The sequence below is a fragment of the Acetobacter sp. genome (assembly GCF_022483985.1).
Lineage (GTDB): Bacteria > Pseudomonadota > Alphaproteobacteria > Acetobacterales > Acetobacteraceae > Acetobacter.
In genome coordinates, this window is the sequence record NZ_JAKVME010000003.1 from 430,797 (window position 1) to 488,467 (window position 57,671).

Genomic DNA, 57,671 nt, shown 5'->3' on the forward strand with positions numbered 1-57,671 from the left:
CAGGCGCAGCAGGGTCGATTTGCCACACCCGGACGGTCCGAGAAGGGCGACGAACTCACCTGCCTCCACGTTCAGGTTCATCTCGTGAATGACCGGGCGGTAAGCGCCGTCAATCTGATAGCCGTGCTCGACGCCGCGCACGTGCAGGGCCAGTTCCTCGCCCGGCGCTTTCAGTTGAGCTGTCACCATTTGAGGCCGTCCTTCTGCCAGACAAGCAGTTTGTCCCGCACCCGGAAGAGCAGCGTGATCAGACCCGTGCACATGACCGACATCACCACGAGGACCGCATACATGTTGGGATAGGCGGCCCATCCCTGCGCCCACTGCATGTAGAAGCCAAGGCCCGCCTTCACGCCCAGCATTTCTGCCACCACCAGCATGGCGAACGACGCGCCCAGCCCCATGAACAGACCGACGAAAATCTGTGGCAGGGCGGCAGGCAGCGCCACATGGAAGACAAGAAACCGCTCCTTCGCGCCCATGGTGCGGGCTACGTCATGAAAGGCCGGGTCCACGGCTGAGATGCCGGACCAGGTCAGAACCGCGACAGGAAAGGCGGAGGCCAGCATCATCAGGGCTTCACCGGCGACCCAGCTTGACGGGATCATCACGAAGGCCAGCGGCAGAAGTGCGACCGGGGGAAGGGGGCCGATCATACGCAGGACGGGATGCGCCCAGTAACGGAACCGCAGTGACCGTCCCAGCCCGATTCCCGTGGCAATGCCGATCAGCGAGCCCAGACCGTACCCCACCAGCAGCAGCCCGAGCGAATGAAGCAGCGAGTTTCCAAGGCGCGCCCAGTCCGTGAGAAAAACATCCAGCAGATCCTGCGGCGTGCCGAAGAAAGGGCGGGGCAGCAGGAGCAGTTTGGCCTGCACCACTTCCCATGCGCCCAGTCCCAGCCCGAGCGCTACCGCCCAGGCGGCCCGTTCCCGAAGCAGTTTCAGCGCGGAGCCAGCCAGCAGAGCCACGCCCACCACGGCGAATCCGGCTGCCAGCGCGTCTGTGGCGGGGAAATCATCCGCGTCCGGCCAGCGCCATGTCAGCAGGGCGGCCAGAAGCCAGACCGGGCCTGCAAACCATGCTGTCGGTGACACCCGCGTCGCAGTCTTCAGGCTGGTAACTGCCGTATCCACCCCGAATGTCGCTTCCGCCCCGCTCATGATGCGAACAGATCCTGTGTGACACGCGCGGCGTAACGTGTGGTGTCGAGCGATGGTCGGAACACGCCGACTCCTTTCAGGGCTTCGGCATAACGCACGATCTCGTCACGGAAAGAGCCCGCCAGCGTCTGATGGTGATGTCCCTGAATACGGATCATCTCGGCCAGATCCTTTGCCGAAATCTTGGGGGCGAAAGGCTGGAAGATTGCGCCGGCCTCATCGGGATTGCAGGCCAGCCACGCTCCCGCATCCATGATCGCCCGGGTCACCGCCCGCGCAACATCCGGTTCATCGCGCACAAGACTGCCGCGCAACCCGATGACGCAGCAGGTGGTATGCGCCCATGTGCCGGTCATGTTGCTGTCGATGTCACGCAGGTTGAACTGCTTCTTCTGCACCCAGCTTACAGGGTCGCCATCCGAAATGGCCTGCACCTCACCCCGCTGGAGCGCCAGCGGCAGCAGGTCCGGAGGGAAGGCGCGCCACGAGACATCCGCTTCCGGATCGATCCCGGCTTCTTTCAGACGGATGGCGAAGAAATTACGATCCGGTCCACCGATATCGGTCACGCCGATCGTCTTGCCTTTCAGGTCGGTCAGTGAACGGACCGCGCTGTCGCGTGTCGTCATCAGATACATGCAGCCCGCATGAAGACCGGCCACCAGCTTGACGTCGAAGCCCTGCTGTAACGGCTTGAGCCACCGCAGCGCCATACCGGGCGCGCCATCCGCCTTGCCCGTGGCCAGCGCTTCCAGAAGCTGGTCGGTCGCGCCACCGAAATTGACGTAATCCACTTCGATATTATGGCGTGCGAAAAAGCCTTTTTCCTTCGCTACGGGTACGGCGGCTGTGCAGACCGAATTCTCGTTCCACGCGATCGTCAGCTTGCGTGGCGTGGCCAGCGGCTTGATCGCGCCTGTGATCGCCGCCGCGCATGGCTCCGTATGTCCCGTGGCGTCCTGTGCATAAAGCGGACGGGAGGCGAGGGCAGCCGCGCCCGCGCCGGACAGGATTCCGCCCAGAAGCCGCCTGCGGGAAAAGGAGGAGCCGAATGTCATCAGACTGTGTCCCGAACTTTCAGAGATGCCGTGAGCGGCGCAAAAGGAAGGTGGTGAAAGGCGCGACCGCACCATGCAAGACCGGCGGCGATCGCGTCGCTGATCACGATGTCGCGGACCGCACAGAACAGAACGTCATGCGTTCCGGACGTGCGGATATCTTCGATCACACAGTCCAGCGTCACGGCTGCATCATCGAGAAGTGGTGCGCCGGTTTTGCCGACACGCCAGACAGCAGAGGCGAATTTCTCTTCGGGCGTACGGCGTGAACTGGCGAAAACGCCCGCCACATCATCATGTCCGCGACCAAGAACGCTGATCCCGACCACGCCATTGCGTCGGAACGCTTCGTGAGAACGGTTACTGCGGTTGAGGCAGACGAGCACTGTCGGCGGCGTATCGCTCACGCTTGTCATGGCGGAAACGGTCAGTCCCTGACGTCCGGCTGGACCATCGGTCGCCACCACCGTCACGGGCGCCCCGAGACGGCTCATGGCTTCCCGGAACAGCTCAGCCGGGACGGAAGACTGTCCATCAACCGCAATGCCGTCAGGCTGCATGGGAAGCCTCTCCTTTTTCCAGCCCCAGCGCGGCCAGAACCCGGTCGCTCTCAGTGCGGTCCATCCAGTCGGGAGAGACGTCGGCAAAACGCACGACGCGGCCTGGACCGATGACGATCACGGCAGGCTTGGGAAGCTCCCATGTATTTTCAAGACCGTTCAGTGCTTCGCTCTTTCCGCCCTTTGCGAGCGCGCTCTGCCGGGACGCTTCATCGAACGTGTAGGACAGGCCCAGCGCACGTGTCAGTTTCAGTCCCGTATCGGTGGCGATGGGGAAAGGCAGGTCATGGCGCGTGGCAATTTCGGAGAGAAGCGTCGTCGGCTGGGGAGAGATCGCCAGCAGGGGAATGCCGGACGCTTTCAGCTCAGGCCACAATGTATCGCGATAGTGAGGAAGAGCGATATTACAGGCCGGACAGCCAGCGAAGCGGAAGAACACCAGAACGGCCGGGCCTTTGGCCACCAGGTCGTCCAGCGACACCGTGCTTCCGTCCACGGCGGGCAGCGTGAGCTGTGGCAGCACATCTCCGGCCTTCACGACAGATGCTGTCTTGCCATGATCGCGTATCAGCGCGGTCCGCTGATTGACGTTCACAGCCAGAGCCGCGGGCTCCCACGTGCGCTCGCGCTCTTCCTCCAGTTCCCGGAACTTGGTGCGGAGAGGGGCGGCGGATGCGGATGACGTCATGAGAAACCTCGTTGCAGATATCAGGACAACCCGATCCTGCCGCGAAAACTTCCCTGCCTCATAAAGAGTTCTTGTCATCCGTTCCTTGAACATTATTCAAGCTTCCGCGGCGGCGGCCAGAAGGTCGCCTATATCGTTCGCGGCGTCTCCGAGATGATTACGCCGCACGAGGATGGTCTCGATCTCGGGGACCGCCGGAAGGGCGTCGCTCGTGATCGTGGGCAAGCCTTCAGCGGTGGCGAACCTGCGTGTGCGGCAGCTCACCCCCAGTCCGCCGCGCACTCCGGCCCGCATGGCGGGCAGGTTGGGTGTTTCCAGAACCAGCCGGTAATCACGCCGTTCCTGTGTCAGCGCACGCAGGGCGGCGTCACGAAAACGGCAGGGTGGCTCAAGCAGAACGAGAGGCACTTCGGACAGTTCGGCGATGGCCGGATCGCCGATCCATGTCATGCGGTCCTGTCCGACGACTTTCCATGACGCGCCGGGACGGTCTCCGTGTTGCCCGAGGCACAGCACCAGATCGAGTCTCGAACGGTCGAACATCTCCAGAAGCTCGGCTGATCCGCCGATCTGGATCACAAGGCGGGAGCGGGGATGCGCGAGACGAAACTGTCCCAGCACGTCGGGAAGAAGCGTGTCGGCAAAATCCTGCACCATGCCGACAGTAATGGGTTCCGGCTCCGAATCCTGACCGAGCGTGCGCATGATCCGGTCATTGAGAGCGAGGAGCTGGCGTGCGTAGCCGACCAGTTCCTCGCCGATGGGTGTGAGGATCAGGCGGCGTCCATCGCGACGGAAAAGCTTCTGCTGGAGCACGTCTTCCAGACGCTTCATCTGCAGGCTGAGCGCGGACTGTGTCAGGAAAATCGTCTCGGTCGCCTGCGCCATGGAGCCAGCCTCCACGATCGCCACGAATGACCGCAGAAGCTCGCTCGGAACATTGCGCGCCATACGCTGGGGCAGGGGAGTGTCCAGATGAGCGTCGGTGGGTGGGCCAGAGTTTGGTGGGCCAGAATAAGGCCGGGTGGACTGGGACATGACGGGCTCCGGTCTCGATCTCCGTTTAATGACCGGCTTGGCCATATTACGACAGATGAAGTGTGTATTGAGTATTCCTTGCTTGCTTTTTGTCAATTTTCAAGTGTTAATTTTAAAACAAACTATATTAAATAGTGATTTATGGGAGATGACTATGTCCGTTGAGTTCATTGGCTATATCGGCAGTCGCAATCACTCCGAGATCATCCCGCCGTCAGGCCCGGTCGTTGATCCGAAACATATCGAAACAGCCGCGAAAATTCACGAAAATGGTGGATTCGACCGTGTTCTGGTCGCCTTCCACTCCAATTCTCCGGAAAGCATTCTCATCGCCCAGCATGCGGCGTCCGTTGCGCCGGACCTCGGCCTTCTGATCGCCCATCGTCCCGGTTTCAATGCGCCGACCATCGTCGCGCGTCAGCTCGCCACGCTCGATAATCTCACGCGCGGACGCGTCGCCGTGCATATCATCACTGGCGGTAGTGATTTGGAATTGCAGGCTGACGGCGATCACACGACCAAGGCCCAGCGCTATGCCCGCACCAGCGAATATCTCGATATTGTGCGGAAGGAATGGAGCGAGACCGCGCCGTTCGACTACAAGGGCGCGTTCTACGACGTCCGTGGCGCCAATTCGCTGGTCCACCCCTACAATGAAGAGTCACTCCCCGTTTATTTCGGTGGCTCTTCGGAGGAGGCGATCGAAGTCGCCGGTAAACATGCCGATGTCTACGCCCTGTGGGGTGAAACCTACGAGCAGGTGGCCGAAATCGTCTCACGGGTCCGCGCGGCCGCCGCGAAACATGGCCGCTCACCCCGTTTCTCGTTGTCGCTGCGGCCCATTCTCGCGGAAACGGAAGAAGCCGCATGGGCGCGCGCCGATCGTATTCTTGAAAAAGCACGTGATCTTCAGGGAACGACTGGATTTGTACGTAATGCGGACATTCCCAACGAGGGTTCGCGCCGCCTGCTGGCTGCTGCGGCGCAGGGCAGACGCCTCGACAAGCGGCTCTGGACCGGAATTGCGGAACTGACGGGAGCCAAGGGGAATTCGACTTCGCTCGTCGGCACACCACAGCAGGTTGCCGAAGCGCTCATCGATTATTACCGGCTCGGCATTTCCACGTTCCTGATCCGTGGGTTCGATCCGCTGCTTGATGCGTATGAATATGGTCGCGATCTGATCCCGCTGGTTCGTGAACTGGTGGCTGAAGAGGATAGCCGCCGCCTGACACGCGTAGCTTGAGCCGGTCATGTCCGTCCCGCATGACCGTCCCGTGCTTCTTGATCAGATCGGCGGTCCCATCGCCGCCGTTCTGACCGATTACGCGCAGCAGGTGCGTGTGATCGAGGGTAATCGCGACAACGCTGAGCCCTGGCAGACCGCTGGTGTGGACATTCTGCTGACCGGACCTTCTCCTGCATGGGCGAAGGCGCCGTCATCCCCTCCCGCCTCATGGCGGGAAGGGCCGCGCTGGGTTCAGATTGCGTCAGCCGGAATAGATGGGTTTCCAAAATGGCTGACGGAAGGGCGGATTGTGACCTGCGGGCGTGGCGATGCCGCCACTCCGATTGCGGAATATGTGATCTCTGCTTTGCTTCACCGTGAACGGCAGGTGGATGCGCTGCATCCGGCAACGCCGCAGGAATGGACCGATGCCATCGCTCCTTTCCGGCAGAATCCTGTGACTGGCACCCTGCATGGACGTGCTCTGGGGCTGGCTGGTTATGGCGCGATCGGCCGGGCCATCGCCTCACGGGCCCGCGCGTTCGGCATGCATGTCCGTGTGCTGCGCCGCAGTGCGTGGACGGAAACAGATGAAGGCGTCGAGCCCGTCTCTTCACTCAGAGAACTCTTCCGCCAGTCCGATCATCTGGTTCTCGCCATGCCGCTCACTGCCGAGACGCGGGGCATCGTCAATGATGAACTCCTCAGCCATGCAAAAGCAGGATTGCATCTTGTCAATGTCGCTCGTGGAGCGCTTGTGGATCAGGAGGCGCTGCTGCACGCTCTTGATTCAGGTCGACCGGCCTTCGCCACGCTGGATGTCACCACGCCGGAGCCTCTTCCTGCTGGACATCCGCTCTACACGCATCCCCGTGTCCGGCTGACACCGCATATCAGTTGGGTCGGGCCGGATGTCCGCGCCAATCTCGCGCAGCGTATCCGGACCAACCTCTCCCGTTTCCTCAGGAATGAACCTCTTCTCGACGTAATAGATCCAGAACGTGGTTACTGATCACAGCAGATTTAAGGACCGTGTCCATGAACGCCATTTCTCCCGTCACAGCTCCCAAGGCCCGTACTTTCCGGCTTGAACCCCGTCCACCGGCGGCCTCGCATGAAGAGGAGCGGCTGCATCGCAAACAGCGGCTGGCCGCCACGTTCCGTCTGTTCGGACGTTATGGTTTCGATCAGGGGCTGGCAGGTCATGTTACAGCGCGTGATCCGGAATTTCCTGATCAGTACTGGATCAATCCCCTGGGTGTGCATTTTTCACAGATTCGCACATCCAGTCTGCAACTTGTTGACCATGAGGGGAATATTCTGATTGGAAACCGCCCTATCAACACGGCAGGTTTCACCATTCACTCCGCGCTGCACAGGGCGCGTCCGGACGTGATTGCCGCGGCCCATACCCATTCCACTTACGGTAAGGCCTTTTCAGCTCTGGGTGTCCCTTTGTTGCCGCTGACACAGGATTCCTGCGCCTTTTACGAAGACCATGCCGTTTTCGATCCTTTTTCAGGCGTGGTTCTGGAAGACAGTGAGGGAGATCGTCTGGCCGAGACACTGGGCGATCGGAGCGCGCTTATTCTCCAGAATCATGGTCTGCTGACAGTCGGCCACTCCGTGGAAACAGCCGCATGGCGTTTCATCTCCATGGACAATGCAGCTCATGCCCAGCTCCTCGCACAGGCAGCGGGACCGCTGAAGCCGATTTCTCCTGACATTGCCCGCAAGACGGCCGCGCAGGTCGGCACGGAGCAGGGAGGGTATTTCTCGTTTCAGCCTCTGTGGGACTGGATCGTCGCGCAGGAACCCGACCTTCTCGACTAATGTCCTCACGACAGGAGCGGTTTATGACCACGATTTCTTCTCTTCGTGACTTCATCGTTGATTTCACGAAACTGCACGATGCCGATATTGGCCCGCAGAGACTCCAGACGGAAGGCGCGAAGCTCCTCCACAGGTTGGTTTCCCATGACGGCTGGCTGCCTGACGAGTTCGCTAGGCCCAACCCGGAACGGTACAGCCAGTATCTCCTGCATTGCGATCCGCTGGAGCGTTTTTCAGTCGTCAGCTTTGTCTGGGGACCGGGTCAGAAAACCCCCCTGCACGATCATCGTGTATGGGGTCTGATCGGCATGCTGCGTGGACGTGAGAGCGAAACACAGTACGTGCGCGACGAAACAGGTCACTTCCACGCCACGGAAACCACCTTTCTGGAGCCGGGCGAAGTGGCGACTCTTGCTCCGGGTATCAATGACTATCACCTTGTGGCCAATGCGCTTGAGGCAGAAACGTCGATCTCCATTCATGTCTATGGCGCCAATATAGGCGGCGTATCCCGCGCCACGTATGATCCGGTAACCGGCGCGGAGAAAACCTTCATCTCGGGTTATTCCAGCGAAGAAATTCCCAATCTGTGGGATCGTTCCCGCGAAAGGCAGGCAGCATGAACGCGCTCTCCCCCTCCGACGCCCCGATTGTGGAAACTGCTTCGGAAACCGTTCGTGAACGGCTGCGTGCCGGTGAGGAAATCGCTCTTCTCGATGTCCGGGAAGAAGCGTTCTTTGCGGCAGGGCACCCACTTTTTGCTGTCAACCTTCCGCTGGGGCGGATCGAGGAGCTGGTGACGGGCCTCATCCCACGGCAAAACGTTCCTGTCGTGGTCTATGATAATGGCGAGGGGTTGGTCCGACCGGCTGTCGCGCTGCTCAGGCAACTGGGTTACACGGCAGTCTCGGCTCTGGCTGATGGGCTGGACGGCTGGCGTGCATCCGGAGGTGAACTGTTCATCGACGTGAACGTGCCGTCCAAGGCGTTTGGCGAACTCGTCGAACATGTGCGCCACACTCCCTCCCTTCCGGCGGAAGAGGTACATGCCCGCATCGCGCGTGGTGATGATCTTGTCATCCTCGATGCGCGGCGCTTCGTGGAATACAACACGATGTCCATTCCCGGCGGACGTTCGGTGCCGGGAGCGGAGCTTGCCCTGCGGGTGCGCGATATAGCGCCGTCACCCGATACCACAGTGATCGTGAACTGCGCCGGGCGGACACGGTCGATCATCGGCACGCAGTCTCTGGTCAATGCTGCCATCCCCAACCCTGTTTTTGCGTTGCGCAACGGCACGATCGGCTGGACGCTGGCCGGATTCGGGCTTGATCATGACGCCAGCCGCAAGGCTGTGGACTTCACAGCGGAAAATCACGCGAAAGCCCGCCAGAGAGCACAGGAACTTGCCGAAGAAACCGGTGTGGAGTTCATCACGCCTGCGCAGCTCAGGGAACTGGAAAGCCGGACTGACCATTCACTCTACCGGCTCGACGTGCGCTCGCCGGAAGAATATGAGACCGGGCATCTGGCGGGCTTCCGTTCCGCTCCCGGGGGGCAGCTCGTGCAGGCGACGGATGAGTGGATCGGTGTGCGTCATGGCACGATTGTTCTGACGGATACGGATGGAGTTCGTGCCCGCATGACAGGTCACTGGCTGCGTCAGCTTGGATGGCGTCATGTTTTCGTTCTTGATGACTGGACAGGCCTGAAGCAGGAAAACGGTCCGCAACCTGTTCTCCTGTCGCGTCAACTGGCTGACGTATCCTTGGTCACACCTGCTGCGCTGTTGGCGCAGAATGCGGAATCCAGACCACCTTTGATCCTTGACCTTGCCACCAGCCGGACATTCCGGGCGGGGCATGTTCCCGGTGCTTTCTTCATCATTCCGACGGATCTGGTGACGCATCCTGATCTGCCGACTGAGCGCCAGATCATTCTGACTTCTCCCGATGGTGTCGCAGCAAAGATCGCGGCTCGACGTCTCGTGGAAAACGGGATCGAGGCAACAGTACTGGAAGGAGGGACAGCGGCCTGGACAGCGGCTGGCCATGCTCTTGAGACGGGTCTGTCCAAAGAAAACGCTCTTTCAGAGCCAGTTGATATCTACAAACGGCCTTATGAGGGTACTGATAACGCGCGGGAAGCCATGCAGGCTTATCTCGATTGGGAGTTTGGTCTTGTCGCCCAGCTTGACCGTGACGGTACACACGGTTTTTCAGTGCTGGAAACATAGACCCGCGCTGCTCACGCGGATTGAGAGAGGAGAAGCAGGTGTCTGCTTCTCCTTTTCTGTTTGTGGGGTTTGATTTTTGTGCAAGTGGTCGATTTTCTGGAAATGGAAAATCTCCCGATAAAATGACGATTACGATAAATAAAGTTCTGGTTTGTTAAGAAACCACCAAATGTTTTGGATACGCTGAAACATCAGAGGCGCGTGGTTTCTATACGCCTCTGATGTTTTTTCATGCCTTACAATGTAAAGCGTGCAGTGACGTAAATCGTGCGTGGGTCTGTGTAATATCCTGAATAATAGATCGGAAGACCCTTGCCTTGCGTAAAGCTGGTCCCTTGCAGATACCGTCGATCCAGCAGGTTGCGTCCCTGCACCTGTAGCTGCCAGCGTTTGTCGGGACTGGTCCAGCTCATCATGGCGTTGACGTAGGTCTGAGCCGGAATTCGGTCCTGCCGGTTGGCCAGAGAAGTCGTGTGCAGGTTGGTCTGAAATGAGACATCTGCGCCGATTATGAATGTACCCGGTAAAGACACAGGAATATGATAGGTCAGGGAGCCCGCATTCTGAAAACGGGGTGACCAGGGCAGGGGGGCTCCAGCATAAGGCGTCGTATTGTAAAGGCTGCCATCCGCCAGAGCGATCTGGGTGGCATTTCCTTTGAATTTGTCCAGTGATGAATAAAGATAGGAAGCTGTGTAGTGCAGGTCGAGATCTTTTGTGATCTTGACGAATGTTTCGATCTCGGCGCCTACGGAGTGACCTTTTCCCGCGTTGAACCGACGACTCAACCCTGAGGAAGGATCAAGCGTTGTCAACTGGATATCATCAAACTGATTCCAGAATAGGGCGCCATTAAAGCGTACACGTCCGGGTAGTGGGTCGGTTTTAACCCCGACCTCGTAAGTTGTGACAATTTCGGGTTTGTAGGGGATGGATGCCTGAAGGCTTCCTGTCGCGCCGGCTGACTGCGCCCGGAAATCGTAACCTGCCGATTTGCCGCCCTGCGAGATGGAAGCATATGTCATCAGGTTCGGACGCGCCTGCCAGGTGATCGCACCTTTGGGCAGGAGCTGTGTCCAGCTCTTGTTGCCGGAAGCAGTCCACGCGATCCCGCCCTGCGGAGAAGAGGACAGGAGTGTCGCAAGCTGGTTGGCCACTGTAGTAATATGATTGCCGCCAGCCAGATAACTCAGCGTTTCAGAATTCGAATGATTCTCCCAGTTGAACCGCAATCCTGCTGTCAGCGTCACGGTCGGGCTCAGATGATAGTGCGCCTCTCCATACACGGCCCAGTTGCGATTGAGCTGGTCGATGACTGCATTGACCGGCATATAGCGGATGTCGGCCGGATTGTTCGTCAGTGTGCCATAAGAGTTGTTGGCATTGCGGTTTGTAAACCAGTCTTCATAAAGGAAATAGGCGCCGACATTGAAGTCGAGTCGGCCGTAATCACCATGCAGGCGCAGTTCTTCCGAATACATCCTGTCCTTGTAGGAGAGTTGCTGTGATCCACGGGAGTAGACATCGCCGTAATTGTCATACATGCCCTTGTCGTCGTACCCACGGATACCGGTGATCGAAAACAGGGTCAGGCGTGGTGAAATAGTATAACGCACATTGCCGGTGAATCCGGCCTGTACATAGCTGTTTTTCGGAAAGGCTGGGTTGTAGTTGCCATATTTGTAGTAATTCAAAAGATTGCCGACACCACGGTTGGTACTGCCATCCACTGTGCCGTCGAACGCAAGCGTGATGTCCCAGTCTTCATTCGGCGTGAAACGAAGTTTGCCGCGTGCCTGCGTGTAGTCGATGTTATTGGTGTTTTTGTCGGCAGCGTAGTTATGGTCGATACCGTCACGGGCATGATGATCGAAGGCTATACTGCCATAGACCTTGTCTTTAAGGATCGCGCCGCTCGCGGCCACCCCGACCTGCCATTCGTTATAGGTGCCGTAGCCAGTCTGGACGACGACACGCCTTTTGTTGGTTGGCACGATGGTATTGATATGTACCGCTCCACCCTCGGACTGATGGCCAATAGACGTGACAGGTCCCCGATCAATCTGGATGTTTTCGACATCCAGAAGTTCCTGCATGTTGCCCATGTTACGTGGCAGGTAGACCCCATCAATATAGGTGCCGACGGAAGGCTCACCCTGTGGATCGATTTCACCAATGCCACGAATGAAGTAGTTTATGACTGAATAGCCGGGCATATTGTTGGGGATATAGAGATTGGGCGTCAGACGTGCGAGCTGTTTCGTGCTCTGCACGCCCAGACGATCAAGACGCTCAGCAGACATCAGTGTCGCGGAAGAGGGGGTTTTCTGAAGGATGGCGTCCTTGCGGGCTGTAAGGCTTTTGCCTGTAACACTTACCGTTTCAGGCTGGTTTGATGCCTGCACGGCATGTGGTGTCTTGTTCCGACGCGATATCTGTCCCGATTTGATATTGCCGTTTGATGTGGCTGCGTGCCGGATCTTTGCCGGTGCCGCGAAAACATCCTGTGCTGATCCGAAAAAAAGCGTTGCGCAGCATGTGGTCTGTAGCAGAACAAGATTGCGGAAACGTCTGTTTCCAGAAAATTCTGTCGAATCAACGCCATGACGAGAATGCATTGCGGCCTCGGTCTCACTTTCAGGAGAAGAAAATGTGAAGAATATTTTACTTCTTTCGCTCATCGTGCATGTTTGCCAAAGGCTTTTCTTCTGTCCATCAACTAATCTCAAAGAGAGAATTGACCACGACTTTTTTGTTCGTGATTAACAATAATCATTAAATTACGAAGAGTTTTTTATGATTTTATTCTGGTCATTCATGGAAGAATGGATGCAAATTGATCAATCGCTTTGAGTGGGCGCACATGGCATCTTTCCCCCAAAACCTTTCGCGTCGTCGTTTCAATCTTGGAGGGCTTTCTGCTCTCTGCAGTACACCGTTTTTGATGCCACGTAGTCTTCATGCGGAAGAGCTTTCATCCGTTACATTGCGTGTCGCAAGTTTTCGGGGTATGGATTCCACACTCCTTCCAGCAACGGGGCTTGCCGATTTCCCTTACAAGGTAGAGTTCAGCGAGTTCAATTCAGGAAACCTCATTGCACAGGCGATCAATGCGGATGCAGTTGATCTGGGAGAGTGGAGCGAGATTCCTCTGGCTTTCATTGCCGCGTCGGGAGCGCGTGTAAAAGTGGTTGCTGCCGTTGATGGTCCGACAACCAATCAGGCTGTCATTGTACCGGCAAACTCTCCTGCCCGATCGTTCGTTGACCTGAAAAATCGTAAAATTGGTTATATCCGTTCGACAACCGCCCATTATTTCCTGATCCGGATGCTTGCGAAAGTGGGCCTCACTCTTGCCGATATTACGCCTGTTCCTCTGGGAATGAGTCAGGGTCTTGCGGCGTTGAAATCGGGCAGTATCGATGCCTGGGCAACCTATGGCTATGTGATTCCCATGCTTGTGGGAGATGGAGCCGCACGTATCCTCGAAAGTGCCGAGAATATCCTGTCTGGCCACTACTTCATCGGAGCTAATCCTGTCCGGCTTCCCGATCCTGCCTTTCGGCTGGCTGCTGCGGATTATCTCAATCGTCTTGGAAAAGCCTATGCTCTTCTGACACAGAACAAGGAAAAATGGGCAAAAGTCATTTCTCCAGTTATCCAGATTCCGGAAGATATCGTGCTGAGCGATCTCAAGGCCCAGAATCATCCTTATCATATGCGACCATGGACAGAAACTGACATCCAGAGTGCTCAGGCTGTTGTCGATACCTTTATCGAGCAGCGTATTATTGTTACACGCCCTGATCTGAAATCTGTTTTTTCAAATGATCTGGCGCCGCTTCTTAAAGGATAGAACTGGCAGCATGAAGCGGGGTTGCCGTCGGCCGGAATTGGACCAAAGCTGAGCAGATGAAAAGATACGCTCGGGGAGCATCTGAACAAGGTGTAACCCTCGTTGTCGTGAGAAAAATTGGGCGATGATATTTGTCTGGAGCGTTGAAGCCTTTCAAATTAGGAGGCCGCTATGATCCTGCACACGATAAAGGACTCGTATTTGGTGCGCTTGAAATATTTTTTCTGATAGGTAGACGAAAATTTGATGATGGGACCAGTAATCGTTTCAGTCTGTCAGGATGAAACAATCATTCGAATAACTGGGACATCTACCTCATGAGAATTGAAACTGAATTAGGAGTTCTCTCAGTCTTTTGCCTCCTCTTTTCCCCAATGTCTCCCCGATTGGGTTGGAGACGAAATAAAGCGCATAATACTCTCTGGAAATTTCTGCCTTGAGTTTGTTCTATTCATCAACTCCAAGATGTTTCAGAAGTGTGGAGCGTAAATGCACAAAGGCGGGATCGTAATGACGTCTTGGACGAGGAATCGAAATGGGCAGTTCGGCCCGGATACGTCCCTTTTCAAGGACGACAGCCCGGTCAGCCAGTAACAGGGCTTCATCCACATCGTGCGTTACCAGCAGCACAGCGCTTTTGTGATGTTGCCAAAGTGCCGAGACCAGATCCTGCATGTGCAGACGTGTCAGCGCATCCAATGCGGCAAACGGTTCGTCCAGCATCAGGAATTTTGGTTCCCGGATGAGTGCGCGCGCCAGCGCGGCGCGCTGGGCTTCTCCTCCGGACAAAGTCAGTGGCCACGCATCCGTGCGATGACTCAGCCCAACTTCTTCCAGAACCGTGCTCGCGTCAGAGCGTGTTGCACCGACCTTTCCCAGCATCACGTTCTGCCAGACTTTTTTCCATGGAAGGAGACGGTTCTCCTGAAATACGACCGCTGATTCGTGAGGAGATGAAATCTGTCCCTCCGTGACGGGGTCGAGTCCGGAGAGTGCGCGCAGCAATGTCGATTTGCCTGAACCGCTACGACCCAGCAAGGCGACGAACTCGCCCTGGGCGATGTCCAGATTTAATTGATCTAGAACAGGAAAGCTATTTCCGAAACGACGGGTCAGGCCGCGCACGCTGACTGCCGGCTGGAGGTTGCTGCCGACTGCCGCAAGAGGAGAGATGGAATTCATCCTATGAACCCGTTTGCTGGATGTGAAGCGGACGCCAGACCAGTGCGCGGTGTTCCAGTATCCGCACGCACTGATCTGAGATCAGTCCGAGAAGACCATAGATGGCGAGGCCTACGAATATGATGTCGGTGCGGAGGAAATCCTGAGCATCCATCATCATGTGTCCGATCCCGCTGTCCGCGTTCACCTGCTCGGCCACCACAAGCATCAGCCATGAAATACCGACAGCAAACCGGACGCCGACCAGCAGATCAGGCAACGCGCCCGGCAGAATCACTTCGCGGATTGTCTGGCTGCGTGACAGGCGCAGGGTGCGTGTCATTTCCAGAAGCTTGGGGTCGATCGACCGGATGCCTTTGTGAAGGTTGAGGTAGATCGGGAATGTGGACCCCAGTGCGACCAGAAGAATTTTTGGCGTTTCGCCGATACCGAACCAGAGAATGAAGAGGGGGACGAGCGCCAGAACCGGCAGGGTGCGGAAGATCTGGAGCGGCGCGTCGACGATGTTTTCACCAAGGCGGGACAGACCGGAAATCAGAGCAAGGCTTATTCCTGTCACAAGGGCGAGTGAAAGACCGGCAAAAGCGCGAAGAAGCGATACCCCCATATTGGTCGAGAGCGTGCCGTCCTGCACGAGTCCCCAGCCCGTTCCCAGTATCTGTGCGGGAGAGGCGACCAGCCTGGTGGAAAGCAATCCCGTGGAGCAGGCTGCCTGCCAGCAGAGAAGCATGAGAAGAGGAGAAAGGTAGCGGGTGAAATGCCTGTAGGGCAGTTTGCCGAGCCATTCCCGCCGCAGAGGAGAGCCTATGGCGATGGAAGGAATCGCCGGTCGGGATAGGGAAGAAGTGCTTCTGTGCTGGATTGCGCCTGACATGGTCTGGTGACTCCACGCTGTCGTTATGTTCAGTGAAGGCACTCTCCCATATTTGCGCTTTTATATAAGTTGAATTATTTTCATATCACGCATTTATGTGAATTGTTTGAATTTCGCGCCATAAAGTGGTGGTTTTTTGAGATGAAGAAGACAGCTCCATGGCGCCGGTTCAAGGCGTTCCGTTTTCACTCCCTGTCGTTTGTTCTGACGCTGGTCATAGCCGCTTACTCTGCCGTCCCCGCCCGGGCGGAGGATGAACTGATCGTCGCGGACCAGAAGGGACAGCAGAAAGCGCTTATGCAGGCGGCGGGGGTGGACAGGGACCTCTCCTATCATATCCGCTGGGTGGAGTTTGAGGCTGCGGCGCCGCTGCTTCAGGCCCTTGGAGCCGGAGCCGTGGATACGGGCATCGCAGGAGATGGTCCCTTCATCTTTGCGTGGGGAGCGGGGTTGCCCATCCGGGCAGCGTGGCTGATTCCTCCCCGTGGCGGCGGCAAGGCGACCGCCGTTGTCGCGCCTGAGGGATCGCCCATTACCAGCGCGGCACAATTGTCAGGCAAAAGGATCGCCACTGGGCGTGGCTCCATCGGCCACCTTCTGCTGCTGCGTCTGCTTGCTACAGGAGCCATTCCGGCACCCGCGCCGAAAATTGTTTTTCTTCTCCCCGCGCAGGCCAAGGCGGCTCTCGATACCGGCCGTGTAGACGCATGGTCCACATGGGAGCCTTATGTCTCTCTTGCTGTCGTCGCCGGACATGGACATGTCGTGACCGATGCCGCCGATCTGATGCCGAACAACAGTTTCTTTGTGGCCAGCACGGATGCGCTTGCAAACAAGCGTGCGCATCTGACGGATTTTTATCGACGTATGACGGCGGCTTACGGGTGGGGCGCCCGGCATCAGGCGGAGTATGCCCACATACTGGCCCGACAGACCGGAATTCCCGACGATGTGGCCGTCTCTGTCGCCGAAAAACTTATTGCCACTCCGGCCCCTGTGACATCTGATACCGTCAGGTCCGAAGCCTCCGTTGTCGCCACTTACCGGTCCGCAGGCTTTGTTGTGCGGTCGGACGCCTTCGATGAAGCCTTTGAGAAAAACCTGACATCACCCTGACGAAAATGGATAGTTTGATCATGGACGGATCGCGGATTATCGAACCCATCCTTACTGAAGTCGAAGTGCCGGACGCGCTGGTAAAGCGCTTCGCTGAACGGGCAGCCGATCATGACAGGCGTGGTGAAATCGGATTCGATAATCTGGAGGATCTGCGCGGGGCTGGATTGCTGGCTCTCGCTGTGCCTCGCAGCAAGGGCGGCGGCGGAATCACCCTGCGTCAGATTGAGCAGGTCGTCGCGCGTGTGGCAGAGGGAGACCCGTCAACGGCTCTGATTCTTGCCATGCAGTATCTTCAGACTTTGGGGATCGTCGCATCGAGAACATGGCCCGGGGATGTGCGGGATGAAGTGCTTGATTCCATCGTCCGCTCCGGGGCGCTGCTCAATGCTCTGCGTGTCGAGCCCGAGCTTGGCACACCGGCACGCGGCGGTGTTCCGGCGACACGCGTGCGACAGGAAGGAGGGCGCTGGCTGCTTTCGGGTCGTAAAATCTTTTCGACAGGTTCATCGGCACTGCATTGGGGCGTCGTCTGGGGCGCGACGGAGGGCGAAACACCCCGTATCGGACAGATTCTGGTGCCGCTCGACTCTCCCGGTGTTCGGATTGAAAAGAGCTGGCATCAGTTGGGAATGAGAGCGACCGGCAGCGACACCATCATCTTTGAGGATGTCGAGATTCCGGAACGGTATCTCATCAATTTCCATGATGGTGGCAGCAATCCGGAAACACCGATCCTCGCTACGGCGCATACGGCTGTCGTGGCGGGTCTTTATGATGCGGTGGCGCGTTCGGCACGGGACTGGCTGATTGGCTTTCTGAACGGGCGGGTACCGACCGCGCTGGGTCGTCCCCTTTCGACGCTTCCTCGTTTTCACAGCGTTCTGGGTGAGATCGACGGACTTCTTCTCAGCAATGAGGCCCTGCTGGAAAGCGCATTTTCAAAAATTGAGGCTGAAACCATTACTCCGGTGGAAGCAGGACAGATCAAGCGTCTCGTGACCGAAAACGCCATTGCTGCTGTTGCGCGGGCCGTAGAAGTGACAGGTAATCCGGGCCTGAGTCAGGATAATCCTCTGGAGCGGCATTACCGGAATGTCCTGTGTGGCCGTATTCATACACCGCAGGCTGATGCGGTTCTTGAGGCGGCCGGACGGTCGGCTTTCGAAGTTGCTGGCAACGGATAAATCCGAAACAGGCGAAAAGCCCGGTATGGACCGAATAATGGTGTGATTTACATCAGCAGGAGACAGTCATGCGGATTTCCTCATCATTCGCTTCCGGAAGATTTCTGCCGCAGCCGGTTTCATGGCTGGAGGACGAAGTGGAGGACCGGCTGAAAACTCTTATCCTGCGTCTGACGATGTTTGATGTGCTGATTGTGCCTGGTCTGGATGGATCGGGAGAAAGGCACTGGCAGTCATTGTGGAAAAATTTTCTGATCCATAAAGGGATTTCTGTTTACACAGTGAAACAGGCTGACTGGACCAGTCCAGATCTGGGAACATGGAGAAAGACGTTGGTGTCTTCGGTTCAGCGATGCACGCGACCAGTGCTTGTTGTTGCGCATAGTCTGGGCGCGTTGCTGACTGTTCATTGTGCGGAACTGAATGTTGCGGGCGCGTTACTGGTCGCGCCTGCGGATGCAGAGGAAGCGCGGGCATCGGATCGAATGCGGGTGAGAGATTTTGCGCCTTTGCCGCAAGACGCTGTGCGGTTTCCATCTGTCTTGGTGACGAGCGACAATGATGAGTGGCTTTCTCCCGCGCGTGCCCGGTTTATGGCGGATTGCTGGGGAGCGGAGCTGTTTCCCGCGGGCCGGGTCGGTCATATTGGAAATCGGGAAAATCTTGGGATATGGAGGGAAGGGTTTGGCGCTCTGGAGAAGCTGCTCGACCGGATTGACAATGAGCGTCTGCCGCCAGAGACGCACGAAGTCTGAGGAAGCGGCGATCTTCCGATGATCGCCGCTCAGCCGGTCAGGATGCTGGTGCGGAAGGGATGAAACGACCTTCAGACGCCAGAGTATCAAGAGGAAGGCGCGGTGAGGGCTTTTCCCGTTCCTGCAGATTTTCCGGAAGCTGGCTGGTGGAGCCACGATGCCCGATCACGAGGGCCGCGTGCACGACATGATCGGCAGGCAATTCCAGGCCGGCATGAGCCAGTTCCTTGTCGAAGCCGCTGACCGGATGCGTGTGCCATCCGTTCTGATTGGCTTGCAACTGGATCAGGACGCTGGCGGCTCCTGCATCGAAGGCGTGCGATGGCGCTTCAACGGGTTCGCCTGTGCGGGCGCTGTCGGTGACGGTGCGTGAAGCGATATAGACGATCGCGGAGGCGTTCTCGGCCCATCCACGGTTGAAGGGGATCAGCCAGGAGAGGAACCGCTCCCAGCTTGGTGTGTTGCGGCAGGCGTAAATGAAACGCCAGGGCTGGGCATTGTAGGCGGAAGGCGCCCAACGGCCCGCATCAAGAAGGTTGAGCAGGCCTTCCTGTGTAATTTCGTCAGGCGTGAAGGCTCGGGGCGACCAACGATTGAGAATGAAGGGGGCCACCTGTGAACCGGCTTCACGGTCCGGGAATGAAGTCATCGTCTGTAAAACTCCGAAAGGATTGTGATTTGAAGGTACCTCGACGGTCTTCCTATATTGCTTCTGGTTGCGCGGAGACAATCAGCAGGGCAGCAGCATGGTGCAGGAGAGCAAGAAATGAAAATGAATAATTCTGAAGAATCTTATGGAAGTCAGGAAGGAATTGAAAACGACCGATCATAAAAATCAGCTACAGTGATCCTGGATGGAATGACACCGGCAGTCTGATAGAGATCGGCTACTTTCTGATGAATGGCAACGGCTTCGTCCGTAACGGAAGGCAGGGCGGTCATTACCATGCGGGAAGATGTCACACGGGCAATATCCAGTGGCGTGCCGGTATCCCGCGAAAAGGCAAGGGCGCGTTCTTCCAGATGGGTAGCGCCCCATGCGAGAGCTTTTCCAACGCGTGACATGAAATCCGTCAGTTCGGGCCGTTTTTTGGCGATGGCCGCCTCGCTGGCGATACCGCATTCGACCTCATCAACCAGACCATGAGCGGTCAGCAGAATACGGGCATGGTCTTCAAGTTCAGCCGTTGCAGCATAAGGATCCCAGATCGCCCATGCGTCTATGGATCCGCTGGCGAGTGCCATTCTCGCATTTGCAGCAGCCAAGGGTACCGGTACAATCTGGCCCGTATCAAGACCTTCCCTTTTCAGGGCCGCCAGAATTAGAAGATGACCCGGTGATCCTTTTACAAATGCGACACGACAACCGATCAGATCCCGCATGGTGCGAATATTACTTTTTCCGGGAACCAGCAGCGCATTGGATTTTCCATCCACATGCCACGCCGAAATTGCCTTGAGCGAACTGCCTGTCGCAAAAGTGAAGGTAGCAGTTGCGTCTCCGACATAACCAAAATCAAGCGCTCCTGAAGCAATCGCGGCGATCAGGGGAGCACCCACGGGAAAGGACGCCCATTGGATGCGGTAAGGTAACTGTTCGAGCTGTCCGGAAGCTTTCAGAAGAGAACGTATGCCTCCTTTCTGATCTCCGACAAAGAGTGTGACGCCGCCACTTCCGTCCTCGGGGCCGGATAATCCGGATGCCGCCTGGAGTGGCGAGGGCAACAGCGGGAGGAAAGACGCACCGAGTATTGCGCGGCGGGAGAGAAAAATCTTCATACTGATGGCCTCTCTCAAAAGATTCTTAGATCATTTCAGGTTTTCTTTTCAGATTCCTTGTCATTGGATTGCTGAAGTGCATAGCGTGCGGATGAAATCATCACCCCTTCCCGCAACAGGCCACCCAGTTGCCAGAAATTTTTCAGAGGATCTTTTTCATGGGCATCCCAGCCATAGTCTTTGCGGATATTTCCCAGAGGATCATTTTTCAATTCTGAACGGGGAACATCGACCGCAACGTAAATGGCGTCTTCAGGACAATAAAGTTCACAGAGAAAGCAGGTCTGACACTGATCCGGTCGTGCGATAACAGGGAGTTGACCGTTTTTTGCCATGTCGAGAACATGGTCTGGACAGGCTACGACACACGCATTGCAGTTGTTGCAACGCTCAGAAATAATTTCCGCAATCATGATATGACCTCAGTGCTGCGAGTCTTTTCCAGATACGGAGTGAGTCTATCCAGACCTCCTGTGATGATCCGGCTCTGATATTCGGGATTCTGCTGGGAATAGTCTTCCCGTACATGCATGCCACGGCTCTCCTTTCGCGCCAGAGCGGATGCATTGCACCATCTGGCGGTTGCAACCATGGCAGCGGTCTCTCTTGCTGAAACGGCTTCCAGTCCTTCACCGCGCAGGCTGGTCCGCATTTCTGACCACGTTGCGTCCAGTAAGGAGGCTGAAGAGTTCAACTTGCTTTCACTTCTCCACAGGGCCCTGTCCAGATCGAGTATTTCTTTTTGTGTGACCTGTATTGCGGCTTTTCTGTCAACAGTCCTGACTGTGCCGGACGGACGTAATCCGGCACTGCCAAGCGGTTTCAGTTTTTCGTTCTGATCCGGTATTTTTCGGTATTTTTTGGCTTCATGAGCAGCTCCCCTGCCTGAAAGCACACCGGAAGACAGAGCCCATGCGGCATTCTGTGCGCCTCCGCCACTGGTGGCGCCCGCGATATGTTCGCGTGTTGCCGCATCGCCCGCCGCAAACAGACCCGGTACAGAGGTGGCGCAGACGTCATCGATAATCCGGAGACCACCGATTCCCCGGATAGTGCCTTCTCCAAACAGCTTTACTTCAAACCGATCCTTGAACATATCGAGGCCGCGCCGCTCAAAAGCAGCGACTGTTGCTGGCTGAATCTCCCTGATGACCGCAGGCAGTCCGACAGGTGCTTCGTGAAGGTCGGCATAAACCGGTCCGGCCCGGAAGGCATCGGCCAATTTACAGAGATAGTCACGGGGTTTATCCCAGCCGGGTATGGACAGAAGCTGTCCTTCCGCATCGAAATATCGCGCTCCCGTATAAGGCAGGGTGCGTGTACTCAGCCAGGCAGGAGAGATGGAGTAGGAAACACAGAATTCCATTCCGGAAAGCTCTGCTCCAGCCTCGACGCCCATGAGATAGCCGTCACCTGTGTTGTTATGACTGCCCAGCAGGCCCGATCGAAAGGCGCAACCGCCTGTCGCCATTACGACTGCACCGGTTCTGGCGCTCCATGGTCGGTCATTCAGCCGGTCATAACCCGCCACTCCGCCGATCGAGCCATCCTGCCGCGCCAGAAGCTCCAGAACAGGGTGCTGATCAAGAATGGTGACGCCTAGCTGTACAGCATACTGCCGCAAGGCGCGTAGATATTCCGGGCCCCTCAGACCGGAGCGAAACGTGCCACCCTTGCCGTCTCCGGAGAAAGGATACCACGGGGCGATTTCAGGAATGGACTGCCATGTTATGTCAATGATGCGTTCCATCCAGACAGGGTCAGCCAACCCAAAAGCACTTTCCAGTCGACGTTCTACTGCTGACCTGCGTAGATCCGGTTCCGGTGGTACCCACCAGTGATTCGGACCGGCTGGTGCGGTGACGCCGCTGGTTCCCATAAAGCCCTTATCCGCGATGACGACACGGGCGCCTGTTTTCGCGGCCGAAATGGCGGCCCATCCCGCCGCCATCCCGCCACCGATAACCAGAACATCTGTAATGATTTTGTTCATGATGCCGACCTGTTCAGGAAATTCAAAAAATATATTTACTTGTCGAGAGAGATTGTTTTCGGATTTTTTCTGGAAGCACTGTTATCTCACCGCAGGTTGCCCAGTGTCGTTGATCACCCAGATTTCGGGCTCTTCCCCTGAAGGTCATATGATGTCTGCTGAAAGGCACGATGTTTTCCTATAAACCGGCCGTTCAGATGAACATGGGCAGGAGAGAGTGGGAGGAATGCCAGTTCCTCTGTGTCAGAGTCCCAGATGATGACGGAGAGTTTTTCCGTTGTAATTCCGGCGAAATGCCCCTCGACGTTGAAGTTCGGGCACCACAGCGTCAAAGAACAGATCGTCTGAAGCTGGGCAGTTGGGGGGAATGATCGTAAAACCGTCTACTCCCGTCTCATCGATCCACGACATCATCTGATCGGCTACAGTAGCCGGAGAGCCGACAAAGGAAGGGAATGATAGATCCCGGGCATAGGAGCGCGCGGTCTGCTCCAGTGTCAGTCCTCGCGCTCTTGCATCTGCGATCAAGGGTAGGAAACGACCGCGGCTGCCCCGGATTTCAGAATCGAGATCTGGAATCAATTCATTGGCGGAATACCGAGAAAGATCATGATTCATGCTGCCGGACATGAAAGTCAGGCCTGCAAGAGGGTGGATGAGCGCATCCAGCTCCGCCTGAAATTCTCCAGCTAGGGAGTCTGTTTCCGCAACTACAGGGATACATCCGGGAAGGATACGGACCTTGCTGGGATCGCGACCTGCCGACGCTGTTTTCTGACGGAAACCAGAAACAAAATCGCGTGCTCTGGCAACGGTCGTCAGAACCGGAAAAATGACTTCTGCATACCGGGCTGCGATATCCGAAAAGCGTTCGGAAACACCGGCCTGAATAAGGACAGGAGGGGATTCCTGATAGGGAGGGATATTGAGAGGGCCTTCTATCTGAAAATGCCGCCCCTCATGGTTAATCGGTCTGATATGGTCCGTGAGCGCGTAGAGACCCCGTTCCCGGTCCCGCACAATGGCATCGGGTTGCCAGCTCCGCCAGAGTGACTGCACCACATCGATGAATTCTGCGGCCCGATCATAGCGTTCGGCGTGTCCAAGATGATTTTTGCGACTGAAGTTCCGGGCTTCCCCATCACTGACCGAGGTGACGGCATTCCAGCCCACCCTCCCGTGACTGTAATGATTGATCGCACCCAGCATACGGGCGACGTGGTAGGGTTCTGTGTAGGTCGTGGAAATCGTTCCGGCGAGGCCGATTCTTTCCGTCAGGACAGAGAGTGCGGAAAGTAATGTCAGAGGTTCTGGTGAACCGATGGCGCGACTGGTCACTGTTGCTTCGGTGGAACCACCATAACTGCTGTCGATTGCCAGCTTGTCCGCAACAAAAACCATGTCGAGAGCTGCGCGCTCCGCCTTGCGGGCAAGGGAAGCATAGGCCCTGACATCCATAGGATCAGCGTCCGAGGATGTAGCATGTCGCCAACCTCCAAGATGCAGGCCGGACAGGGTCAGAAAGAGGGCCAGATGCACAGGAACGCCTCGCGACGGAATGGGTCCAAATTTCTACTCAGAGAACCTTCCTATTCATAACGAGTTTTTCTTTTCTCTTACTCAATGTCCTGCAATCAATGGTGATTGTTTTGAATGCGATATTCGTCAATTTAATATTTCTCGTTATCGGCAGATGAAATCCAACGCCAATGTCACGTTCCTATCCTTCAGGGGGAGTGTCATGAGCTCTATCAGACAGCGACAGCTCAGGTTTGGTGCGATTCTTGCCGGGGTCGGCACGGATTTCAGCCAGTGGCGGAATCCGGAATTGCCTTCAAATGCCAGCATCGATATTGATTGGTACATCCACAATGCACGACTGGCGGAAGAGGCCAAGTTCGATCTGGTCTTCATTGTCGACAGTCCATTTATTACACGGGATACTGCGCCACACTTCCTCAATCGTCTGGAGCCGCTGACTTTATTGTCAGCTCTTGCGGTTTCCACATCGCGTATTGGTTTGGTGGGAACGCTTACCACCACGTACTGGGAACCTTACAATGTCGCACGTCTGTTCGGTTCACTCGACCATATCAGCAAAGGACGTGCTGGCTGGAATGTGGTGACCACCGGGCTTGAAGGAGCATCACGCAATTATGGTCAGGACAAGCACCTTGATCATGCTCTGCGTTACAGGCGGGCAGAAGAATTTGTCGATGTAGTGAAGGGGCTCTGGGATAGCTATGAGGACAATGCCTTTCCCTATGACAAGGAAAACGACGTTTTTCTTGATAAGTCAAAGCAGCACGCCCTCAATCACAAAGGCGAATTCCTGTCTGTTGCAGGACCTCTGGCGCTGAGTCGTTCGTCGCAGGGGCATCCTGTCATTTTTCAGGCTGGCGACAGCAACGCAGGTCGACAACTGGGAGCGCAGATTGCGGACGGCACTTTTGCAGCGGTAGAGGATTTCGATTCCGCTCTTGAATATTACAAGGATCTCAAAGGGAGGGCGAAAGCGCTGGGCCGTGACCCTGATTCCATTCACGTTCTGCCCGGCATTGCTCCGATCATTGCCGAAACAGATGAAAAGGCCCGAGAGATCGCGATTGAGCGGGAAGGCTTGCTGGACATAGAGAAAAAGCTTGTCGCTCTTGGTCGGGCCTTCAATTATCATGATTTCCGGCAATATCCGCTCGATGAACCTTTTCCGGATGTCAGTAATCTGACCCTGAATAGTTACAAAGGTCACGCAGAGCGTATTCTGCGGGGAGTGGCGGCTGATAATCTGACATTGAGACAGGCGGCGGAGCGTTATGGAGGCTGGCGTCTCAACTTTGTTGGATCACCGGAAACCGTGGCCAATGAGATTGAACGCTGGTTTGTGGGTGGGGCAGCGGATGGCTTCAACGTACGCGTCACCAATCCTGGGGATTTCAAAGCTTTTCGTGAGCATGTCATTCCGATCCTGCAGAAAAGAGGCCTGTTCCGGACTGAATATGAAGGTGCAACACTGAGAGATCATCTCGGTCTTTCAATTCCCGAAAACAGATGGACAGCAGAGAAACGTGAAGGTCTTTCGCGTGCTGATGCCGCCTGATCACACTCTGTTTTGAAAAATGGTAAAATGACACAGAAACGTAAGATCAAACTTGGCTTCATTCTGCATGGCGTCGGACGCACATGGGATGACTGGCGCCATCCGGAACGGGATGTGCGAGCCAGCACAAATTTTTCCTTTTATCGCAAACAGGCTCAACTCGCAGAAAAAGGGAAATTCGATTTCCTTTTTGTTGCTGACAGCCTGTCGATCAATGAGAAATCCAGCCCGCACTATCTCAATCGTTTCGAACCGCTTACAATTCTGTCGGCCTTGGCTGCTGTTACCGACCATATCGGTCTCGTCGGCACGCTGAGCGTGAGCTATACGGAGCCGTTCAATGTTGCGCGGCAGTTCGCCTCTCTTGATCATATCAGTCATGGTCGCGCAGGTTGGAACGTCGTCACTTCGTGGTTGAGTGACACGGCCGCAAACTTTGGCCGGAAAGAGCACCCAGCCCATAGTGAACGCTATCGCATCGCGGCGGAGCATCTGGAAACCGTACAGGGGCTATGGGATAGCTGGGAGGATGACGCGCTGGTTGGTGACAAAGTCCGGGGTGTGTTTGTAGATCCTGAGAAACTGCACAAACTGGATCATACCGGCTCTCACTTTCAGGTCCGTGGACCTCTGAATATTGACCGTTCTGCTCAGGGGCAGCCTGTCATTTTTCAGGCTGGAGCATCTGAGACGGGACGTGATTTTGCTGCACGTCACGCGGAGGCTGTCTTTTGTGGTCCGGCTGATCTGGATGAAGCACGCCTTTATTACGCAGATCTCAAGTCACGCGCACGTAAGTTGGGTCGGAAAGATGATCTGCCCTTCATTCTGCCCGGAGCCGCACCTATTGTCGGTTTGACCGAGGAAGAAGCGGAGGCGCGTTATCAGGAACTTGTTGCGTTGACCTCCATAGAGACTGGCCTCGGTTTTCTCTCGCGTGCATTCAATGATCACGATTTCCGGCAGTACGATCCCGATGGACCTTTTCCTGAAGTGGAGCAGATCGGTAACGAAAGCAACCAGAGCGCCTCGCAACGTATTCTGAGGCGGGTGAGACAGGATAATCTGAGCATTCGACAGATTGCACTTGAGCTTGCCACGCCGCGTGGCGATTTTGTCGGCACGCCAACACAGGTTGCTGATGCCTTGCAGAACTGGTTTGAATCCGGAGGCGCGGATGGTTTTGTTCTGTTTGAGCCACTGCCGGGACAGCTTGATCTTTTTGTTCAGCATGTTGTGCCTATTCTGCAGGAACGTGGTCTGTTCCGGCAGGAATATGAACATGAAATATTCCGGGAAAATCTTGGTCTTTCTATTCCGGTCAATCGCTACACTATAGAGCGTAAGGAAGCCGTTTGAGTAACATTGGCTTTTTGCGTTGATCTCAGGGGAAAAGCCGCAGTTTTCCCCTGAGACGGGTCAAAACTGAATAAATGTGCTGTCTGCTCTTTTTGGAAGCCAGATTTTTTATTTTTCTGAAGAGCTGTTTGATCGACCAAAAGGTTTTTTGTTTTTCTTGAAAAAGAATGTGTCAATACCTTTGCTCAGGTCGCCGACAAAACGTAGCACAATACCATTCCCTGCCCGACACAACGCGTGTAGAGAAGAGGCGGGCAGACAGCGGAACTGACCGAAAGACGAGAACATCCCACACAAGATATCTGCGAGCGTCCGTTACAAAAGCGCGACCATCAGGAAAATCGGCTATCGTATAATGCCTGACGGAAAAAGATAGTATCCTTCAGGCAAGATCACGCACTTTCGGTTCACGTGACCAGTGCCGTTTCACGCCGACTTTCTCGAATTCGTCGAGTGGAATGACCCCATCGTCCTTCTCTACTCCTGCCCGGTCAAGGATGATCTGCGTGCCTTTGCAGTGTGCGATCGTCTTGCAGTGGGTATAGGCATCCATGAACCATTGCACTGCTGCGGAATCATAGGTCAGTTTTCTGGCCTGATCCGGCATCAGGATGGAGATGATCGCGTCGTAGAGCACCGACGGTGATCCGGCGAGCTGCCCATCAGCCTGAAGTGTGCCTCCCTTGACCGGGAGACCTCCAACCTTGGGAGCGATAAGAACTGCTGTTCCGCCCTGTCCTTCGATCAGAGTCTTGAATTTCCTGATTTCGTGTAAATCTGACCCTTCCGCAAACAGAATTCCGATCTGGCGGCCTTGCAGAGTGCTCTTTGCCTGTTTCTGAATGGAAAGCGCATCGGAAATTTTCAGATCAACGGGTTCTTTTGCGGCTTTGGCCTTGACCGGGAGTTCCATGGCCAGACCTTTTGCAATCCGTTGGGCGAGAGACTCGTCAACATTGCGCAACTGCGCCACGACGCGTTCTCGAACATGTGGAATCTGAACCTTGGATAGCTCGAAGACAATGGCTGATGCCGTATGAGCCTGCTCGCTTTCCGTGAGGGAGCGGTAATACAGGCGCGGCTGGCTATAATGATCAGCGAAGGTCTCTGAACGTAAGCGAATCTTGCGGGTCGGGTCGTTGTCTTCAGCATTTTCCTCGAAAGTTTTGAACCCTGTTGCCGGACAGGCTCTAGGACCACCGTTTTCTCCAGCCTCAGCAAGGCTGTTTGGCTCGTAATTGGCGCGACCGACGGGGACGAGCGTCTGCATCATGCCGTCACGCTGGAAGTTGCTGAACGGGCATTTGGGTGCGTTGATCGGAATCTGGTGAAAGTTGGTTGTTCCCAGACGGGATTTCTGTGTGTCGAGATAGGAAAACAGGCGCCCCTGCAACAGGGGATCGTTGGAGAAATCTATGCCGGGAATGATATTGCTTGGTAGAAACGCGACCTGTTCGGTTTCTGCAAAGAAATTGTCCACGTTCCGGTTGAGCGTCATACGGCCAACGATCTCGACGGGAATATCTTCTTCCGGAATCAGTTTTGTGGCGTCCAGCACGTCATAGGGCTGCCTGGCGGCCCAGTCAGCATCAAACACCTGTATGCCGAGATCCCATGCCGGAAAATCGCCCCGGACGATTGCTTCAAACAGATCCTGACGATGAAAATCGGGGTTGGCGCCAGCGATTTTTACTGCCTCATCCCATGTTGTCGATTCAATGCCCAGAACAGGCTTCCAGTGAAACTTTACGAATTTTCCTTCGCCCTTTGCGTTCACAAGCCGGAAAGTGTGGACGCCGAACCCTTCAATCATGCGGAGCGAGCGGGGGATGCCGCGATCGGACATGGCCCACATGACCGTGTGCAGTGATTCCGGCATCAGGCTGACGAAATCCCAGAACGTATCATGGGCGGAGGCGGCCTGCGGATAGCCTCGATCAGCCTCCATCTTCACGCTGTGGACAAGGTCAGGAAATTTTATCGCGTCCTGAATGAAGAAGACCGGAATATTGTTGCCGACCAGATCCCAGTTGCCGCTGTCAGTATAGAATTTGACGGCAAAGCCCCGGACGTCGCGAGGGGTATCCACGGAGCCCGCACCACCGGCCACCGTGGAGATGCGCGTGAAGACCGGGCAGGTCGTGCCGACCTTCTGAAAGATCGACGCTTTCGTCAGTTCAGGGATGGCTCTGGTGCATTCAAATACACCATGCGCGCCCGAACCTCTGGCATGCACGATGCGCTCGGGAATCCGTTCATGGTCGAAATGGAAAATCTTTTCGCGGAGAATGAAATCTTCCAGCAGGGTTGGCCCGCGCCTGCCCGCCTTGAGCGAATTTTCATTATCCGAAATCCGGTGACCGAAATTGTCGGTCAGATGGGCGACACCATCAGAGTGGTCTCCATCATGCGCGATGGTCTGGTGAAGTTCGCCGCCCGGAGCAACGGTATCTTTTGTTTTGACGAGCCCGGCGCCAGGAGCATGGTCATGCAATCCGTTATCGACGCTGGGGCTAGGATTTTTGTCCTTCGGCATGAGTGCCTCCATCGGATCTCGAAAGAAAAGCGACAACCACATCCCGTTCCGGCAGGCAGAACAGAGATGGCCATATGAATGCTTTTCCAACGAGTGATGCGATAAAGGGTTCCGCGCTTTATATTTCAGACAAACACGTTGTTAGAAATAGAGTGGGCGTTGCGTGTGAAGGACGAGTTCGCCCAGTCATTTAAAGGTGTGGCCAGAAAAGGGAAGCCCAGAAGAAAAGTCATCCTTTGCGTGTGTCGGTTCAGTTCGACATCAAGCCCACTGTTGGACCAGATGACAGGATGTGACTCCAGTCCCAGCCCGGCTTGCAGATAACGCACGCTGGCAGGCTGGTTTCCGATCGGCAACAGGTCTCTGAGCAGCATCCCGGCGGCCTGCGGCGTGACCGTATAGGCGCACAGACCTGAAAATCCGCTCAATCGGAGGAGGTGGAGCGATTCCGGCGGTGTCTCGATATCCATCTGATGGGAGGAAATCTGTCTGTCGAAAAGCAGCGTGGCCTCGGGCATGCCCGCGCCGGGGATCATGCGGATGGGCCAGTCGGTGTTGACTCCCCATGCGATGAAGTCGAACTGCTTCTGCTGTTCCATCAACCTCTGGGTCAGACTGTCAAATCTGTGATGCAGAATGACATCATCCTCCAGCACCGTCACGGGACGGTTGCTGCTGACGGCGTGCCGCCAGAGTGTCAGATGAGACATCAGAACGCCGAGAGCTGGCTCCACATAGCGGTTTTCGACCGCGATGATCCCGTCTGCCACCAGATCGGTCCGGGAAAGCGCATAGCCGTCGATGGCTTTGAAGATTTCGATATGCCGCATGTGAGGATTGTTGCGGAAAAAGGCGTCCCTGCGGTCAGCTCGGCGTTCGAGATTGATGACGAATGTCTGTGGCTTCATCTCAGGTTGGCACCGGTTCCGGGGAATGGAGCGCCCGGAAAAATGAGAAGGGAATGTGTTTTCGTTAATATGGGGAAGTTAATTTATCCTTTTCGATATTGAAAAACCTGTTGTTTTAAGGTGAGGAAATGAGTTTCTTCGATCGCTTCCGGTGATGTGGCTGATATGAAATCGAAACGAACTGGAACAAAAGCCACTCCCATCCTCTTTTCGTTTTGAAAAAATCGTTGGAGTATGCCGTGACACACCCGCTTCCGGCTCGGGTAAGGACTGCAATCCGGACATCAGAGAGGAGAGATCGTCATGTCTGCCTACAAGACACTCAACCCGACCACGGGCAAGGTCGAGAAGACTTTTGACGAGCATACTGACGCCGAGATGATCGCCAGGCTGGAAAAAGCTCATGGCCTGTGGAAGGATGACTGGCGTCACCGTTCTTTCGAAGAGCGCCGGAAGATCGTCAAGGCCGCTGCGGAAGCCCTGCGCCGCGACAAGGAAAAGCACGCGGCCCTGATCGCCACGGAGATGGGCAAGTCCATCGGTGAATCCATTGGCGAGATAGAGTTTTCCGCCGATATTCTCGACTACTACGCGGATAATGCCCAGAGAATCCTTGCTCCCAAGGATATCAAGACATCCTGTAGCAAGGCGCAGGTCATCAGCCAGTCTCTTGGGGTGATCTATTGCGTGGAGCCATGGAATTACCCGTATTACCAGCTTGCCCGCGTGGCTGCGCCAAACCTCATGGCGGGCAACACGGTTCTGGTGAAGCATGCGCCGACCGTGCCGCAGTGCGCGCTGGCGTTCGAACAGCTGTTTATCGACGCAGGCGCTCCGGAGGGTGCTTACAGCAACCTGTTCATCAGCAACGACCAGTCGGAAAAGCTGATCGCACGCCCGGAAGTCTGCGGCGTGGCCCTGACAGGTAGCGAGCGTGCAGGCAGCGCCGTGGCGTCGCAGGCAGGCAAGGCCCTGAAGAAGAGCACCATGGAGCTCGGCGGCACGGATGCGTTCATCGTGCTGGAGGACGCGGATCTGGATCTGACCGTCCAGAACGCCATCTTCGGCCGCTTTGAGAACAACGGACAGGTCTGCACCGCCGCAAAGCGCATGATCGTTCATGAGAGCATCGCGGACGAATTTACAGAGCGTCTGAAGGCTGCGGTCAGTGAGTTCCGTTATGGTGACCCGCTGGACAAGGAGAGCACGCACGGTCCGATGAGCAGCGAAAACGCGATGAATCTTGTGCTGGAACAGGTCGATATCGCCGTCAAAGGCGGTGCGAAGCTGCTGACGGGCGGCGTGCGCCTCAACCGGGAAGGCTTCTTCATTCAGGCAGGCATCCTGACCGATATCACGAAGGACAATCCGATCTTCTATAAGGAGATCTTTGGCCCGATCGCTTCGATCTACCGTGTGCGTGATGAGGAAGAGGCCATTGCTCTGGCCAATGACTCGCCGTTCGGGCTGGGTGGTTCGGTCTACACGAAGGACACCGAGCGGGGCTGGCGTGTCGCCGAACGCATCGAAACCGGTATGGTGTTCATCAATGCGATGAGTGGCGGCGGCCCGGAGATGCCGTTCGGCGGCATCAAGAATTCCGGTTATGGCCGGGAGTTGTCGGAATTCGGTATCGAGGAGTTCATCAACCGCAAGCTGGTCTGCATTCCATAAGCAGCGTGCGGGACGATACTGGTACAACGGACAGGGGTCGAAAGACCCCTGTTTTCGTCAGGGCCAGCGGTTCAGTCCACTGGAGAAAGCGATGTGTCAGCCTGTGTTTCCACGGCCTTGACCAGCTCCGGGTTGGTGCGGCGCAGCAGGCTGGCGCGCAGCATGATGGCGGTGTCCCGTGCCGATGACTGTCGCCAGCGGATGAGGAAATCACGATCGGCCTGCAGGTCCGCTTCGTGTGCTTCGGGAAAGTCTTTCATAAACCTGGTGTCCGGGGTTTTCATAAGGTCCGCGATTCGTACCCGGAAGAAACGCCAGGTCATTCGTTCCGGGCTCTTCTCGCATGTCTCCATGATTTGAAAGTAAATTAACCGCACTTCGGCCCTGTGATTCTGTAATGCCAGAATCGTGTTTCTTTAATCGCGTCTCTTTCAGGGCGGTGTGCTGGAGCGTCCGGGCTATTTCCGGGTCGCGTTACGTTCGGCAAGACGCGTGCCTAGCGCTTCCAGAGCATCCCGGAGCGGTCCTTCCGGCATGTCATCGACAACGACAGGCGGCACATGGACCGCCGGGCGCCGCGCCGGACGACCGGATGTCTGGCTCGTGGGCTGGAAATCCTGCGTCATTTTGAGACGTTCAACGATCTTCTGGCCGCACCATGTGTTGATCCGGTCGATGAGGGCGGTCTGCATATGCTGGATTTCCATCGCCACAGGTCCACGGCAGGCAATGGTCAGCGTGCCTGCCGACAGCTTGCGTGGTTCGGTGCGTGTTCCGAGCGATTCTCCCACGATCTGCATCCAGTCGATGAACAGTGTCACGCTTGCGGGCGAGCGCTTGCGGAAGGCTTCCCGTGTCAGGTTGGGGATCATGCTGCCCAGATCGCGCGGCTTGAAGGAGCGACGTGGAGGCTCGGCTGTTCCTGTCTCGCTCTTGCGTGTCGGTCGTGCGGGTTTCATAAACTGGCTCCGTGATTCCCTCAGACTCAGATCTTCTCGCATGGTACGACCATAACCGCAGAACCCTTCCCTGGCGCGCCCTGCCGGGTGAGACGGCTGACCCCTACCATGTCTGGATCAGCGAGATCATGCTGCAACAGACGACAGTCGCCGCAGTCATTCCTTATTACCACAATTTTCTCGAACGCTTCCCCGATATCAGGGCGCTGGCGCGTGCTCCTCTGGATGAAGTGCTACAGGCATGGTCGGGTCTGGGCTACTATTCCCGCGCCCGCAATCTGCATCGCTGTGCGGAAGAGGTGGTTCATCTGGGGGAGTTTCCCCGGGATGTAGCTGGTTTACAGGCGTTACCGGGTATTGGCGCGTATACGGCGGCGGCCATAGCGGCGATTGCCTTCGGTGTGCCGGTTGTCCCTGTCGATGGGAATGTGGAACGGATTTCGGCGCGTATCTTCGCCATGCAGGAGCCGATGCCGGGTGCGCGGAAGCAGTTGGCGGCCAAAGCCGTGACTCTGAATGCCGGACCGCAGGCGCAGGCACGGGCATCGGACTTTGCACAGGCCCTGTTTGATCTTGGCGCCACGCTCTGTGTGCCGCGCTCTCCCGCCTGTGTGCTCTGTCCGTGGCGGAAGCCCTGCAAGGCGCGGAAGTTGGGCATACAAGCGGAGTTGCCGAAAAAATCACCCAAGGCCGAGCGCCCGACCCGTCATGGCGTGCATTTCCTGCTGATGGATGAAGCGGATCAGGTTCTGGTCAGACGGCGCCCGCCGCAGGGATTGTTGGGCGGGACGATAGAACTGCCGGGGCCGGAATGGCGGGAGAAGCCGTGGAGTGTGAAGGAAGTGGCGGAGGTCGCCCCTTTTGCTGATCGTGCTTCCGGGGGGCTTCGTGTTCCGCAATGGGAGTGCGCGGGGTCGGTCAGGCACGTCTTTACGCATTTTACATTGCTGATCGATGTGTATGCGGCGCGGGTGAGGAGTATGCCCAATCCTCGCGAGGAGGAAGGCTTTCCTGTCGCGCTTGAAAAGGTGGATGGACTTGCGCTTTCTTCGCTCATGCGGAAATGCGTGCAAACTGGTCTAAAAGGATCGGACTGACGATCGCGCTTCCCCGGCAGGGGAAGGAATCGCGGCAAGGAGAGAACTGTGGCGGAGACACCGCGTGCTGATGAAATCTGGCTTTACGACAGCTACGGTCGATTTCTGCATAACGATGCCCTTGATGACCGGATGGTGGCCCGTGCGCCCGCCGATCTGCCCAGCGGTCTGCCGGGTCTGATCTTCGGGATTGATCCCGCACGGAGTCACGATCCTTTCGTGTTGCTCAAGCGCGAAACACGTCCGATGCCTCTGCCGCAGATCGAACCGGTCATGGAGCAGGGCGTGGCGCTCGCCTTCCGGATTCTGGATAGTGACGGGCCTTATGCCGATGCACGGGGCGGTTTCATCGCCACCCGGCAGGATGGAAGTGTCGTGCTCGGGGCTCCTGACCGGGGGGAGGGGATTCTGTTTGCGCCAATGCCCTTCTACACCGCCAGAAGCCTGTTTCCCATCTCAGGCATGGAATTGACGGATCAGCATGGGCTTGTGGTGCCTGCGCCGCAGCCGCTTACGGGTCTGCGCGTGCAGATTGCCGGACGGCCCTATTCACTGGAGGTCGGAGGTGATCTGCTGGCCCGGATGGGTGAACTGTCACCGGGAGAAACGGTCTCTCTGGTGTTGCCTGCGACGGCGACGGAGCCTGAAACGACGGTTACGGCGACCCGAAAAACACAATGATCGTAAAGATCTGGAGACAGATGCCCCCGGAGGTGGTCTGTCTCCGTCTGCCAGAGCCCTTTCCCTGAACACGGGTTCAATGGAAGTGCTCTAACTGTCTTTCCTGTTCCGGCATCATGTCGGCTGTCTGCCCGGTGATATTCATGGCTTTCATTCACGTCGCATCCGAAAACGAAACCACCGCTCCGATGGGACGTGGGCGTATTGGCGTGCTGCTGACCAATCTCGGGACGCCGGATGACACCAACTTTGCTGCGGTACGGCGTTATCTTTCGGAATTTCTTTCCGATCAGCGTGTGATCGAAGCCAATCCCGCAATCTGGCAGCCGATATTGCAGGGAGTGGTTCTGACGGTCCGACCGGGACGGAGCGGCAAGGCTTACAGGCGGATCTGGAACGAGGAAAAAAATGAAAGTCCCCTGCGTACCTATACAAGAGAGCAGGCGGAGTTGCTGGCGGAGCGGTTTCAGGCGGAGGGTGTCAGGGTCGGTTGGGGGATGCGATATGGTTCGCCATCCGTGGCCGAGGCTGTAACGGAACTGGTGCGTGATGGATGTGACCGCATCCTTTTCATGCCTCTTTATCCACAGTACAGCGCGACGACGACGGCGACGGCGAATGATCAGCTATTCCGTTTCCTGATGACGGTAAGGCGGCAGCCAGCCATCCGCACTCTTCCTGCTTTTGCGGATGATCCTGTCTATATCAGGGCGCTTGCCGAGACGTTGCAGCTTTCCCTGTCGGGTCTGTCCGAGAAGCCGCAGATGATTGTTACGTCTTTTCATGGCTTGCCGAACGAGTATGTCGCCAAAGGTGACCCGTATCGCGAGGACTGTGAACGGACTGTGGTGGCGCTGCGTGATGTGCTCGGCATGTCCGATGAAGAGATGCCTCTGACCTTTCAGTCGCGTTTCGGCCCTGCGAAATGGCTGGAGCCTTATACCGCGCCATTTGTCGCGGCGTTGCCAGCGAAGGGAATTACACGCGTCGCCATTATCACACCGGGATTCATGGCGGACTGTATTGAAACGCTGGATGAACTTGGTAACGAATTGAGAGAGGAATTCATGGCGGCGGGCGGTCAGGAATTGACACTGGTTCCGTGCCTGAACGCCTGTCCGCAGGCCATTGATCTGTTGGAACATCTTGCGCGTTCCGAGTTGTCCGGTTGGATGAACGCCTGAAAATTTTCTCTGGCTACGGGGACCCTGTGTGTTGGTCGGGGTGTGTTTGGTCCCGTCCGTATGGCGGTGAATTTGCGCCGTGCTGTGGAGACAGGGCATCGTTGCTTTCTGGTGAACGCGATATCCATGCGGCTGCGCGGACACTGGTTTTGCCAATCAGGAAGGCAATGCTGTTTCTGGGAAGATCATCTTCTGATGATGTTCTGTTTTATTTTTTATAATATTCTATATTTTTCAAAGTAATAAAATAAATAAGGCAATTTATTCTGTATTTGTTCTTATTTTCCAGAGGATTTTAAGGATTTGTGCAGTGTTTGTTAACCAATTTTTCTTAACGTCAGGGCTCTGTCGCCGGGCAATTGTTCGGCTCCCGAAAGCCGCACCCATGATGTTGCATCTGTAGATGAAAAATGTGCTGATGCAATAAGATGGAGTGCTGATGGAATGTGAATTCATGAGCAACATCAGTCGTAATGCTTCTGGCGCACTCGAGAAAAACGCGAGTGAAGCTTGGATGGAGACAGATCAGTACGGACTGTTTTCATTTGACGATGTTCTACAGCAGGCGGATGAGTCTTCGGTATCACCGACACTCGGTGGTCTGCCGTCTTCATCCGGTGTCGAAAGGGAAAGTGATTTTCCTTTTTCTTCAACAGTGATCTCGGGAGCTGATGATCAGACTGTTACAGTCAGCCTGTCCATTTCCAGCGAAAATGCCGACCTGTCTACGTCAGCTTCTGATGATGTGCTGGTGTCAGGGAGTGGTAGCGATCTTCTGACGATCAGAGGAATGGCTTCGGATGTTCTGAATGCTCTTCGTGCAGTTACGGTTTCGGCTTCCAGAGAAATATCCTCTGCTGAAACGGTTGCCTATTCAGCCTCGATTTCCAATGACCATACTTCGAGCCTTTACAATGGAACCATAGTTGTTCTGCCAAGCGTCCTGTTCTCGCTTCACCGGGAAGCACAGGCGGTCAGCGACAGCTTCGCGATGCGTGACGAAAAAAAGATTGGGGAGTTGCAAACCGGATCCGCATTTCCTGATGCGGTGTTGCGGACAAATCTTTCTGATGTGACAGGTGCCGTGAGTTTACAGGAGTCTACGCATACAGAAGACAAGAATAAAAACTCTTTTGGTGATAGTCAGGAAAATTATCTCAGTTCTGATGTTTCTGATGTAATTTCTACGAAAACCGCTTCTGTTCAGAAAAATGATGTTCCAGTAGCTGTCTTCGCAGATCTTTCAAAACTTTCTGATGCATCAGGCTCCAGCGCTTCCGCAGTTCTGGGTGATGGTGTCACCACTTCTACGACTGACGATCAGGTGAGTGTAAAAAAAGTGCTCTCTGCCGCGGCCGTTGATACGGGCTCTTTAAGTGCAGCAGTGTTGCCGCAGGCTGGTTCTGGTGTTGCCTGGACTTCATCGACAATTTCCAGTTCGGATACTACGAATGCTGAAGATGCTGTAGCGACCGGCATCATTGCATCGGGAACAGAACAGAACAGTAGCCCGAGCCTGACTGTTTCATCAGATCAGGCTGTTACTCCGGCAGATAGAACCGAAACGGATGTGCTGAGTGCGGTGGACACAACCAGCACATCGAGTCAGACGGATAATTCATCTGTTTCCGTAACCAGTACTCTCTCGGGGGTGAATGATATTGTCGTCAACAACGGAGTGGTTGCTCTGGACGGCGGCACAAACACTGTCGTTTCTCAAAATCAGGGTGCGGTTTCGGTATGGAGTGCGTCTGGCAATACAACTTTCAATGATGCCGGCACAGGGAATGCGGTGTTTTACGTAACAGGCACAGGTACATTTGAGGTTCAGGATACAGGCTCCGGCAGTGCCACCCTGAAGGTCATGCAATTAGCCTCTTCAGATGCATCAGGAACAATTACAGGAGGGGCGAGACGTCTGGATGTGACGACGGGGTCTGGAGATGTCAGTATTGTGGCGGGTTCGGGAGGCCTTGATCTCTCGACGGCAGGTTCTGGCGCCTTACAGATCGATGTAACCAGAGGAGTGAATCACATTCTGATTACGGGTGATCAGACGGGTAATGTGACTGTTTCTGGTGCTGTTGTGAATGCAGATGCCAATTTTGGCATTACGGGTGTGGTATCAGAAAAGATTATCAATGGAAATTTTGTTGTTGGCTTGGCGGATGGGAATGCGGTGACATTCCTTGGTGCATCTGGAAGTGATAATATTACCCTATATCTTGCATAATAAAATTTTGTTTTTTATCGGATAGTAAATTAATTTTTTTAAATAGAATTCAAGAAATTTTATAGTTAATTGGTTCTAATGCTAATATATGAAAAGAATATTGATTCTGGCCACATAGAGGGTTTCAGCTGAAACTGTTTCAGCTGAAACCGCGCTTTGCGGAACGCGACTCAGGAAAGCTTGAAGCTGCTGGCCTGCAGTGAGCTGCTGTCATGAACATCGGAGAGCAGCAGCGTTGTATGGCTATCAATATGAAGTATTGTGCCGCCCGTAGCAGAATCTACGCTTGTGTTGCTCAGGATGGCCCCAAGATCGGCCTGAGTGAGACCGAAGCCGGACAGTCCAATGACATTACGGGCCGAGGCTGTGAAGTCCTTGATGACATCTGTAGCGCCTGCTGCGGTCTTGAAGATGTCAAAGGTATTTCCGGCACCGGTACCACCGGTCATCTGCATGCTGCTATAAGCCTTGAATGTGTCAGCGCCAGTGCCGCCTGCAGCAGTGAAGGCGCCAGTGTTACTCGCGGCGCTGATGAAAGTCAGCGCGCCGCTGCCCTGCTGGGTGACTGACTGGTTTCCTTGGCCGCCTGTAACGGTGGAACCTGTTCCCCATACGTTGACGATGAGCTTTGCGCTGGCATCCATATTGCCGAAAGAGGCATAAACAGACTGGCCGTGAATATAGTTTGTGCCCTGAATTGAGCCGGTAACGTAAAAGCTGCCGTAACCGGCTGATGCGAAATCACCGTTATCGTCTATGGACCAGTTGACCTGAGAGTCTTTCAATGCGCCGACAGTCGTGCCGGTACCGTCCGTCGTCAGGCTGCTACTGGTTAAGGTAACAATCGAACTGTTACGCCCCAGTGTGATATCGGAGCCGGAAATTGTATTTGCGATTGTCTTGATGCCTGCATTGATCGTTCCATTACTGAACGTGTCAAAAACAGAATCGGAACCTGTCGTGATGGTGCTGTTGGAGGATTGTATGAACTGAGATTTCGCTCCTGCTACAATGGTAGCACCATTGGCATTGAGGAAGCTGGTATAAGCTCCGGTAGTAAGATTGCCGGTAGCATCGATGAATGTGTTTTTAATAGAACCTGAGGCGTTTACCGTCCCAGAAAAGTCTATAATTGTATTATAATTTCCGGAAATTGTCAGATTGCTGTCTGCTGTGGATGAAGCGTAGTTGATTGTACTGTTCGATCCTTTGATAGCTATATCGATTTTGCCAAATATAAAAGCTGAATTATTGAACCAGACAGTTAGATCGGCGGCGCTGCTGCCGATATTCTGAACAATGTAGCTTTGACCTGATGTAAGATTCGTCGATGTATTTTCATCATCGAACAGAATTGTCTTGTAGGCATTGCCTGAAGCATTCGAGACCATTGTAACCTCGTAATCCTGTTTGTTGTTCATTTTTTGATCTACGCAACCACTTTGCCATAAGGATGCCAAAAGGTAAACAATAAACAAAAAGTGAAAAGTAAATTGATGTTATTAACCATTCAATAACATTTCAAATGATTGTGTTTTTGTTTTGGTAAGTTTCGCTGTTCTGACAAAAAATAATTATCATTATTAAACAGTGTGATAATAGGGTAACCGTTAATTGTCGTTAATTTTTACGGAATGGAAGAACTGAAAGAGTGTTGTTTAGGGTCTGTGGGGATTCACCTGATGCTTGATTTATGATTCAAGCTTTGGCTGGAACCACTTTATGCTGACAGACGCCCAATGGGCCCTGATTGACCCCTATTGCCTTGGCAAACCTGCTGATCCGGGACGGAGCAGTCGGGACAACCGTCTTGTCATGGAAGCGGTGCTGTGGATTGTCCGAACGGGAAGTATATGGTGTGATCTGCCTGCCCTGTTCGGCAACTGGAGCACGGCCTTTCGTCGCTTCAGTGACTGGAGGAATGCCAATGTTTTCAAACGGATTTTCGATGCTCTTTCCGGTGATCCGGACATGGAATACGCTATGGCTGATACAACGATCGTAAAGATTCATCGTCATGGTCAAGGCGTAAAAGGGGGACTCAGAGTCAGGCCACAGGCCGCTCGAAAGGCGGCATGATGACGAAGATTCTCACGCTGACGGGTGTTTGTACTTGAATAAATCCATGAAGCACATAATTTATAAAAATATTTTATCATTAAAAGATATTTTGATATAGACTATCGAATTTAGTCTGTTTCGTTCTGAAACTGAATGGCTGAGTCTATGCATGCTTTTTAGACGCGGCATTTATAACGGCAAGCCTATTGCCGGAAGTCATTATTTCCTGAAAACCGCATATCTATATAATATTTCGCAACACCAATTGAAAATTTCACGGCCTGAGCTTCGGCAGGGTGTCGGACTCACAACAGACCAAACACCCTGCGGAACGGCCCTTACTGGGCCGATGCTGCTGCTACACGCCAGATCGTATTGCCGACATCATCAGCCACCAGCAGTGCGCCGCCCCTGTCCAGAGCAAGGCCAACAGGACGTCCATGCACATGCTCTTCATCGGCCGTGAGAAAGCCGGTCAGAACATCCTTTGGTGTACCAGAAGGTTTTCCATCTGCAAAAGGTACATAGATCACCCTGTAACCACTCTTGGGCCGCCGGTTCCATGAGCCGTGCTGGGCAATGAACAGGCCGCTGCGCCAGTCGGTCGGCAAAGCCTGTGCGTCCATTGAAAACGAAAGGCCAAGAGACGCGGTATGCGGACCGATCGCATAATCAGGTACGACTGCCTGCGTGACCAGTGTGGGATTTTCGGGTTGCACACGGACATCGACGTTCTGGCCATAATAACTGTAGGGCCAGCCGTAGAACGCGCCTTCCTTTACGCTCGTGACGTAGTCCGGCACCAGATCGCTGCCGATCTCGTCCCGCTCATTCACAGCAACCCAGAGAGCCCCTGTCTGCGGTTCCCATGCTAGTCCGTTGGGGTTGCGCAGGCCCGTGGCGTAAGCTGTCAGGGTGCGGCTCGCAAGATCCAGACGCAGAATACGCGCCCGATCCTTTTCCACCTCCATGCCATTTTCCGCAACATTGCTGTTGGACCCGACTGTTATGAACAGGGACTGTCCATCGGGAGCAGCAAGGATGTTCTTGGTCCAGTGGTGATTATAGCCCGATGGAAGATCGACGATTTTCTCGCCCGGCGCGCTAATATGTGTTTCGCCCTCGTGATAGGGGAAACGCACGATCGCATCAGCATTGGCGACATAGAGATCGTCCCCGATCAGAGCCATTCCGAACGGAGAGTGGAGATGTTCAAGAAACACCTCGCGTATATCGGCCTGCCCCGTCTGTCTGGAGTCCCTCAGCAACATGATCCTGTCGGGACTTTTGCCGCCTGCTCCGGCCTTTTTCATGAAAAAGCTGGCAAATACGCTTTTGAAAGAGCGTGCATCTGTGCCCGGTGACTCGGACTCCGCCACCAGTATGTCGCCGTTGGGCAATTTGTACAGCCAGCGGGGATGGTCCAGCCCGGTTGCATACGCTGTGACCGTCAGTCCGGCTGCCGCCACAGGGTGAGCGCTGTCCTGCCATCCGATGGGTGAGGCGACATTGATCGTGGGAACCAGTCTGGAGACGGGAGCGGGGAGTGTCGGTCGGGGCCCGGAGCCTTCCGCCACGGGCAGCGTCGCATGCTCACCTTGCAGAACGGTTTCCCAGAGGCCGCCCCCGATGAGGATGATGGCGACCGCGCCGCCAAGCCCGTAAATCCAGGTCTTTCGTGACATACTCTTTTCCTTTTTGCGCCAGACCGCGCTGGTATCAGACAGTTTCAACGCCCGGGAAAAGAGGATGTTTTACGAAGAAAGATAATTTTGATGGAAAGCGAAGCTTACACCTTGAAGCGCTTGGAGGCGTCGAGAAAGACATGATTGGCGTCCAGCTCATGTGAGACGACGATCAGATAGGCGATGGCGCGGGTCAGTTCGATACGGATGGTGATGTTTTCTTCCCGTGCCTCGATCTGGCGCAGGATGGCTGTGGCGCGACGGGCGGTGGTGGAGGCGCGGTCATATTTGCCGGTGAACTGGCTCATCCGGTTCAGCGTCGCCTGCACGGCCTGTCGGGCCTGTGGCGGCAACAGGTTGCGGGCCTGAACATTGCGGAGGCGGATGATGTTGAGACCGATGGTCATGGCGGCCAGAGTGCCCTGCAGGTAGCCCTCGATGGTGGGAGAGGGCGTGGGACCGGCATGCCGGATGACGCGCGCGAATCGGTCGATGTTGCGTCCGGTCCAGTCCTGTGTCTGCGGAATGGGTTTTGCAGCGGCCAGCGTACGCAAATCCTGCAGCATGGTCCGGCGCATTCTCCAGCGTTCGTCGGCTGCATTGAAAGGCAGCACGAGACGGAAGATCGCCACGGCGAAGGCGACGCCCAGCAGAATGGCGCCCGTCGAGTTGAACCAGCCGATCTCGTTCCAGCGGCCCTGATTCCACGTATGCACGAAATTCGGGAGAAGCAGGGTATAGGCGGCGGCGTGAAGCGCCGTGGCGGTGTTGCGGGCTGCGAGACCGCCTGCCACGCTGGGAATGAACATGGCCGCGATCAGCGTCTCGTATTCCGACATGCGCGGCACGATCAGGAAGACAAGGAAGAACGAGACGACCGCGGCCCAGATGCTGCCCTTGAGAAAGTTGGATGTGGCGAGAACGGGATTTTCCCGTGTGGCGAACAGGCCGCAGACCAGTGTCACGAATGTCACAAACCCGAGTCCGGTCGGCCACGCCGTGATTTCCCAGAGCAGGGCGGACGCCAGAGTCGCGGCGGCGGCCCGCACGCCGTTATAGGCCGCCTCGCGCCAGTCACGATGTGACTGCAAACGGAAACGGAAATGATCGCCGGGAATGACGGTATGACTCGCCTTGAACTCCTTCAGGGCGATGTCGAGCTCCGCCAGAAGCTCATCCAGCGCGTTATGCAGGATGCGCTGATCCAGCAGGCCCGGAATACGGGGGTCCTTGGCCGTGCGGTCGCCGATGGCGATTTCTTCGGTCAGGGCGTCGACAATGCGCTGGCGACATTCGGCGCGCAGAAGCGACAGATCATGCCGGACCAGCTCGACATTCTCATCCGTATCGAGCCGGGGCGGTACGGTTTCCAGAAACGTGCGTGTGAGGAGAGCGGTGCGCTCGAAGACAGGCTGGGCCCGGTCCAGCGACTGGAGACGGACCGTCATGCCGAGGCCACGCGACAACAGAACGGATACGGCGGCGAGAGCAGCGCGGGCATGGTCGCCTTCATGGCCGTGCGGCCCCATCTCCACTTCACTGAATTCGATCTGATCGTTGATCGACAGCAGTGGGCCGAACAGGGTGCGCGACTTGATCAGGGCGGCCTGATTCCCTTCAAGCAGACTGGAGAGGGCTTCGGAAACACTCGTCAGGGCGGTGCGAAGCTTGGAGCGGATGTTGGAACGCGCCGTATCGGCCAGATTATGGGCGAAAAGACCGGCCAGAAGTGCCTCGCAGCCGATGCCGAGGATAATGTAGGTGGCGCGGGACATGGCCACCAGAAAGACGTTTTCCGGGTCATTGACGGCGCCTAGCGCGATGATGGCGGTCGTGTAGCCTGCCAGAACAAGGGCGTAGGACCGGAAATTATGGACCAGTGTGGCGAGCGCGCAGCACAGCCCGAGCCAGATGGCGAGTGCGGGAAAGAACAGCCACGGATATTGGGGGAACGCCGAGATCAGCGCGATGGACATGATCACGCCGATAGCGGTTCCGACGATACGCCATCGGGATTTGGACAGGCTTTCGCCGCGCGACCCCTGCGCCACGATCCAGACGGTCATGGGCGCCCATTGCGGGTCGTCCAGTTCCATCCACATCGCGATGATCAGTGACATCATCGCCGCGATGGTGGTGCGGACCGCGAATCCCAGCGCCGCGGGGGATGGGGCGTACAGCCAGCGTAAAGCGGTGTTACGCGACTCTCCCGGCTGCCTTATAGGGCGCAGATGGCTCAGGAAGGGCACACGCTTGATCAGAAAGAGTGGGATTCCGGGAAGCGCGGGCACGGTTTTGCCTGAAACAGAGAGCAGGGAGTCGGATCATGGATAACGAAACTTTGCCCCGTGTCTTGTAGGGCTGGCCGCATATCAGGCATTTCCCTCGCGAAATCCTGCTCAATATGAGGTTTGTGAGTATAACGCAGTTGTGATCTGTCGCCAATGCATGTGAAGTGGGGTAATCTTGCTGTGTGGCAGAGTTGCACTTCCAGCAGCGGTGTCTTCGTGCGGAACAGGGAGCCTACTCAATGAGTATTTTTGATAATCTTGTCGGCAAGGTGAGCAGCGCGTTAGGGGTGGACCTTCACGAAAAGCTGGCAGAGCAGATTCAGTCACTGCTTCAGCCGGAGATGATACAGACCCTGGTTGCCAAGGCAGATGAGGCCGGTCTGGGCGACAAGGTGCGCTCATGGATCGGCAAAGGAGACAACCTGCCGGTTTCCCCTGATGAAATCCGTAACATTCTGGGCAGCGCGCAAGTGCAGGCGCTGGTGTCAAAAACCGGTCTTCCGGCCGAGACCCTGCTGCCGGCGTTGAGTCACTTTCTTCCGCAGGCTGTTGATCAGAAGACACCGGAAGGCGAGGCCTGACAGGGGGGAAGACATTACGAGAGACATGGGATGACAGTCGGTGAAGGCATAACCCGGATAGATCTCTGGATTCTGGATCGGGTCTTCCAGCCGCTGGCGGACCGCCTGCCTGAGCGGCTCCCTGCCTTTGAAGCGGGGATGAGTCTTCTGTTCGGCTCTCTCATGCTGTCGGGAGCGGCAACCGCAGCGATGATCTTCCTGTTGGGCATGGACCCGTTCAGCGCCATGTTCGACATACTGATCTGGGTTCTCTGGGTGTCATTCTACCTTGGCGTAAACCGGGTCCGGTCGCTGGTCCGGCCCGGCTTCGTCAATCCCCTGAGGACCATGTTTCTCGGCCTGCGACCGATCTCCATGGTGTTTCTGGTCTATTCCGCCTGGCAGGGCTCAACTGTGGACGCGCATTACGCTCTGGCGGCATGGTTTAACACTCTGGCCAATGCGACCTTCACGATCGGGGTTTATCTGGCGTCGTGCAATGTCAGGCCTCCCGAGCAGCAGGCATCGGTCTGGCAAAGAGATTTCGCTGGAGCGCCTGATTAGGGCGGCCAGTCTGCGAAGACGGAAGCGTTTGTTTTCCGGCACCCCCGGCATTGAACAGAACGCAGAGGCTGGTTTTTCTGAAATGCAATACGGGGAAGGTCTTGCGGGACGCTGCCTGAGAAGGGCTGGGTAACGCCTGTCATGAATAAGGAATGTGGACGTTCATTCAAATGATATGATGCCTACCCCCGGCAATGACGCATCTTCACGCTCGGTATGGTCGTCCGGAGCGTTAATAGAGATGGATCACTCTGTCTGGAAAGAGCGCGCCTTAACAGCGCCGAGATGCTCGGCCTTGCAGCCCTCATTGGCCTTTGCCTGTCGTCTCAAACGGTTCCAGGCCAGATCGAGGTTGGTAAAATCAATATTGGGAGCGTTTTCTGGACGTTTCTGTAGTTCAGACTTCAGTCCGCGCAGGCGGATAACCTGCTTGTGGATGAACAGACTCGTTCGGGCATCACCTGCCAGCACGACACGGGAGAAGACATTCTTCTGTAGTCCTGAAACATACTGCACAACGCAGATATGGCGGTAATTCTGACGAAAGGGATTCTGAAAGAGGTAATACTTCCTGCTGCCGAACTTTCTGAAACTCTGTTTCCATCTGTCTGGGTTAGCTGTGCCCGAAATAAATCCTCCGTAGGTCTTGGTTTCAATGACGACGATGCCCCACTGCATTTTGACCAGATGGTCTATCTGCGTGAGTTCGCCCAGTTCGTCTCGGAGGTAAACATTGGAGAGGTAGGGACGCCCCAGCGCTTGCAGAACGCGGTTGACCCGTCTTTCTCCTTCCTGACCTTTTGCAATGGCCTGTTCATTTTCGAAGGCATCGGAGACTGCCGCGATGACGGCTTCCGCAGGAGGTTCGTCATCGCTGAGATCGGCGACAAGGTCTCCATCCGGTTCGGGAGGTGGCGGAGGCGGGTAGGCAGCCGGAGTCTTGGTGGAGGTAAATGTTTCTCTGTTTGCGGGTGGTCTTGCTGACGGCTTCGTCAGTAGTTTGTAGGCAATGAAGCCTGTCAGCAGGATAAATCCCACTTCTACAATCTGGTGAAAATATTGGAATATGATATAAATTAAGATTATTGATGCTATAAAAATCGGCATATATCACCAGAAAGATTATAATTTTCCGGTAAATATTATATTTTCAATGGATGGGCAACAAAGCGGGGGAGCGCGACGGAACAACTCATGGGGAACTGTTCCGTTCAGAAATGATCGTTACCTTAATACCGATAAAAAATACTCCCGCTTCTTTTGATGATTTTCCGCTCTTTTATCGTCCATAATCTTCATGCACCGTGTCCAAATCCGCAAAGCGCGTGTACTGGCCTTCGAAGTAAAGCTGTACGGTGCCTGTCGGTCCATGACGCTGCTTTTCAAGAATCAGTTCCGCCTTGTTGTGGACCAGTTCCATCTTGCGACCCCAGTCTTCAAGAGCGGCCTGATATTTATCAGACGAGTCATAAGCCGTTTCTTTCGGCTCACGCTGCTGAAGGTAATATTCGTCACGATAGACAAACATCACGGCGTCGGCGTCCTGCTCGATCGAGCCTGATTCACGCAGATCGGAGAGCATCGGACGCTTGTCCTCACGGCTTTCCACCTGACGGGAGAGCTGGGACAGGGCGATGACCGGCACTTCCAGTTCCTTGGCGATGGCTTTCAGGCCCTGCGTGATCATCGAGATTTCGAGCACGCGGTTGTCCGGTCGCGTGCCGACGGCGGGCCGCATGAGCTGGAGATAATCCACGACGACGAGGCTTAGCCCCTTGGTCCGTTTCAGACGACGGCAACGCGTCCGCATGGCGGAGAGGGAAATGGCGGGGGTGTCGTCGATCACCAGTGGAAGCTGGGTCAGTTCGCGGCTGACGCGCACAAACCGGTCGAACTCCTTCTGCCCGATATCGCCACGACGGATGCGCTCACCGGAGACCTCGGCCTGCTCGGAGAGAATACGTGTTGCGAGCTGTTCGGACGACATTTCGAGCGAGAAGATCGCGACGGCACCGTCCGGCTGCACGCCTTCGCCCTTGTCGCGGGCAGCGTTAAGCAGGGCGCGGGCGGCGGAGAAAGCGATCTTGGTGGCGAGCGCGGTCTTGCCCATGGCGGGACGGCCGGCGAGGATCAGCAGATCGGACGGATGCAGGCCGCCGGTCTTCTTGTCGAAGTCGCGCAGGCCGGAGGTAAGGCCGGACACATCGCCTTCGTTGCGAAAGGCTTTTTCGGCGGTTTCGATGGCGGAGGCGAGCGCCCGGTCGAAGCCGGTGAAGCCGCCATCCTGCCCCTTGTCGGTGGCCAGCCGGAAAAGCTGCTCCTCACCGGCGGCGATCTGGTCCTGCCCGTCAAGGTCATTGCTGCCAAAGGCGCTGTTGACGATCGTCTCGCCGATATCGATCAACTGACGCCGAATCCACGCGTCCTGAATCGCCCTGCCATAGTCGCCGGCGTTGATGATGCCGACCGTCGCCGTCAGCAGTCGGGCGAGGTAGGGAAGGCCGCCGACTTCATCCAGAATCCCGGAATTTTCCAGCGTGGCGCGGAGCGTGACCGGATCGGCCAGCATCCCGGCCTCGATGCGCTTGGCGATGGCGTCATAGATCGCGCCGTTCACCCTATTGGCGAAGTGGGCGCCGGTCAGGAAGTCCGAGACGCGGTCATAGGCCTTGTTGTTGGTCAGCAGCGCGCCAAGGAGCGCCTGTTCGGCGTCCACATTGGACGGCGGCTGACGCAGAGAGACGCCGAGGAGTGAGCCGTCAGCGGTCGGAGTGGGTGTGGTGGGAGAGTCGGTCATTGTCACCCGTCCTGTTTATCATTCATGGCCGGACGCGGACAGTCCTGACTTGCTGGCGGATAAGGCCGTGTGGTTTTTCAGACAACAGTGTGCGTGCTCCGATTGGATATCCATTTTTCCATAAGTGGGTAATTGGTGGAGTTGTGCCGCTAAATCGCTCTGGGTTTCAGGACGGAGCGAATAAGGCTGGTCGGCCTCAGTGAGGTTTTTTACAGCTTACGATAAAAGTTTTCCTGAATATATTTATGGAAATTTGAAATACACCTTCATGGCGAACTGTTGCAAAAAAGTATCAGTATGTTAAGGAATGCATTTCCTCTTGTTGCAAATAATTCGCAATATCGTTAGTTGGTGGGCTGTCGTCCTTGGATATTAAAGAGAGGCCACAGGTGAGTGATTTGATCCGCGCATATATGAAGCCGCTTTCCATGGTAGGAACTTTGTTGATTACAACTCAGGCTTACGGTTCGGATACGGGAGCGCATAAAGACGACAAGGGGCGCAAACGCTCTGGGAAATCACAGGACTCGACGGTTCCAGAAGCAGGAAAACTGACTAAAGTCGGAGCCGTGCTTGATGGCCGCGTCATGGCTCATGGTGATGAACAACTGACTGTGACCGGTCATGGTTTCAACACAATGCATGCGTCAGTTGGCCTCTCGCGTATGCCTCAGGATGTGATGCATACGCCTCAGAACATAAACGTGGTCCCTCAGGCTCTGATGCAGCAGCAGAATGTCAAATCGCTTGATGAGGCGCTCCGGAATGTACCTGGCGTGACGGCTTCGATTGGTGAAGGCGCGGGGGGCATGAACGGCGATCAGTTTCTGATCCGTGGTTTTCAGGCGCAGAACGATATCTACGAAGACGGGCTTCGTGATTTTGGTGTTTATTCAAGAGACTCTTTCAATTTCGAATCGGTGTCCGTGATAAAGGGACCTTCTTCTGAAGTTTTCGGAAACGGGACAACGGGCGGCGCCATCAACATGGTGACCAAGACGCCCGGTCTCGATAATCATTACCGGGCGGAATTCAATGGTGGCTCAGGCAGCTATTATCGAGGCACTCTGGATGTGAACCAGCGGCTCGACGCCACAACGGCCTTCCGAATTACCGGCATGGGCGATGAGCATAATATCGTAGGCCGTGATTATATCTATTCGCATCGTTGGGGTATTGCGCCGTCGATTGCGTTTGGTCTGGGGTCACGTGCGACACTGGTGTTGCAATACATGCACCAGCAGGAAAACTCTGTTCCCGATTTTGGCGTGCCTGTCGTGAAAAAGCCGGGATCTACAGTCGGAAAACCTATTACGGAATACGGTATCCGTCGGACGAACTGGTACGGCACTGACAGCGATCAGAATTCGACAAATGACAACATGGAAACAGCACGTTTCACCTACAAGGTTAACGACAACATCACGGTTTATAACGATTTGCGTGGCGGCGAATATTATCGGACTTTTGCTGCCTCCAAGGCGACCTGTGACGCCACCTGCGTCAATAACTACTTTCTGGGCGACCCTTCGGATGCACTGGTGGCCCGTTCAGGGCCATCTGGCGCCGGGAACGGAAAAGGAGGCGGAACATATTTCGCGCCATTGCCGTATCAGCAGAGAAGCTGGTCGGTACAGAACGTGGCGTCCGTGGTCGCCAATTTCAACACCAGTTTTCTAAAACATCAGCTTGTGGCTGGTTTCGATATCGAACGTGTGAATGACGTACGGGCCCAGTCGACCTATCTGAACCCCAAAGCCTATGCCAGTTTGGTCAATCCCAATCCACATGTCGGCAATTTGAATATGGTGTCCGGCGATGCCAATCCGGCCGGTCTGGTGGCGCTGGGATCGCTTGGTGCGAAAGCCGACAGCAGTGGTTATGGATTTGATACGGGCCTCTTCCTGTTCGATCAGATATGGTTCACAAAATGGTTGTCAATAAAAGGAGGTTTCCGGTGGGATCGGTGGCAGACAAGTTATAATCTCAAGGGTGGTGATGTCGCGACCAACCCTGACCAGCACTTTCATGATACGACCGGTGTTTTCAATCCTAATGTTAGCCTGATGCTTACACCTGATGATCATCAGATGTATTATTTCACATGGTCCAGTTCGACCACGCCGATGGGTATGTATGTTACCAATGGGTCGGTTCCGATCCGTCCCGGAACAAATTCTTTTGCCAGTCCTGAAAAATCCCAGCTTTATGAAGTGGGCGCGAAATACAGCCTGCTGAATGGTCGCATGGGTGTGACGGGCTCCCTGTTCCGTCTGGAAAAAGGAAATGCCCTGAATGCTGATCCTGTTACCGGAACTATTGAGGGTTCATCGGATCGTCAGAGGAATCAGGGACTGGAGCTTTCCGTCGGCGGTATCATTCTGCCGGGATGGAATATCTCTGCAACCTATGCTCTTTACGATAGTTCGACCACATATTCTGCAACGGCTGCCAATCGTGGCAAGAATATCCAGTATGTTCCGCATAATCAGGCGACGTTGTGGACAGCTTATGCCGCCTTCCCGAATACGCCTTACAATTTCACGGTCGGTGGTGGTGTGACATGGCGTCAGCGTGTGTGGCTTGATGCCGCTAACACATATCGTGTGCCATCAAATCTGGACTTCAGCGCGATGGTCTCGCACCGCTTTGATCAGCATTGGAAACTATCAATGAATGGTTATAATCTTGCCAACCGTCTGAATTACCAGAGTCTTTTCTCCAACCGTGCCACGCCTGCGGCTGGGCGGATGTTCATGGGTGAAGTCAGCTTCGCTTACTGAAAACTTTACGGCGAAGTCTTCAGGACGATGGAACGCATGAGGGTTCCGGTCGTCCTGAAATGTCCTTCTGCTTCTGTCCATGATAATCTGCCGCTCAGGTCTAAAAGACAGGATTATTGGACAGATGTCTCTCCATTCATGGTGGCTTTTTGTCGCAACGGTTTTCCTGCTTTCAGGAACACCGGGTCCCAACATGCTGCACATCATGACCCGCAGCCTCGAAGTCGGGTTACAGCGCAGTGTTATGGCAATGTTGGGCTGTATCGCAGCGGTCGTGCTGATGCTGCTGGCGTCTGCATTTGGACTGGCGGCCCTCCTTTTGGCGCTTCCCGGAGTGTTCGATATCTTGCGCTATATGGGGGCTGCTTATTTGATCCTGCTGGGTGTAAAGGCTTGGTGTGCGCCAGTTTCATCTGTTTCGGTTCAATCCAGTGAAAGCAGGAAGAGGCTTTCCAAGCTTACACTTTTTCGCACCGGCTTTGCGGTGGGAATCAGTAACCCGAAACTGATTCTGTTTTCTGCTGCGTTTCTTCCTCAGTTCATCAATGTCGGAAAGCCGCATTTTTTACAATTCCTGATCCTGATTGTGACCTTTGCCGCAATCGAAGGGTTTTGGTATGGCGTCTACGCTTTCGGAGGACGATCACTGTCACGTTTTTTGATGCGCGTTACAGTCAGGAAATGGTTCAACCGGATCACGGGTGGCATCTTTGCCTGTTTCGGGGCGGCTCTTCTGAAACTGAAACCGGCTGGATGAGGATTCTCCCTGTCTTGAAAAGAAATTTTCGACAGGGAGGGTTTGCATTCAGGTCGTCGGAAAAATTTTCCCCGGATTCATGATGCCCTCAGGGTCTACTGCGCCCTTGATACGCCGCATCATGTCCAGTTCCGCTCCACCACGCCAGCCGGGCATCATGTAGGTCTTGAGCTGCCCGACGCCGTGCTCGGCGGAGAAAGAACCGCCTAGCTCCTTCACGATGTTCGCCACGGTGTCCATCATTTCGTGATCGCGGGCGAGAAACGCCTTGCCGTCCGCGCCTTCCGGCTGGACGAGGTTGAAGTGAATGTTGCCGTCGCCGATATGGCCGAACGGGGCGACACGGATGTCCGGAATCAGTGTCTCGCAGGCCTCCGTGGCGCGCGCGATGAAAGTGGGGATGGCGGAGAGTGGCACGGAAACATCGTTCTTCACGGAGGCGCCCGCACGTTTTTGCGCGTCAGCGTGCTCTTCGCGCAGCTTCCAGAACGCCAGACGCTGCGTCTCGCTTTCCGCCAGCACGGCGTCGCTGACCAGCCCGTCCTCGAAGGCCTTGCCCAAGACTTCTTCCATCAGTTCGCGCAGGGCGCCGCCTTCACGCGGGCTGGCCAGCTCCACCAGCACATAGGCAGGTGCGGATTCGGACAGCGGCAGGGAGGCATCGGGTATCAGCGTGTTGACGAGGTTCATGCTCAGGCCGGACATGAATTCGAACGCCTGTATCGCGCTTGGCTCCGTGTTGCGGAAAGCAGAGAACAGGGCCAGCGCGCCTTTGGCGTCTGCGACGGCACACAGGGCGGCCTCGATGGATTTAGGCTTTGGCTGGAGCTGGAGAATCGCAGTGGTGATGAGACCGAGCGTGCCTTCCGAGCCGATGAAAAGCTGGCGCAGCGCGTAGCCGGTGTTGTCCTTGCGAAGGCGACGCATCACATCGAGAATCTGACCGTCCGGCAGCACGGCTTCGAGTCCAAGCACCAGTTCGCGCGCGTTGCCGTAACGCACCGTGTTGTTGCCGCCCGCGTTGGTGGCGAGCACGCCGCCGATCTCGGCCGAACCTTCCGAGGAAATGGACAGCGGCAGCATCAGTCCGGCGGCGGTCGCGGCGTCCTGCGCGGCTTTCAGCGTTACGCCCGCTTCCACAACCATCGTGTTGTCGATCGGGTCGATCTCGCGCACCCTGTTCATGCGGCTGGTGATGATGACCAGCGCGTGGCCTGTCTCATCGGGAGTCGCGCCGCCGACCATGCTGGTGTTGCCGCCCTGCGGCACGACCGGGACATTATGCTCTGCGCATAGACGCACGGCTTCCGCGCAGGCCTCCGTGCTGGCCGGACGTGCGACGGCGCAGGCTTTGCCGTGGAACAGGGAGCGCCAGTCCGTCAGATAGGGGGTCATGTCGCTGGCTTCCGTCAGCAGACCGCCGGGGCCGAGGGTCTTTTCCAGAGCGGCGAGCAGGGCGGGAGGAAGACTGGTCATGCTGGTTTGTCCGAATAGGGGCCTGAAGGGTGTTGTATAATGCCGAAGGACTCAGAACTGAAATCGGCGCTGTTCTCTGTTCTTTTTTGAAAAAACGCCAGAAAACCTTACCAGATCAGAGTGCGGCCTGACTGCGTAGCAGACGGCTTTCCTGACGAGTAAAAGTCTTTTTGCTTCTTTACTCTTCCAGAAAAAAATGAATCGGGCCCTGTTTGCAAGGGATACAGACAAGGCAGCTCGCGTCGTATTTTCTAATGAAGGTAGACGGCATTGGGGACATGATGCGGGACAGGCTTCAGCGAGTGGAACAGTTCGCCGCCCGCGACCCCGGCGATGCAGCCGACCAGCAGAACCATGCCGATCAGGCCGAAGCGGGTATGCGTGGCTGATTGTGCCGCCACCAGGAGACTCTGGGTTTCCGCCCGCGCCTGCTGGGTCAGAAATAGCTCCGCTTTCAACGACGCATTGGATGCCCGCACGTTGCGGAGTTCCAGATCGAGCCGGTTCAGGTTTTCCGACAATTCCCGCACACGCTGCCGTTCCAGTTGCACATCGCCTGCCGCGGCGGAGCGGGAAGCGCGGGGACGAGGGGCTGTCGTGCTGGCTCGCTTGGGGGGATTCGGGGCAATCGCCGTGAAAAGATTCTTGAGCGCCCCGCCGGTGATCTTGTTGCGTTGTGCCCGTGCGCGCAGAGCGGAAAGAGCGGCTTCCGACTGACCGGCCTGATCTTCCAGCACCAGAGCCAGAATATCGGAGAGGACTTTCAGCTCTTTCGGATCAAACGAGTCGCTCATGCGACGTGATGCTCCTGTGTCGAAGGGGCGTCCTGACAGGCATCAGCATCCGGACGAGGGGCGGCCGCACGACCGAGACGATCACGGATGGCGAGGCCAAGTCCGGTATCGGGAATGGGCTGCACGACAATCCGGCTGCATCCCGCCTGCGTTCCCTGACGATCAAGAGCACGCAGGCCCGCGAACAGCCGCGAGGCCGCCTCATCCAGATGACCGGTCTCGCTGAGATTCCACAACACGCGCGCGCCGGTCAGCGGGGGACCGAAAGCCAGCAGCGCCTCGTCGGGCTGTACTGACCGGACATCGAGAGCCACGGGCAGGCCGGGCGCATAGTGAGAGGTCAACATGCCGGGAGCGATGGGCGCGTTGGCTTCCCGCGCATCATGATGGCGTTCCACAGGGCCGATGACGGTTTCTATGTCCTCGACAGTCACGCCGCCCGGCCGAAGCAGACGGGGCGTGTCGCCGGACAAATCCAGAATAGTGCTTTCCACGCCGACGGCGCACGGGCCGGTGTCGAGCACCGCGTCAATGCGTCCGGCCAGCCCGTCCATCACATGGTCTGCGTCGGACGGACTCACCGCGCCGGAGCGATTGGCGGAGGGAGCCGCAACCGGTCGTCCCAAGGCACGCAGGAGCGCGAGCGCGGTGTCCTGCGCCGGAACGCGCACTGCTGCTGTCGGCAGACCGGCGGCGGCGAGGTCGCAGATTTCGCCGTCTGGGTGGCGGGGCAGCACGAGGGTCAACGGGCCGGGCCAGAATTTCTCCGCCAGCTTGCGGGCCAGAGGTGTTGCCACGACCTGTTTGAAGGCGGACTCGCTATCCGGAAAATGACTGATGAGCGGATTGAACCGGGGCCGTTCTTTGGCTTCGAAGATGCGGGCCACCGCGAGTGGGTTCGTCGCATCCGCGCCAAGGCCGTAGACCGTCTCCGTCCCGAACGCGACAAGTCGACCGTCGCGCAGGAGTTCTGCGGCGCGGATCAGGCCCTCAGGCTGCTCTGCGTCATCGGCTACAAGGCGGTCGGTCATATGGCTCCTCAGATGAGGCTGTCGGCTTATCACGGAATGGCGAGAAACAGCCAGTTTGGATTTCAGGCCTGTGATGCTCCGCTCGCCGCCCAGCCGGAGACCGAGCTTGCGGTTGTGGGAAGCGTGGCCGTTTCCCTGCCTCAGTCGTCAAGATCACCGGCGCAGACAAAGAACGGGTTCTTCCAGCCCGGCTTGCTGTAGCGGAGGGGGCCGCTGCCATCGAGCAGCATGACCCTGCCGCCCGCGGCTTCCACAATCGCCTGAGGCGCTGCCGTGTCCCATTCCATCGTCGGTCCGAGACGCGGGTAGAAATCCGCCACACCCTCGGCCACGCGGACAAATTTCACAGCCGAGCCGATATTGCCCAGCGAGGCGATGGGACGTTCGCCCAGAAGCTTCGCCAACGCCGGATCGTCGCCGTGATGACGGGAGGCGAGGACAGCCAGCCCATCCTTTGGAGCCTTGCGGACGTGAATCGCATGCTCGCCATCGGCGTCATAGCGGGTCGCGCCGAGTCCTTCGCCGCCGGTGTAGAACTGTCCGTAAGCGGGGAGAGCCATGGCGCCGAGCACCGCCCGGTCATCCCGCACCAGACCGATATTCACCGTGAAGTCGTCACGTCCGGCGGCGAATTCCCGCGTGCCGTCCAGCGGGTCGACCAGCCAGTATTCCGTGCCGCCTTCCACGCGGATGCCCGCCGCCATTTCTTCTTCCGCGATGACCGGAATGTGGGGGGCTGCGGCGCGCAGTCCGGCCAGAATATGTTTCTCCGCCGCCTGATCGGCTTCCGTCACCGGCGAACGGTCAGATTTCGTGGTGGTCACGAATCCTTTGGCCCGGATGGCGTTGATGATGTCGCTGGCCTCGCGAGCGAGACGAAGAGCGAGGGCGAGGAGCGCGGCGTCAGGGACCGGAGAGCTGGAAAGAGTCATACCTCTTTCTTACTCCACAGAAATGAAGGCGCAATTGATTATCTGGTGACCACGCCCTTCAATCAGCCCTCTGTAAATGTACTGCTGAGTTGCAGATCCGTTGTCCGCCACTGTCCTCCGCCATGTCCTGTCCAGGCGAGCGCCGCGACAGGCTGTTCAGAGAAGGAGGCGGGTGGTGGCGCAGAAGCTTTTCAGCGTGCTGCTTCGAACCCCGCAAAGGGACGCGGCTCCTTTCTTCCCGTCTGGCAAGGAAACAGGAAGAGAAGCCGCAGCTTCACAAAAAAGCAGGGTGCGGTGATTGTCTGCAAAATCGTTGCCGCAAGCTGCTATACGGACGCCCCAGCCCTTTCAGGAAGTCCTATGACCGCCTCCTCTCCTCCCGGCCGTGGCATGACCCTCGCCATGGCTGCTGCGACGGGTCTCGCCGTCGCCAATATCTATTATAACCAGCCGATGCTGGGCGTCATGGAACGGGCGATGCCGAGCAGTCTTACGGCTCTGGTGCCCACCGCCACCCAGTTGGGATATGCCCTCGGTCTGTTCGCGCTGGTGCCGCTGGGAGATCTTCTGGAGCGTCGGCAACTCATTGTCTGGCAGTTTGTGTTGCTGGCGGCCGCTCTGGCGATAACGGCGCTCGCTCCCGGCGCTGGGATCGTGCTGCTCGGCTCGCTGCTGATCGGGGCCGCTGCAACCGTCGCCCAGCAGATCGTGCCGTTTGCGGCGCACCTCGCTCCGCCGGAACGACGCGGCGCGGTTGTGGGCGTTGTCATGTCCGGCCTGCTGTGTGGTATTCTGCTGAGCCGGACGCTGGCCGGATTTGTGGCGGATCATGCGGGCTGGCGCGAGATGTTCTGGCTGGGCGTGCCACTCAGTCTGGGAGCAGGGGCTCTGATGCGTCTTCTGCTGCCCTACAGCCGTCCCGACACGCAGCACAACTATGCCAGTCTCATGGTATCGCTGGCTCATCTCTGGCGGGAATTTCCAGCGCTGCGACTGGCAGCTTTCACGCAGGCGCTGCTGTTCGGTACGTTCTCGGTCTTCTGGTCCATTCTCGCCCTGCATCTACAGGAGCCGCGCTTCAACCTGAGCGCGGAAGCCGCAGGATTATTCGGGATCGTGGGCGCTGTGGGGATTCTGGCGGCTCCGCTCGCTGGAAGGATCGCCGACAGCCACGGTCCGCACCGCACCATTCTGGCAGGAACCCTTCTCACGCTTCTGTCATGGGTGCTTTTTGGCACATGGCTCTCTCTGACCGGGCTGGTTGCCGGTTGCATCCTGCTGGATTTCACGGTGCAGAGCGTGCTTATTTCGCATCAGCATATTGTCTACGCATTGCGTCCTGAAGCCCGCTCCCGCCTCAATACGCTTTTCATGGGGGTGATGTTTCTCGGCGGCGCGAGTGGCGCGGCGGGTGCATCGGTGGCGTGGATCATCGGAGGGTGGAGCGCTGTTGCGCTGTTCGGTGGCGCGATGGCCGCCGGGGCGCTCATGTTGCAGGTCATTTCCGCGCGAAGCTGATTGTGCAAGCGGTCCCTCTGCGGCATGAGAGGCGCTCAGGACGGTCCTGTCCCCGCGCGCCGGTTCGCGGCAGCATGGCGCGGGTCATGACCTGAGAGGGTGATTCACGGTTCGGACAGGAATGTCCGGAACGGATCAGACTCTGAAA

49 protein-coding genes (1 of these 49 only partly in view) are annotated in these 57,671 nt (G+C 56.2%); 22 read left to right on the top strand and 27 right to left on the bottom strand.

Features of this window, described 5'->3' with window-relative positions; all coding sequences use genetic code 11:
* The 6 genes from LKE90_RS16070 to LKE90_RS16095 all read right to left on the bottom strand — a co-directional run.
* Positions 1-189 carry the 5' portion of an ABC transporter ATP-binding protein gene (locus tag LKE90_RS16070; RefSeq protein ID WP_291491297.1) on the bottom strand. 591 nt of this gene lie to the left of the window's left edge, so the window shows 189 of its 780 coding nt (coding positions 1-189); its start codon is at positions 187-189; its stop codon lies beyond the left edge, outside the window.
* Positions 183-1,163, bottom strand: coding sequence for an ABC transporter permease (locus LKE90_RS16075; protein WP_291491296.1), 981 nt, complete (start codon positions 1,161-1,163; stop codon positions 183-185). Before LKE90_RS16075 ends, LKE90_RS16070 begins: the two co-directional genes overlap by 7 nt.
* Entirely contained in the window at positions 1,160-2,221 is a 1,062-nt protein-coding gene (locus LKE90_RS16080) for an ABC transporter substrate-binding protein (protein ID WP_291491295.1), read from the bottom strand. Before LKE90_RS16080 ends, LKE90_RS16075 begins: the two co-directional genes overlap by 4 nt.
* On the bottom strand, positions 2,221-2,781 hold the full coding sequence (locus LKE90_RS16085) for a flavin reductase (protein WP_291491294.1): 561 nt from the start codon (positions 2,779-2,781) through the stop codon (positions 2,221-2,223). Before LKE90_RS16085 ends, LKE90_RS16080 begins: the two co-directional genes overlap by 1 nt.
* Entirely contained in the window at positions 2,771-3,469 is a 699-nt protein-coding gene (locus LKE90_RS16090; protein ID WP_291491293.1) for a peroxiredoxin-like family protein, read from the bottom strand. Before LKE90_RS16090 ends, LKE90_RS16085 begins: the two co-directional genes overlap by 11 nt.
* A gap of 96 nt (positions 3,470-3,565) precedes the next feature.
* Positions 3,566-4,507, bottom strand: a complete 942-nt coding sequence (locus LKE90_RS16095) for a LysR substrate-binding domain-containing protein (protein WP_291501559.1) — start codon at positions 4,505-4,507, stop codon at positions 3,566-3,568.
* Positions 4,508-4,661: 154 nt separating this feature from the next.
* On the opposite strand from LKE90_RS16095, the gene LKE90_RS16100 reads away from it, so the two are divergent.
* The 5 genes from LKE90_RS16100 to LKE90_RS16120 are packed head-to-tail and all read left to right on the top strand — an operon-like array spanning position 4,662 to position 9,804.
* Complete coding sequence (locus LKE90_RS16100; RefSeq protein WP_291494614.1) at positions 4,662-5,753, top strand: LLM class flavin-dependent oxidoreductase; 1,092 nt, start codon at positions 4,662-4,664, stop codon at positions 5,751-5,753.
* Positions 5,754-5,760: 7 nt separating this feature from the next.
* The gene (locus LKE90_RS16105; protein ID WP_291494613.1) at positions 5,761-6,747 is read left to right on the top strand and encodes an NAD(P)-dependent oxidoreductase; all 987 of its coding nucleotides are present in this window, start codon (positions 5,761-5,763) and stop codon (positions 6,745-6,747) included.
* Positions 6,748-6,773: 26 nt separating this feature from the next.
* A complete protein-coding gene (locus tag LKE90_RS16110) occupies positions 6,774-7,568 on the top strand; it encodes a class II aldolase/adducin family protein (protein WP_291494612.1) in 795 nt (264 codons plus the stop codon).
* Positions 7,569-7,591: 23 nt separating this feature from the next.
* Complete coding sequence (locus LKE90_RS16115) at positions 7,592-8,191, top strand: cysteine dioxygenase (RefSeq protein WP_291494611.1); 600 nt, start codon at positions 7,592-7,594, stop codon at positions 8,189-8,191.
* A complete protein-coding gene (locus LKE90_RS16120; RefSeq protein ID WP_291494610.1) occupies positions 8,188-9,804 on the top strand; it encodes a rhodanese-like domain-containing protein in 1,617 nt (538 codons plus the stop codon). Before LKE90_RS16115 ends, LKE90_RS16120 begins: the two co-directional genes overlap by 4 nt.
* Positions 9,805-10,040: 236 nt before the next feature.
* Here LKE90_RS16120 and LKE90_RS16125 read toward each other — a convergent pair whose 3' ends face one another.
* The gene (locus LKE90_RS16125; protein WP_291494609.1) at positions 10,041-12,209 is read right to left on the bottom strand and encodes a TonB-dependent receptor; all 2,169 of its coding nucleotides are present in this window, start codon (positions 12,207-12,209) and stop codon (positions 10,041-10,043) included.
* 539 nt (positions 12,210-12,748) lie between these two features.
* Between LKE90_RS16125 and LKE90_RS16130 the strand changes: the two genes are divergently transcribed.
* A complete protein-coding gene (locus LKE90_RS16130) occupies positions 12,749-13,660 on the top strand; it encodes an ABC transporter substrate-binding protein (protein ID WP_291494608.1) in 912 nt (303 codons plus the stop codon).
* 447 nt (positions 13,661-14,107) lie between these two features.
* Here LKE90_RS16130 and LKE90_RS16135 read toward each other — a convergent pair whose 3' ends face one another.
* Positions 14,108-14,842: an ABC transporter ATP-binding protein gene (locus tag LKE90_RS16135; RefSeq protein ID WP_291494607.1), complete on the bottom strand. Its 735-nt coding sequence runs from the start codon at positions 14,840-14,842 to the stop codon at positions 14,108-14,110.
* A 1-nt stretch (position 14,843) separates the two neighbouring features.
* Positions 14,844-15,572, bottom strand: a complete 729-nt coding sequence (locus LKE90_RS16140) for an ABC transporter permease (protein ID WP_291494618.1) — start codon at positions 15,570-15,572, stop codon at positions 14,844-14,846.
* A gap of 285 nt (positions 15,573-15,857) precedes the next feature.
* On the opposite strand from LKE90_RS16140, the gene LKE90_RS16145 reads away from it, so the two are divergent.
* The 3 genes from LKE90_RS16145 (at position 15,858) to LKE90_RS16155 (ending at position 18,774) form a co-directional block, all read left to right on the top strand.
* Positions 15,858-16,832, top strand: coding sequence for an ABC transporter substrate-binding protein (locus tag LKE90_RS16145; RefSeq protein WP_291494606.1), 975 nt, complete (start codon positions 15,858-15,860; stop codon positions 16,830-16,832).
* Positions 16,833-16,852: 20 nt separating this feature from the next.
* Positions 16,853-18,019 carry an acyl-CoA dehydrogenase family protein gene (locus LKE90_RS16150; RefSeq protein ID WP_291494605.1) on the top strand — a complete coding sequence of 389 codons (1,167 nt, stop codon included), beginning with the start codon at positions 16,853-16,855 and terminating at the stop codon, positions 18,017-18,019.
* 68 nt (positions 18,020-18,087) lie between these two features.
* Positions 18,088-18,774 carry an RBBP9/YdeN family alpha/beta hydrolase gene (locus tag LKE90_RS16155; protein ID WP_291494604.1) on the top strand — a complete coding sequence of 229 codons (687 nt, stop codon included), beginning with the start codon at positions 18,088-18,090 and terminating at the stop codon, positions 18,772-18,774.
* Between the two features lie 37 nt (positions 18,775-18,811).
* Here LKE90_RS16155 and LKE90_RS16160 read toward each other — a convergent pair whose 3' ends face one another.
* The 5 genes from LKE90_RS16160 to LKE90_RS16180 all read right to left on the bottom strand — a co-directional run bounded on the left by LKE90_RS16160 (position 18,812) and on the right by LKE90_RS16180 (position 24,085).
* On the bottom strand, positions 18,812-19,423 hold the full coding sequence (locus LKE90_RS16160; protein WP_291494603.1) for a nitroreductase family protein: 612 nt from the start codon (positions 19,421-19,423) through the stop codon (positions 18,812-18,814).
* Between the two features lie 152 nt (positions 19,424-19,575).
* Positions 19,576-20,553: an aliphatic sulfonate ABC transporter substrate-binding protein gene (locus LKE90_RS16165; protein ID WP_291494602.1), complete on the bottom strand. Its 978-nt coding sequence runs from the start codon at positions 20,551-20,553 to the stop codon at positions 19,576-19,578.
* Positions 20,554-20,588: 35 nt separating this feature from the next.
* Positions 20,589-20,966, bottom strand: a complete 378-nt coding sequence (locus LKE90_RS16170) for a 4Fe-4S dicluster domain-containing protein (RefSeq protein ID WP_291494601.1) — start codon at positions 20,964-20,966, stop codon at positions 20,589-20,591.
* Entirely contained in the window at positions 20,963-22,546 is a 1,584-nt protein-coding gene (locus LKE90_RS16175; protein ID WP_291494600.1) for an FAD-dependent oxidoreductase, read from the bottom strand. The genes LKE90_RS16170 and LKE90_RS16175 overlap by 4 nt, the downstream gene beginning before the upstream one ends.
* Before the next feature lie 243 nt (positions 22,547-22,789).
* Complete coding sequence (locus tag LKE90_RS16180; RefSeq protein ID WP_291494599.1) at positions 22,790-24,085, bottom strand: NtaA/DmoA family FMN-dependent monooxygenase; 1,296 nt, start codon at positions 24,083-24,085, stop codon at positions 22,790-22,792.
* A 19-nt stretch (positions 24,086-24,104) separates the two neighbouring features.
* On the opposite strand from LKE90_RS16180, the gene LKE90_RS16185 reads away from it, so the two are divergent.
* Positions 24,105-25,643, top strand: a complete 1,539-nt coding sequence (locus LKE90_RS16185; RefSeq protein WP_291494598.1) for an LLM class flavin-dependent oxidoreductase — start codon at positions 24,105-24,107, stop codon at positions 25,641-25,643.
* 27 nt (positions 25,644-25,670) lie between these two features.
* The gene (locus LKE90_RS16190; protein ID WP_291494597.1) at positions 25,671-27,002 is read left to right on the top strand and encodes an LLM class flavin-dependent oxidoreductase; all 1,332 of its coding nucleotides are present in this window, start codon (positions 25,671-25,673) and stop codon (positions 27,000-27,002) included.
* Between the two features lie 382 nt (positions 27,003-27,384).
* Here LKE90_RS16190 and LKE90_RS16195 read toward each other — a convergent pair whose 3' ends face one another.
* Together LKE90_RS16195 and LKE90_RS16200 are read right to left on the bottom strand one after the other, a co-directional pair.
* Positions 27,385-29,538 carry a catalase gene (locus tag LKE90_RS16195; RefSeq protein WP_291494596.1) on the bottom strand — a complete coding sequence of 718 codons (2,154 nt, stop codon included), beginning with the start codon at positions 29,536-29,538 and terminating at the stop codon, positions 27,385-27,387.
* A gap of 125 nt (positions 29,539-29,663) precedes the next feature.
* Positions 29,664-30,446, bottom strand: a complete 783-nt coding sequence (locus LKE90_RS16200; protein ID WP_291494595.1) for a glycosyltransferase family 25 protein — start codon at positions 30,444-30,446, stop codon at positions 29,664-29,666.
* A gap of 303 nt (positions 30,447-30,749) precedes the next feature.
* On the opposite strand from LKE90_RS16200, the gene LKE90_RS16205 reads away from it, so the two are divergent.
* On the top strand, positions 30,750-32,120 hold the full coding sequence (locus LKE90_RS16205) for an NAD-dependent succinate-semialdehyde dehydrogenase (protein ID WP_291494594.1): 1,371 nt from the start codon (positions 30,750-30,752) through the stop codon (positions 32,118-32,120).
* A 71-nt stretch (positions 32,121-32,191) separates the two neighbouring features.
* Here the strand turns inward: LKE90_RS16205 and LKE90_RS16210 are convergent, their stop codons facing one another.
* Together LKE90_RS16210 and LKE90_RS16215 are read right to left on the bottom strand one after the other, a co-directional pair.
* Positions 32,192-32,380: a hypothetical protein gene (locus tag LKE90_RS16210; protein WP_291494593.1), complete on the bottom strand. Its 189-nt coding sequence runs from the start codon at positions 32,378-32,380 to the stop codon at positions 32,192-32,194.
* A 198-nt stretch (positions 32,381-32,578) separates the two neighbouring features.
* Positions 32,579-33,079 (bottom strand): DUF721 domain-containing protein, encoded by a 501-nt coding sequence (locus tag LKE90_RS16215; RefSeq protein WP_291494592.1) that lies wholly within the window; start codon positions 33,077-33,079, stop codon positions 32,579-32,581.
* Between the two features lie 11 nt (positions 33,080-33,090).
* Between LKE90_RS16215 and mutY the strand changes: the two genes are divergently transcribed.
* The 4 genes from mutY (at position 33,091) to LKE90_RS16235 (ending at position 38,274) form a co-directional block, all read left to right on the top strand.
* Entirely contained in the window at positions 33,091-34,176 is a 1,086-nt protein-coding gene (gene mutY, locus LKE90_RS16220) for an A/G-specific adenine glycosylase (protein ID WP_291494591.1), read from the top strand.
* A gap of 48 nt (positions 34,177-34,224) precedes the next feature.
* Positions 34,225-34,857 carry a hypothetical protein gene (locus tag LKE90_RS16225; protein ID WP_291494590.1) on the top strand — a complete coding sequence of 211 codons (633 nt, stop codon included), beginning with the start codon at positions 34,225-34,227 and terminating at the stop codon, positions 34,855-34,857.
* A gap of 143 nt (positions 34,858-35,000) precedes the next feature.
* Complete coding sequence (gene hemH, locus LKE90_RS16230) at positions 35,001-36,041, top strand: ferrochelatase (RefSeq protein ID WP_291494589.1); 1,041 nt, start codon at positions 35,001-35,003, stop codon at positions 36,039-36,041.
* 454 nt (positions 36,042-36,495) lie between these two features.
* A complete protein-coding gene (locus tag LKE90_RS16235; RefSeq protein ID WP_291494588.1) occupies positions 36,496-38,274 on the top strand; it encodes a hypothetical protein in 1,779 nt (592 codons plus the stop codon).
* Positions 38,275-38,444: 170 nt separating this feature from the next.
* On the opposite strand, the gene LKE90_RS16240 is transcribed toward LKE90_RS16235, so the two are convergent.
* On the bottom strand, positions 38,445-39,695 hold the full coding sequence (locus LKE90_RS16240; protein ID WP_291494587.1) for a hypothetical protein: 1,251 nt from the start codon (positions 39,693-39,695) through the stop codon (positions 38,445-38,447).
* Positions 39,696-39,996: 301 nt separating this feature from the next.
* Here LKE90_RS16240 and LKE90_RS16245 point away from each other — a divergent pair, with 301 nt between their 5' ends.
* On the top strand, positions 39,997-40,353 hold the full coding sequence (locus LKE90_RS16245; protein ID WP_407066113.1) for a transposase: 357 nt from the start codon (positions 39,997-39,999) through the stop codon (positions 40,351-40,353).
* Between the two features lie 320 nt (positions 40,354-40,673).
* On the opposite strand, the gene LKE90_RS16250 is transcribed toward LKE90_RS16245, so the two are convergent.
* The gene (locus LKE90_RS16250; RefSeq protein ID WP_291494586.1) at positions 40,674-42,020 is read right to left on the bottom strand and encodes a PQQ-dependent sugar dehydrogenase; all 1,347 of its coding nucleotides are present in this window, start codon (positions 42,018-42,020) and stop codon (positions 40,674-40,676) included.
* 104 nt (positions 42,021-42,124) lie between these two features.
* On the bottom strand, positions 42,125-44,311 hold the full coding sequence (locus LKE90_RS16255; RefSeq protein WP_291494585.1) for an FUSC family protein: 2,187 nt from the start codon (positions 44,309-44,311) through the stop codon (positions 42,125-42,127).
* Between the two features lie 239 nt (positions 44,312-44,550).
* Between LKE90_RS16255 and LKE90_RS16260 the strand changes: the two genes are divergently transcribed.
* A complete protein-coding gene (locus LKE90_RS16260; RefSeq protein WP_291494584.1) occupies positions 44,551-44,892 on the top strand; it encodes a YidB family protein in 342 nt (113 codons plus the stop codon).
* Between the two features lie 30 nt (positions 44,893-44,922).
* Positions 44,923-45,435, top strand: coding sequence for a hypothetical protein (locus tag LKE90_RS16265; protein WP_291494583.1), 513 nt, complete (start codon positions 44,923-44,925; stop codon positions 45,433-45,435).
* Between the two features lie 246 nt (positions 45,436-45,681).
* Here the strand turns inward: LKE90_RS16265 and LKE90_RS16270 are convergent, their stop codons facing one another.
* Positions 45,682-46,473, bottom strand: a complete 792-nt coding sequence (locus LKE90_RS16270) for a nuclease-related domain-containing protein (RefSeq protein ID WP_291494582.1) — start codon at positions 46,471-46,473, stop codon at positions 45,682-45,684.
* A 241-nt stretch (positions 46,474-46,714) separates the two neighbouring features.
* Positions 46,715-48,232, bottom strand: a complete 1,518-nt coding sequence (locus LKE90_RS16275; protein WP_291494581.1) for a replicative DNA helicase — start codon at positions 48,230-48,232, stop codon at positions 46,715-46,717.
* A 587-nt stretch (positions 48,233-48,819) separates the two neighbouring features.
* On the opposite strand from LKE90_RS16275, the gene LKE90_RS16280 reads away from it, so the two are divergent.
* On the top strand, positions 48,820-51,015 hold the full coding sequence (locus LKE90_RS16280; protein WP_407066114.1) for a TonB-dependent receptor: 2,196 nt from the start codon (positions 48,820-48,822) through the stop codon (positions 51,013-51,015).
* 124 nt (positions 51,016-51,139) lie between these two features.
* The gene (locus LKE90_RS16285) at positions 51,140-51,772 is read left to right on the top strand and encodes a LysE family translocator (protein ID WP_291494580.1); all 633 of its coding nucleotides are present in this window, start codon (positions 51,140-51,142) and stop codon (positions 51,770-51,772) included.
* Between the two features lie 48 nt (positions 51,773-51,820).
* Here LKE90_RS16285 and LKE90_RS16290 read toward each other — a convergent pair whose 3' ends face one another.
* From LKE90_RS16290 to cysQ, 4 genes are all read right to left on the bottom strand, one after another.
* Positions 51,821-53,248 carry an FAD-binding oxidoreductase gene (locus LKE90_RS16290; RefSeq protein WP_291494579.1) on the bottom strand — a complete coding sequence of 476 codons (1,428 nt, stop codon included), beginning with the start codon at positions 53,246-53,248 and terminating at the stop codon, positions 51,821-51,823.
* Between the two features lie 251 nt (positions 53,249-53,499).
* Positions 53,500-54,042: a hypothetical protein gene (locus tag LKE90_RS16295; RefSeq protein ID WP_291494578.1), complete on the bottom strand. Its 543-nt coding sequence runs from the start codon at positions 54,040-54,042 to the stop codon at positions 53,500-53,502.
* Complete coding sequence (locus LKE90_RS16300) at positions 54,039-55,073, bottom strand: L-threonylcarbamoyladenylate synthase (RefSeq protein WP_291494577.1); 1,035 nt, start codon at positions 55,071-55,073, stop codon at positions 54,039-54,041. Before LKE90_RS16300 ends, LKE90_RS16295 begins: the two co-directional genes overlap by 4 nt.
* Before the next feature lie 140 nt (positions 55,074-55,213).
* Complete coding sequence (gene cysQ, locus LKE90_RS16305; protein WP_291494576.1) at positions 55,214-56,005, bottom strand: 3'(2'),5'-bisphosphate nucleotidase CysQ; 792 nt, start codon at positions 56,003-56,005, stop codon at positions 55,214-55,216.
* A gap of 360 nt (positions 56,006-56,365) precedes the next feature.
* On the opposite strand from cysQ, the gene LKE90_RS16310 reads away from it, so the two are divergent.
* Complete coding sequence (locus tag LKE90_RS16310) at positions 56,366-57,523, top strand: MFS transporter (protein ID WP_291494575.1); 1,158 nt, start codon at positions 56,366-56,368, stop codon at positions 57,521-57,523.
* Positions 57,524-57,671: the final 148 nt, after the last annotated feature.

Coding starts and splice junctions, on each gene's coding strand:
- LKE90_RS16075 (WP_291491296.1), bottom strand. CDS start 1,163: ATGAGCGGGGCGGAAGCGACATTCGGGGTGGATACGGCAGTTACCAGC.
- LKE90_RS16080 (WP_291491295.1), bottom strand. CDS start 2,221: ATGACATTCGGCTCCTCCTTTTCCCGCAGGCGGCTTCTGGGCGGAATC.
- LKE90_RS16085 (WP_291491294.1), bottom strand. CDS start 2,781: ATGCAGCCTGACGGCATTGCGGTTGATGGACAGTCTTCCGTCCCGGCT.
- LKE90_RS16090 (WP_291491293.1), bottom strand. CDS start 3,469: ATGACGTCATCCGCATCCGCCGCCCCTCTCCGCACCAAGTTCCGGGAA.
- LKE90_RS16095 (WP_291501559.1), bottom strand. CDS start 4,507: ATGTCCCAGTCCACCCGGCCTTATTCTGGCCCACCAAACTCTGGCCCA.
- LKE90_RS16100 (WP_291494614.1), top strand. CDS start 4,662: ATGTCCGTTGAGTTCATTGGCTATATCGGCAGTCGCAATCACTCCGAG.
- LKE90_RS16105 (WP_291494613.1), top strand. CDS start 5,761: ATGTCCGTCCCGCATGACCGTCCCGTGCTTCTTGATCAGATCGGCGGT.
- LKE90_RS16110 (WP_291494612.1), top strand. CDS start 6,774: ATGAACGCCATTTCTCCCGTCACAGCTCCCAAGGCCCGTACTTTCCGG.
- LKE90_RS16115 (WP_291494611.1), top strand. CDS start 7,592: ATGACCACGATTTCTTCTCTTCGTGACTTCATCGTTGATTTCACGAAA.
- LKE90_RS16120 (WP_291494610.1), top strand. CDS start 8,188: ATGAACGCGCTCTCCCCCTCCGACGCCCCGATTGTGGAAACTGCTTCG.
- LKE90_RS16130 (WP_291494608.1), top strand. CDS start 12,749: ATGCCACGTAGTCTTCATGCGGAAGAGCTTTCATCCGTTACATTGCGT.
- LKE90_RS16135 (WP_291494607.1), bottom strand. CDS start 14,842: ATGAATTCCATCTCTCCTCTTGCGGCAGTCGGCAGCAACCTCCAGCCG.
- LKE90_RS16140 (WP_291494618.1), bottom strand. CDS start 15,572: ATGCTTCTCTGCTGGCAGGCAGCCTGCTCCACGGGATTGCTTTCCACC.
- LKE90_RS16145 (WP_291494606.1), top strand. CDS start 15,858: ATGAAGAAGACAGCTCCATGGCGCCGGTTCAAGGCGTTCCGTTTTCAC.
- LKE90_RS16150 (WP_291494605.1), top strand. CDS start 16,853: ATGGACGGATCGCGGATTATCGAACCCATCCTTACTGAAGTCGAAGTG.
- LKE90_RS16155 (WP_291494604.1), top strand. CDS start 18,088: ATGCGGATTTCCTCATCATTCGCTTCCGGAAGATTTCTGCCGCAGCCG.
- LKE90_RS16160 (WP_291494603.1), bottom strand. CDS start 19,423: ATGACTTCATTCCCGGACCGTGAAGCCGGTTCACAGGTGGCCCCCTTC.
- LKE90_RS16165 (WP_291494602.1), bottom strand. CDS start 20,553: ATGAAGATTTTTCTCTCCCGCCGCGCAATACTCGGTGCGTCTTTCCTC.
- LKE90_RS16170 (WP_291494601.1), bottom strand. CDS start 20,966: ATGATTGCGGAAATTATTTCTGAGCGTTGCAACAACTGCAATGCGTGT.
- LKE90_RS16175 (WP_291494600.1), bottom strand. CDS start 22,546: ATGAACAAAATCATTACAGATGTTCTGGTTATCGGTGGCGGGATGGCG.
- LKE90_RS16185 (WP_291494598.1), top strand. CDS start 24,105: ATGGGTCCAAATTTCTACTCAGAGAACCTTCCTATTCATAACGAGTTT.
- LKE90_RS16190 (WP_291494597.1), top strand. CDS start 25,671: ATGACACAGAAACGTAAGATCAAACTTGGCTTCATTCTGCATGGCGTC.
- LKE90_RS16195 (WP_291494596.1), bottom strand. CDS start 29,538: ATGCCGAAGGACAAAAATCCTAGCCCCAGCGTCGATAACGGATTGCAT.
- LKE90_RS16200 (WP_291494595.1), bottom strand. CDS start 30,446: ATGAAGCCACAGACATTCGTCATCAATCTCGAACGCCGAGCTGACCGC.
- LKE90_RS16205 (WP_291494594.1), top strand. CDS start 30,750: ATGTCTGCCTACAAGACACTCAACCCGACCACGGGCAAGGTCGAGAAG.
- LKE90_RS16210 (WP_291494593.1), bottom strand. CDS start 32,380: ATGAAAGACTTTCCCGAAGCACACGAAGCGGACCTGCAGGCCGATCGT.
- LKE90_RS16215 (WP_291494592.1), bottom strand. CDS start 33,079: ATGAAACCCGCACGACCGACACGCAAGAGCGAGACAGGAACAGCCGAG.
- hemH (WP_291494589.1), top strand. CDS start 35,001: ATGGCTTTCATTCACGTCGCATCCGAAAACGAAACCACCGCTCCGATG.
- LKE90_RS16235 (WP_291494588.1), top strand. CDS start 36,496: ATGAGCAACATCAGTCGTAATGCTTCTGGCGCACTCGAGAAAAACGCG.
- LKE90_RS16240 (WP_291494587.1), bottom strand. CDS start 39,695: ATGAACAACAAACAGGATTACGAGGTTACAATGGTCTCGAATGCTTCA.
- LKE90_RS16245 (WP_407066113.1), top strand. CDS start 39,997: ATGCTGACAGACGCCCAATGGGCCCTGATTGACCCCTATTGCCTTGGC.
- LKE90_RS16250 (WP_291494586.1), bottom strand. CDS start 42,020: ATGTCACGAAAGACCTGGATTTACGGGCTTGGCGGCGCGGTCGCCATC.
- LKE90_RS16260 (WP_291494584.1), top strand. CDS start 44,551: ATGAGTATTTTTGATAATCTTGTCGGCAAGGTGAGCAGCGCGTTAGGG.
- LKE90_RS16265 (WP_291494583.1), top strand. CDS start 44,923: ATGACAGTCGGTGAAGGCATAACCCGGATAGATCTCTGGATTCTGGAT.
- LKE90_RS16275 (WP_291494581.1), bottom strand. CDS start 48,232: ATGACCGACTCTCCCACCACACCCACTCCGACCGCTGACGGCTCACTC.
- LKE90_RS16280 (WP_407066114.1), top strand. CDS start 48,820: ATGGCTCATGGTGATGAACAACTGACTGTGACCGGTCATGGTTTCAAC.
- LKE90_RS16285 (WP_291494580.1), top strand. CDS start 51,140: ATGTCTCTCCATTCATGGTGGCTTTTTGTCGCAACGGTTTTCCTGCTT.
- LKE90_RS16290 (WP_291494579.1), bottom strand. CDS start 53,248: ATGACCAGTCTTCCTCCCGCCCTGCTCGCCGCTCTGGAAAAGACCCTC.
- LKE90_RS16295 (WP_291494578.1), bottom strand. CDS start 54,042: ATGAGCGACTCGTTTGATCCGAAAGAGCTGAAAGTCCTCTCCGATATT.
- LKE90_RS16300 (WP_291494577.1), bottom strand. CDS start 55,073: ATGACCGACCGCCTTGTAGCCGATGACGCAGAGCAGCCTGAGGGCCTG.
- cysQ (WP_291494576.1), bottom strand. CDS start 56,005: ATGACTCTTTCCAGCTCTCCGGTCCCTGACGCCGCGCTCCTCGCCCTC.
- LKE90_RS16310 (WP_291494575.1), top strand. CDS start 56,366: ATGACCGCCTCCTCTCCTCCCGGCCGTGGCATGACCCTCGCCATGGCT.